The organism is Actinoallomurus sp. NPDC050550, from assembly GCF_040655075.1.
Lineage (GTDB): Bacteria > Actinomycetota > Actinomycetes > Streptosporangiales > Streptosporangiaceae > Actinoallomurus.
This window is the reverse complement of record NZ_JBFAJC010000002.1, coordinates 167005-223773: the sequence shown is the minus strand read 5'-3', so window position 1 is coordinate 223773 and position 56769 is coordinate 167005. Positions and strand designations below refer to the sequence as shown.

At 71.7% G+C, this 56769-nt stretch carries 54 protein-coding genes and 1 riboswitch (2 of these 55 cut by a window edge); of the genes, 13 read left to right on the top strand and 41 right to left on the bottom strand.

Translation table 11 applies throughout. The features are described from left to right. From murC to mraZ, 11 genes are all read right to left on the bottom strand, one after another. Positions 1–1331, bottom strand: partial view of a UDP-N-acetylmuramate--L-alanine ligase gene (murC, locus tag AB0I04_RS03370; protein WP_360878204.1) — the 5' portion only. The gene continues 67 nt to the left of window position 1, outside the view; only the first 1331 of its 1398 coding nucleotides appear in the window; it begins with the start codon at positions 1329–1331; its stop codon lies off the left edge, out of view. Next, positions 1328–2419 (bottom strand): undecaprenyldiphospho-muramoylpentapeptide beta-N-acetylglucosaminyltransferase, encoded by a 1092-nt coding sequence (gene murG / locus AB0I04_RS03365; RefSeq protein ID WP_360878201.1) that lies wholly within the window; start codon positions 2417–2419, stop codon positions 1328–1330. The genes murC and murG overlap by 4 nt, the downstream gene beginning before the upstream one ends. A 45-nt stretch (positions 2420–2464) precedes the next feature. Beyond that, positions 2465–3718, bottom strand: a complete 1254-nt coding sequence (gene ftsW / locus AB0I04_RS03360) for a putative lipid II flippase FtsW (RefSeq protein WP_360878198.1) — start codon at positions 3716–3718, stop codon at positions 2465–2467. 250 nt (positions 3719–3968) lie between these two features. Further along, on the bottom strand, positions 3969–5375 hold the full coding sequence (murD, locus tag AB0I04_RS03355; RefSeq protein WP_360878195.1) for a UDP-N-acetylmuramoyl-L-alanine--D-glutamate ligase: 1407 nt from the start codon (positions 5373–5375) through the stop codon (positions 3969–3971). Next, positions 5360–6418 (bottom strand): phospho-N-acetylmuramoyl-pentapeptide-transferase, encoded by a 1059-nt coding sequence (gene mraY, locus AB0I04_RS03350; RefSeq protein ID WP_360878192.1) that lies wholly within the window; start codon positions 6416–6418, stop codon positions 5360–5362. Before mraY ends, murD begins: the two co-directional genes overlap by 16 nt. Continuing rightward, positions 6415–7812 (bottom strand): UDP-N-acetylmuramoyl-tripeptide--D-alanyl-D-alanine ligase, encoded by a 1398-nt coding sequence (murF, locus tag AB0I04_RS03345; RefSeq protein WP_360878189.1) that lies wholly within the window; start codon positions 7810–7812, stop codon positions 6415–6417. Before murF ends, mraY begins: the two co-directional genes overlap by 4 nt. A gap of 111 nt (positions 7813–7923) precedes the next feature. Further along, positions 7924–9456, bottom strand: coding sequence for a UDP-N-acetylmuramoyl-L-alanyl-D-glutamate--2,6-diaminopimelate ligase (locus tag AB0I04_RS03340; RefSeq protein ID WP_360878808.1), 1533 nt, complete (start codon positions 9454–9456; stop codon positions 7924–7926). Between the two features lie 47 nt (positions 9457–9503). Further along, the gene (locus tag AB0I04_RS03335; protein ID WP_360878186.1) at positions 9504–11279 is read right to left on the bottom strand and encodes a penicillin-binding protein 2; all 1776 of its coding nucleotides are present in this window, start codon (positions 11277–11279) and stop codon (positions 9504–9506) included. Positions 11280–11491: 212 nt separating this feature from the next. Continuing rightward, entirely contained in the window at positions 11492–12505 is a 1014-nt protein-coding gene (locus AB0I04_RS03330; protein ID WP_360878183.1) for a hypothetical protein, read from the bottom strand. Continuing rightward, positions 12502–13569, bottom strand: a complete 1068-nt coding sequence (gene rsmH / locus AB0I04_RS03325) for a 16S rRNA (cytosine(1402)-N(4))-methyltransferase RsmH (protein WP_360878181.1) — start codon at positions 13567–13569, stop codon at positions 12502–12504. Before rsmH ends, AB0I04_RS03330 begins: the two co-directional genes overlap by 4 nt. Positions 13570–13895: 326 nt before the next feature. Beyond that, positions 13896–14327 (bottom strand): division/cell wall cluster transcriptional repressor MraZ, encoded by a 432-nt coding sequence (mraZ, locus tag AB0I04_RS03320; RefSeq protein ID WP_360878178.1) that lies wholly within the window; start codon positions 14325–14327, stop codon positions 13896–13898. 571 nt (positions 14328–14898) lie between these two features. On the opposite strand from mraZ, the gene AB0I04_RS03315 reads away from it, so the two are divergent. Genes AB0I04_RS03315 through AB0I04_RS03305 form a run of 3 tightly spaced genes read left to right on the top strand, consistent with a single transcriptional unit; the run spans position 14899 to position 19443 of the window. Next, positions 14899–15834: a MoxR family ATPase gene (locus AB0I04_RS03315; RefSeq protein WP_360878805.1), complete on the top strand. Its 936-nt coding sequence runs from the start codon at positions 14899–14901 to the stop codon at positions 15832–15834. 1 nt (position 15835) lies between these two features. Then, positions 15836–17071, top strand: coding sequence for a DUF58 domain-containing protein (locus AB0I04_RS03310; protein ID WP_360878175.1), 1236 nt, complete (start codon positions 15836–15838; stop codon positions 17069–17071). Continuing rightward, on the top strand, positions 17068–19443 hold the full coding sequence (locus AB0I04_RS03305) for a DUF3488 and transglutaminase-like domain-containing protein (RefSeq protein WP_360878172.1): 2376 nt from the start codon (positions 17068–17070) through the stop codon (positions 19441–19443). Before AB0I04_RS03310 ends, AB0I04_RS03305 begins: the two co-directional genes overlap by 4 nt. 229 nt (positions 19444–19672) lie before the next feature. Here the strand turns inward: AB0I04_RS03305 and AB0I04_RS03300 are convergent, their stop codons facing one another. From AB0I04_RS03300 to AB0I04_RS03230, 15 genes are all read right to left on the bottom strand, one after another. After that, the gene (locus AB0I04_RS03300) at positions 19673–20071 is read right to left on the bottom strand and encodes a DUF3040 domain-containing protein (RefSeq protein WP_345431217.1); all 399 of its coding nucleotides are present in this window, start codon (positions 20069–20071) and stop codon (positions 19673–19675) included. Positions 20072–20220: 149 nt separating this feature from the next. Next, complete coding sequence (locus AB0I04_RS03295) at positions 20221–21525, bottom strand: DNA polymerase IV (RefSeq protein ID WP_360878168.1); 1305 nt, start codon at positions 21523–21525, stop codon at positions 20221–20223. A gap of 125 nt (positions 21526–21650) precedes the next feature. Next, the gene (locus tag AB0I04_RS03290; protein ID WP_360878802.1) at positions 21651–22370 is read right to left on the bottom strand and encodes a methyltransferase domain-containing protein; all 720 of its coding nucleotides are present in this window, start codon (positions 22368–22370) and stop codon (positions 21651–21653) included. Between the two features lie 72 nt (positions 22371–22442). Then, positions 22443–22859 carry a transcription antitermination factor NusB gene (nusB, locus tag AB0I04_RS03285; RefSeq protein ID WP_360878165.1) on the bottom strand — a complete coding sequence of 139 codons (417 nt, stop codon included), beginning with the start codon at positions 22857–22859 and terminating at the stop codon, positions 22443–22445. Positions 22860–22862: 3 nt separating this feature from the next. Continuing rightward, on the bottom strand, positions 22863–23420 hold the full coding sequence (gene efp, locus AB0I04_RS03280; RefSeq protein ID WP_360878162.1) for an elongation factor P: 558 nt from the start codon (positions 23418–23420) through the stop codon (positions 22863–22865). 36 nt (positions 23421–23456) lie between these two features. Then, positions 23457–24524: a Xaa-Pro peptidase family protein gene (locus tag AB0I04_RS03275; protein ID WP_360878159.1), complete on the bottom strand. Its 1068-nt coding sequence runs from the start codon at positions 24522–24524 to the stop codon at positions 23457–23459. A gap of 139 nt (positions 24525–24663) precedes the next feature. Next, positions 24664–25710: an LLM class F420-dependent oxidoreductase gene (locus AB0I04_RS03270; protein WP_360878156.1), complete on the bottom strand. Its 1047-nt coding sequence runs from the start codon at positions 25708–25710 to the stop codon at positions 24664–24666. Between the two features lie 98 nt (positions 25711–25808). Then, on the bottom strand, positions 25809–26255 hold the full coding sequence (aroQ, locus tag AB0I04_RS03265) for a type II 3-dehydroquinate dehydratase (RefSeq protein ID WP_360878153.1): 447 nt from the start codon (positions 26253–26255) through the stop codon (positions 25809–25811). A gap of 20 nt (positions 26256–26275) precedes the next feature. After that, positions 26276–27343, bottom strand: coding sequence for a 3-dehydroquinate synthase (aroB, locus tag AB0I04_RS03260; RefSeq protein WP_360878150.1), 1068 nt, complete (start codon positions 27341–27343; stop codon positions 26276–26278). Next, on the bottom strand, positions 27340–27840 hold the full coding sequence (locus AB0I04_RS03255) for a shikimate kinase (RefSeq protein WP_360878147.1): 501 nt from the start codon (positions 27838–27840) through the stop codon (positions 27340–27342). Before AB0I04_RS03255 ends, aroB begins: the two co-directional genes overlap by 4 nt. Then, a complete protein-coding gene (gene aroC, locus AB0I04_RS03250; protein ID WP_360878144.1) occupies positions 27837–29015 on the bottom strand; it encodes a chorismate synthase in 1179 nt (392 codons plus the stop codon). Before aroC ends, AB0I04_RS03255 begins: the two co-directional genes overlap by 4 nt. 400 nt (positions 29016–29415) lie before the next feature. Continuing rightward, positions 29416–29934 carry a hypothetical protein gene (locus AB0I04_RS03245; RefSeq protein ID WP_360878141.1) on the bottom strand — a complete coding sequence of 173 codons (519 nt, stop codon included), beginning with the start codon at positions 29932–29934 and terminating at the stop codon, positions 29416–29418. Between the two features lie 189 nt (positions 29935–30123). Continuing rightward, positions 30124–30687, bottom strand: a complete 564-nt coding sequence (locus AB0I04_RS03240) for an A24 family peptidase (RefSeq protein ID WP_360878138.1) — start codon at positions 30685–30687, stop codon at positions 30124–30126. A 9-nt stretch (positions 30688–30696) separates the two neighbouring features. Continuing rightward, positions 30697–31383: an SseB family protein gene (locus AB0I04_RS03235; protein WP_360878135.1), complete on the bottom strand. Its 687-nt coding sequence runs from the start codon at positions 31381–31383 to the stop codon at positions 30697–30699. A 129-nt stretch (positions 31384–31512) separates the two neighbouring features. Continuing rightward, positions 31513–32685, bottom strand: coding sequence for a pyridoxal phosphate-dependent aminotransferase (locus tag AB0I04_RS03230; RefSeq protein WP_360878133.1), 1173 nt, complete (start codon positions 32683–32685; stop codon positions 31513–31515). Between the two features lie 76 nt (positions 32686–32761). On the opposite strand from AB0I04_RS03230, the gene AB0I04_RS03225 reads away from it, so the two are divergent. Beyond that, positions 32762–33550, top strand: coding sequence for a carbon-nitrogen hydrolase family protein (locus tag AB0I04_RS03225; protein WP_360878130.1), 789 nt, complete (start codon positions 32762–32764; stop codon positions 33548–33550). On the opposite strand, the gene AB0I04_RS03220 is transcribed toward AB0I04_RS03225, so the two are convergent. Next, a complete protein-coding gene (locus AB0I04_RS03220) occupies positions 33486–34865 on the bottom strand; it encodes an APC family permease (protein ID WP_360878127.1) in 1380 nt (459 codons plus the stop codon). The two genes, AB0I04_RS03225 and AB0I04_RS03220, sit on opposite strands and share 65 nt — an antisense overlap. A gap of 138 nt (positions 34866–35003) precedes the next feature. Next, positions 35004–35633, bottom strand: coding sequence for a DsbA family oxidoreductase (locus tag AB0I04_RS03215; RefSeq protein WP_360878124.1), 630 nt, complete (start codon positions 35631–35633; stop codon positions 35004–35006). A gap of 82 nt (positions 35634–35715) precedes the next feature. Between AB0I04_RS03215 and AB0I04_RS03210 the strand changes: the two genes are divergently transcribed. Beyond that, positions 35716–36090: an FKBP-type peptidyl-prolyl cis-trans isomerase gene (locus AB0I04_RS03210; protein ID WP_360878121.1), complete on the top strand. Its 375-nt coding sequence runs from the start codon at positions 35716–35718 to the stop codon at positions 36088–36090. Between the two features lie 201 nt (positions 36091–36291). Here AB0I04_RS03210 and AB0I04_RS03205 read toward each other — a convergent pair whose 3' ends face one another. Beyond that, entirely contained in the window at positions 36292–36927 is a 636-nt protein-coding gene (locus tag AB0I04_RS03205; RefSeq protein WP_360878118.1) for an SDR family oxidoreductase, read from the bottom strand. A gap of 123 nt (positions 36928–37050) precedes the next feature. Here AB0I04_RS03205 and AB0I04_RS03200 point away from each other — a divergent pair, with 123 nt between their 5' ends. The 3 genes from AB0I04_RS03200 to AB0I04_RS03190 all read left to right on the top strand — a co-directional run bounded on the left by AB0I04_RS03200 (position 37051) and on the right by AB0I04_RS03190 (position 39536). After that, on the top strand, positions 37051–37635 hold the full coding sequence (locus tag AB0I04_RS03200) for a helix-turn-helix domain-containing protein (protein ID WP_360878115.1): 585 nt from the start codon (positions 37051–37053) through the stop codon (positions 37633–37635). Positions 37636–37763: 128 nt separating this feature from the next. Beyond that, positions 37764–38585, top strand: coding sequence for a polysaccharide deacetylase family protein (locus AB0I04_RS03195; protein WP_360878112.1), 822 nt, complete (start codon positions 37764–37766; stop codon positions 38583–38585). A gap of 96 nt (positions 38586–38681) precedes the next feature. Continuing rightward, positions 38682–39536 carry a polysaccharide deacetylase family protein gene (locus AB0I04_RS03190; protein WP_360878109.1) on the top strand — a complete coding sequence of 285 codons (855 nt, stop codon included), beginning with the start codon at positions 38682–38684 and terminating at the stop codon, positions 39534–39536. Positions 39537–39544: 8 nt separating this feature from the next. On the opposite strand, the gene AB0I04_RS03185 is transcribed toward AB0I04_RS03190, so the two are convergent. Continuing rightward, a complete protein-coding gene (locus AB0I04_RS03185) occupies positions 39545–40489 on the bottom strand; it encodes an alpha/beta hydrolase (RefSeq protein WP_360878106.1) in 945 nt (314 codons plus the stop codon). Between the two features lie 76 nt (positions 40490–40565). Here AB0I04_RS03185 and AB0I04_RS03180 point away from each other — a divergent pair, with 76 nt between their 5' ends. Then, positions 40566–41144, top strand: coding sequence for a PadR family transcriptional regulator (locus AB0I04_RS03180; protein WP_360878103.1), 579 nt, complete (start codon positions 40566–40568; stop codon positions 41142–41144). Between the two features lie 209 nt (positions 41145–41353). On the opposite strand, the gene AB0I04_RS03175 is transcribed toward AB0I04_RS03180, so the two are convergent. Continuing rightward, the gene (locus AB0I04_RS03175; RefSeq protein ID WP_360878101.1) at positions 41354–42226 is read right to left on the bottom strand and encodes a helix-turn-helix transcriptional regulator; all 873 of its coding nucleotides are present in this window, start codon (positions 42224–42226) and stop codon (positions 41354–41356) included. A gap of 205 nt (positions 42227–42431) precedes the next feature. Here AB0I04_RS03175 and AB0I04_RS03170 point away from each other — a divergent pair, with 205 nt between their 5' ends. Continuing rightward, positions 42432–43283 carry an oxidoreductase gene (locus AB0I04_RS03170; RefSeq protein WP_360878098.1) on the top strand — a complete coding sequence of 284 codons (852 nt, stop codon included), beginning with the start codon at positions 42432–42434 and terminating at the stop codon, positions 43281–43283. A gap of 269 nt (positions 43284–43552) precedes the next feature. Here AB0I04_RS03170 and AB0I04_RS03165 read toward each other — a convergent pair whose 3' ends face one another. Genes AB0I04_RS03165 through deoC form a run of 3 tightly spaced genes read right to left on the bottom strand, consistent with a single transcriptional unit; the run spans position 43553 to position 46780 of the window. After that, positions 43553–44407 carry an aldehyde dehydrogenase family protein gene (locus AB0I04_RS03165; RefSeq protein WP_360878095.1) on the bottom strand — a complete coding sequence of 285 codons (855 nt, stop codon included), beginning with the start codon at positions 44405–44407 and terminating at the stop codon, positions 43553–43555. Next, a complete protein-coding gene (locus AB0I04_RS03160) occupies positions 44404–45828 on the bottom strand; it encodes an aldehyde dehydrogenase family protein (protein WP_360878092.1) in 1425 nt (474 codons plus the stop codon). The genes AB0I04_RS03165 and AB0I04_RS03160 overlap by 4 nt, the downstream gene beginning before the upstream one ends. 7 nt (positions 45829–45835) lie before the next feature. Beyond that, complete coding sequence (gene deoC, locus AB0I04_RS03155) at positions 45836–46780, bottom strand: deoxyribose-phosphate aldolase (protein ID WP_360878089.1); 945 nt, start codon at positions 46778–46780, stop codon at positions 45836–45838. A 210-nt stretch (positions 46781–46990) separates the two neighbouring features. Here deoC and AB0I04_RS03150 point away from each other — a divergent pair, with 210 nt between their 5' ends. Further along, complete coding sequence (locus AB0I04_RS03150; RefSeq protein ID WP_360878086.1) at positions 46991–47422, top strand: hypothetical protein; 432 nt, start codon at positions 46991–46993, stop codon at positions 47420–47422. Here AB0I04_RS03150 and AB0I04_RS03145 read toward each other — a convergent pair. Further along, positions 47416–48285, bottom strand: coding sequence for a bifunctional 5,10-methylenetetrahydrofolate dehydrogenase/5,10-methenyltetrahydrofolate cyclohydrolase (locus tag AB0I04_RS03145; RefSeq protein ID WP_360878083.1), 870 nt, complete (start codon positions 48283–48285; stop codon positions 47416–47418). The genes AB0I04_RS03150 and AB0I04_RS03145 overlap by 7 nt on opposite strands. 23 nt (positions 48286–48308) lie before the next feature. After that, positions 48309–48392: riboswitch (ZMP/ZTP riboswitch) on the bottom strand. A gap of 136 nt (positions 48393–48528) precedes the next feature. Here AB0I04_RS03145 and AB0I04_RS03140 point away from each other — a divergent pair. Beyond that, positions 48529–49269 carry a sulfite exporter TauE/SafE family protein gene (locus AB0I04_RS03140; RefSeq protein ID WP_360878081.1) on the top strand — a complete coding sequence of 247 codons (741 nt, stop codon included), beginning with the start codon at positions 48529–48531 and terminating at the stop codon, positions 49267–49269. Positions 49270–49302: 33 nt separating this feature from the next. On the opposite strand, the gene AB0I04_RS03135 is transcribed toward AB0I04_RS03140, so the two are convergent. From AB0I04_RS03135 to AB0I04_RS03115, 5 genes are all read right to left on the bottom strand, one after another. After that, positions 49303–49701: an NUDIX domain-containing protein gene (locus tag AB0I04_RS03135; RefSeq protein ID WP_360878078.1), complete on the bottom strand. Its 399-nt coding sequence runs from the start codon at positions 49699–49701 to the stop codon at positions 49303–49305. A 109-nt stretch (positions 49702–49810) separates the two neighbouring features. After that, on the bottom strand, positions 49811–51199 hold the full coding sequence (locus AB0I04_RS03130) for a solute carrier family 23 protein (RefSeq protein WP_360878076.1): 1389 nt from the start codon (positions 51197–51199) through the stop codon (positions 49811–49813). A gap of 81 nt (positions 51200–51280) precedes the next feature. Beyond that, positions 51281–52537, bottom strand: coding sequence for an MFS transporter (locus tag AB0I04_RS03125; protein ID WP_360878073.1), 1257 nt, complete (start codon positions 52535–52537; stop codon positions 51281–51283). A 235-nt stretch (positions 52538–52772) separates the two neighbouring features. Continuing rightward, positions 52773–53762 (bottom strand): AraC family transcriptional regulator ligand-binding domain-containing protein, encoded by a 990-nt coding sequence (locus AB0I04_RS03120; RefSeq protein ID WP_360878070.1) that lies wholly within the window; start codon positions 53760–53762, stop codon positions 52773–52775. A gap of 73 nt (positions 53763–53835) precedes the next feature. Further along, positions 53836–55557: a PucR family transcriptional regulator ligand-binding domain-containing protein gene (locus AB0I04_RS03115; RefSeq protein ID WP_360878067.1), complete on the bottom strand. Its 1722-nt coding sequence runs from the start codon at positions 55555–55557 to the stop codon at positions 53836–53838. A 211-nt stretch (positions 55558–55768) separates the two neighbouring features. Here AB0I04_RS03115 and AB0I04_RS03110 point away from each other — a divergent pair, with 211 nt between their 5' ends. After that, the gene (locus AB0I04_RS03110) at positions 55769–56695 is read left to right on the top strand and encodes a DUF2877 domain-containing protein (RefSeq protein ID WP_360878064.1); all 927 of its coding nucleotides are present in this window, start codon (positions 55769–55771) and stop codon (positions 56693–56695) included. 26 nt (positions 56696–56721) lie between these two features. Here AB0I04_RS03110 and AB0I04_RS03105 read toward each other — a convergent pair whose 3' ends face one another. After that, positions 56722–56769 carry the 3' portion of a hypothetical protein gene (locus AB0I04_RS03105; RefSeq protein WP_360878061.1) on the bottom strand. Its footprint extends 258 nt past the window's final position, so 48 of the gene's 306 nt are visible here — the last part of the coding sequence; its start codon lies beyond the right edge, outside the window; it ends in the stop codon at positions 56722–56724.

Sequence of the window (56769 nt, the reverse complement as noted above, 5' to 3'; positions counted from 1 at the left end):
ATGACGTCCCCAGGAGCCGCCATGGCCGCGACACGCCCGGCCACCGCGCTTTCGTCCGGCTCGTACGTGACGCGCCCGTGTGGGACGGCCTTGGCCACGAGCTCGCCCGTCACCCCGGGGATGGGGTCCTCGCGGGCCGGGTAGACGTCCAGGACGACGGCCTCGTCGGCGAGCCCGAGCGCGGCGCCGAACTCGGTGGCGAAGAACTGCGTGCGGCTGAACAGGTGCGGCTGGAAGACCGCGACGATGCGCCCGCCACCGAGCTCATCGACGTAGTCGCGGGTGGCGCGCAGGTCGGCGGCGAGCTCGGTCGGGTGGTGGGCGTAGCTGTCGAAGACCTTGACGCCCCCGACCTCGCCCTTCGGCTCGAGCCGGCGCCGCGCCCCGCCGAAGCCGGCCAGTCCCTCGGCGACCTTGGCGGCGTCGACGCCCAGCTCGACGGCCACGGCGTACGCCGCCGCGGCGTTCTGGGCATAGTGGCGGCCCGGCACCGCCAGCTCGAACTCCCGCCCCGCCACGGTGAACCGCGAGCCGAGCCCACGGGGGGTGAATCCCTCGACGCGGTAGTCGGCGTCGGCGGCCTCCCCGTACGTCCGCACGGTGAGACCGCGGCGGACGCCGATCTCGCCCAGCGCGCGGGCCCCGGGGTCGTCGGCGCACACGACGAGCAGACCGCCCGTCTCGATCCGCGTGACGAAGTCGGCGAAGGTCTCCTTGACCTTCTCGAATCCGCCATAGTTGTCCAGGTGGTCGGCCTCGACGTTGGTCACGATCGCGGCGTGCGGCGTGAACATGAGGAACGACCCGTCGCTCTCGTCCGCCTCCGCGAGGAACAGGTCACCCGAGCCCTCCCCTGCTCCCAGACCGGTGGTGACGAGCTGGCCGCCGATGCAGTACGACGGGTCAGCCCCGGCGTGCTGCAGGGCGACGGTCAGCATCGACGTGGTCGTGGTCTTGCCGTGGGTGCCGGCCACGGCCACGGCGCGGCGGTCCGCCATCAGCGACGCGAGCGCCGCCGCGCGGTGCAGGACGCGCAGACCGCGCTCGCGTGCGGCGGCCAGCTCAGGGTTCGTCTCGCGGATGGCGGTGGAGACGACCACGGTGGCGGCGTCGCCGACGTGCTCGGCGGCGTGCCCGACGTACGTCGTCGCGCCGAGCTCGCGCAGCTCGGTCAGCAGCTCGGAGTCCCTGGCGTCGCTGCCGGAGACCGGGATGCCGCGGCCCAGCATGATCCGGGCGATCCCGGACATGCCCGCGCCGCCGAGCCCGACGAAGTGGACCTTGCCCAAACGGTCGGCGGAAATGATCTCCACCGGCGTGACGAGAGTCATGACTGGGTTCCTTGGGCGACGACGCGGGCGACCATGCGGGCCAGGGCGACGTCGGCGTCCCGCCGGCCCATGCGGGCGGCGGCCTCGGACATCGTGGCGACCCGCTCGGGCTCGCCGAGGATGGGCAGCACGTTGGCGCGGATCCAGTCGGCGGTCAGCTCGCCGTCCTCGATCAGCAGGCCCCCGCCGCCCTTGACGATCGGCTCGGCGTTGAGCCGCTGCTCGCCGTTGCCGATCGGGAGCGGGACGTACGCCGCGGGCAGGCCCACGGCGGTCAGCTCGCCGCAGGTCATGGCGCCGGCCCGGCACATGGCGAAGTCGGCCGCGGCGTACGCGAGATCCATCCGGTCGCAGTACGGCAGCATGATGTAGGCGGGGTCGTCGGGCGTGAACTCCGGCTCGGCCAGGTTCTTCGGGCCGACGATGTGCAGGATCTGGATGCCGGCCGCCCGCAGCTGCGGCACGGCCTCCCCGACCGCCCGGTTGAGCGAGCGGGCGCCCTGGGAGCCGCCGAAGACCAGCAGCGTCGGCAGATCGGAGCGCAGGCCGAAGTGGGCCCGCGCCTTGTCACCCATGCCGAGCCGGTCGAGGGTGGCGATCTCCCGGCGCAGCGGGATGCCGACGACCTCGGCGTTCGAAAGCGGCGTGTCGGGCGCGGCGACCGCGACGTGGTCGGTGAAGCGGGCGCCGAGGCGGTTGGCCAGGCCCGGCCGCGGGTTCGCCTCGTGCACGATGATGGGGATCTTCCGGCGCCGCGCGGCGAGATAGCCGGGGGTCGCGACGTAGCCGCCGAACCCGACGAGTATGTCGGCCTGCGTGCGGTCGAGGATGGCGGCCGCCGCGTTGATCGCGCCGGCGAGGCGGCCGGGCACCGTCAGCAGCCGGGGCGTGAGGGTGCGGGGCAGCGGCACCGGGGGGATCAGGGCGAGCTCATAGCCCCGTTGGGGCACGAGACGGGTCTCCAGGCCCCGCTCGGTGCCCAGGCAGGTCACCTGCACGCCGGGGTCCTCCCGGCGCAACGCGTCGGCAAGGGCCAGGGCGGGTTCGATGTGTCCGGCTGTGCCACCACCGGCCAGGACAACCCTCATGCTCGCGCTCCTGATCATTCTCGCTCCGTCACGGGTTCGACACCCTCAGCGCTTTGCCAGGCCCAGCCAGCTTAGAGCCATTACGGCCGGTCCCGGACCACGTGCGGCGAGGGCCTGCCGGGCACCGGGCTCGCGTTTCGCGAACGACAGCAGCATGCCCAGCACGAACAACGTCGGGATGAGGGCGGACCCACCGTACGACACCAGCGGCAGCGGAATGCCGGTAATGGGCAGGACGCCGATCACCGCGCCGATGTTGATGATGGCCTGGACGATCAGCCAGGCGGTCCCCCCGGCCGCGGCCAGCCGCATGAAGGGATCCTTGACCCGGCGGGCGATCCGCAGCCCCGCGTACGCCAGCAGGCCGAACAGCCCGAGGACGATGAGAGTGCCGATCAGGCCGAGTTCCTCGCCGATGATGGCGAAGATGAAGTCGGTCTCCGGGTGCGGCAGGTAGTTCCACTTCGCCCGGCCCTCGCCGAGGCCGGTGCCGAGCAGCCCGCCCGAGGCGATGGCGTAGAGCCCCTGGATCCCCTGATAGTTGATGGTCAGCTGGTTGCCGGACTGGTCGAGGAAGCCGGTCAGCCGCGTCATGCGGTACGGCTCGACGACGATGAGGATGGCGACCAGGACGCTGGTCACGCCGGCCATGCCGACGAACAGCCGGCCCGGCGCGCCCACGACCCACAGCAGCGACAGGAAGATCGTCAGCAGTACCACGGTGGTGCCGAGGTCGCTGCCGAGCATGACGAACAGCACGAGGACGCCGGCGCCCGGCAGGAGGGGGATCAGCAGCTGCCGCCAGTCGGTGAGCTGCCGCAGCTTCTCCTTGCGGGCCAGCAGGTCGGCGCCCCACAGCACCAGGGCCAGCTTGGCCGGCTCCGACGGCTGCAGCTGGAAGGGTCCACCGAAGCTGATCCAGCGCTGCGCGCCGTTGACGCTCTGCCCGAGACCGGGCAGGAGGGCCACGGCGAGGGCCAGCGCCGACAGCAGCAGCAGCGGGTAGGCGATCGTGCGGAACACCTTGGGAGGCAGCCGCGCGGCGATCCACATCAGCGGCAGGCCGATGCCGACCCACAGCGCCTGCCTCTCGAACAGGCTGAAGGCCGACCCGGTGTCCTGGTACTGCTTGATGCTCGACGCCGACAGCACCATGACCATGCCGAGCGCGAGCAGCAGCAGGGAGCTGCCGAGCACCAGGTAGTAGGAGGTGAGCGGGCGGTCGAACAGGCCGGCCACGCCGGACGCCCAGGCGCGCGGCCCCGACCGCGGCTCCTCCTCGTCGTAGACCGCGCTCACGGTCGGCTCACCCTCCTCAGAGACCCGGCGCGCCGCTCATCCCGAGTGCTCCCCGAACCGTCGTCGGCCCCGCTCACGATCGGCTCACCCTCCTCAGAGACCCGGCGCGCCGCTCGCCCCGAGTGCTCCCCGAACCGTCGTCGGCCCCGCTCACGATCGAAATCACGCCCCTCGGAAACCCGGCCCGCGGCTCACCCCCGGAGCCACCGGCCACGGTCGGCTCACTCTGCTCGGAACCCCACCGCGCCGCTCAGCCCGGGAGCCGGCGGACGGCCGCGGCGAACGCCTCGCCGCGCGCCGGATAGCCGGTGAACATGTCGAACGACGCCCCGACGGGCGCGAGCAGGACGGTGTCTCCCGGCCGGGCCAGGCGGGCCGCCGCGGCCACGATGCGATCCATGGCACCAGTGTCGGTGTCGGCGACGTCCACGACCGGGACATCCGGGGCGTGTCGCGCGAGTGCCTCGGCGATCCGTCCGCGTTCGGCGCCCATGAGGACGACGCCTCGGAGCCGCTCGGCGCACGAGAGCACGAGCTCGTCCACGTCGGCGCCCTTGAGGAGCCCGCCGGCGATCCACACGATGGAGCGGAACGCCGCCAGGGAGGCCGCCGCCGCGTGCGGGTTGGTCGCCTTGGAATCGTTGACGTAGTCGACGTCGTCCACGGTCGCGATGTGCTCGATGCGGTGCGGGTCGGGCCGGAACCGCCGCAGTCCGTCGCCGACCGCCTCGGGCGGCACGCCGTACGCGCGGGCCAGCGCGGCGGCGGCGAGGGCGTTGGCGACGTTGTGCGGGGCGAACGGCCGGACGTCGGAGAGCTCGGCCAGCTCCGCCGCCTCGCGTACGGGGTCGGCGGTGAAGGCCCGGTCGACGAGGAGGTCCTCGACGACGCCGAGCCGGCCGGGACTGGGCACGCCGAGCGTGAAGCCGACGGAGCGCTCGGCGCGCTCCCCGAGGCGTACGGACCACTCGTCGTCGGCGTTGACCACCGCGAGCGTGCCGGGACCGAAGATCCTGCCCTTGGCGGCGGCGTACTCCTCGAGGGAGCCGTGCCAGTCGATGTGGTCGGGCGCGACGTTGAGCACGGTCGCGGCGAGCGGGCGGAGCGAGCTCGACCAGTGCAGCTGGAAGCTGGACAGCTCCACGGCCAGCACGTCGTACGGCTCCGGGCCCGCGCCGTCGGCGCCGGCGACGATCTCGACGATGGGGGTGCCGACGTTGCCGACCGCGATCGTCCGGTGGCCCGCGGCCTCGAGCATCTGCGCCAGCATGCGCACGACGGTGGTCTTGCCGTCGGTGCCGGTGATGGCCAGCCAGGGCGGGGCGTCCGGGCCGCGCAGCCGCCAGGCCAGCTCGACCTCGCCGATGACCTCGACGCCGGCCTTGGCGGCGGTCTCGAGCAGCGGGGCCGTGGGACGCCAGCCCGGCGAGGTGACGACCAGCTCGGTCTCCGGCGGCAGGGTGTCGCCGTCGCCCAGGCGCGTCGTGACGCCCGGCAGGGCGGCGTCGGCGCGCAGGGCGTCGTCGTCGCGGGCGTCGACGAGCGTGACGTGGGCACCGCGGGCGGCCAGGACGCGGGCGGCGGCGCGGCCGGACAGGCCGGCGCCCGCCACGCACACCCGCAGGCCGTTCCAGGCGGTCATCAGTTCGGCATCCATTCGAGGTAGAACAGCGACAGGCCCGCCCCCACGCACAACAGGGAGATCAGCCAGAACCGCACCACGATCGTCGTCTCGGCCCAGCCGGACAGCTCGAAGTGGTGCTGCAGCGGCGCCATCTTGAAGACGCGTTTCCTGGTCAGCTTGAACGACCCGACCTGGATGATCACCGACAGTGTGATGAGGACCGGCAGCCCGCCGAGGATGATGAACAGCAGCTCGGTGCGGGTCATCACGGCCAGCCCGACGATCACGCCGCCGAGGCCGAGCGAGCCGGTGTCACCCATGAAGATCCGGGCCGGCGGGGCGTTCCACCACAGGAAGCCGACGAGGGCGCCCAGCACCGCAGACGCGACGACGGCCAGGTCGAGCGGGTCGCGGACGGTGTAGCAGTTCGGCGCGAGCCCGACGTAGAAGCAGCTGTTGCGCAGCTGCCAGTTGCCGATCAGGACGTACGCGCCGAGGATCGTGCCGACCGCGCCGCCGGCCAGACCGTCGAGGCCGTCGGTGAGGTTCACCGCGTTGGACGTGCCCGCGATCATGACCAGTGCCCAGATCACGAACAGGTACGGGCCGATCGGGGGGCCGAAGTCGCGCAGGAACGACAGGTACGGCATGGCCGGCGGGGCACCGTACGCGTTGGGGAAGCGCAGCGCCAGGACCGCGAACACGACGCCGACGATGATGATGCCGATCATCTTGGCGCCGCTGCGCAGGCCCAGGCTGCGCTGTTTGAACACCTTGATGTAGTCGTCGACGAACCCGACCATGCCGAGGCCGGTCATCAGGAACAGCACGAGCACGCCGGACACCGTGGGCGGCGTGGCCGTGACCGCGTGGGCGACGAAGTAACCGATGAGCGCGGCGACGATGAACACGGTGCCGCCCATCGTGGGCGTGCCCCGCTTGCTCAGGTGCGCCTCGGGCCCCTCCTCGCGGATCATCTGGCCGTACCCGAGACGGCGGACCACGCGGATCCACACGGGCGTGCCGAGGAGTCCGAGGATCAGGGACAGGGCCGACGCGACCAGGATGGTCCTCACGCCTCATGCCCCCCTTCGGACATCTCCACCACTGCCTGGGCGACCTTCTCCAGCCCGGCGACGCGCGAGCCCTTCACCAGCACGACGTCACCCGGCCGCAGTCTCTCGCCCAACGCGGCCACCGCCGTGTCGGCATCCTCGACCCGCACGCCTTCTCCCGTCCATGACCCCACTTGTCCAGCACCTTCCAGCACGGACGCGGCGGTCTCGCCGACCGCGATCAGGCCCGCCAGGCCGCCCCGCGCCGCGTGGACACCGATCCTCTCGTGCTCACTCACCGTGGTCGCACCCAGCTCCGCCATTTCGCCGAGCACGGCGAAGGCGCGCCGACCGCGGGCCATGTGGACGAGGGTGTCCAGCGCCGACCGTACCGACTCCGGGTTGGCGTTGTATGCGTCGTTGATCACGGTGACGCCGTCGGGGCGCTCGGTCACCTCCATCCGCCAGCGGCTCGCCGGAGTCGCCTCCGACAGCGCCTCGGCGATGTCCGCGACCGGCATGCCGAGCTCGTGCGCGACGGCGGCCGCGGCGAGGGCGTTGCTCACCGTGTGCGCGCCGTACAGGCGCAGCGCGACGTCGGCCGAGCCCTTCGGGGTGACCAGGGTGAACCGCGGGCGGCCCGCGTCGTCGAGGGACTCGGCCGTGGCCCGCACGTCCGCCTCCGGCACCCGCCCGAACAGCATGATCCGCGCCGAGGTGCGGGCGGCCATCGCCCGGACGAGCGGATCGTCGGCGTTAAGGACGGCCACGCCCTCGGGCGACAGCGCCTCGACGAGCTCGCCCTTGGCCTCGGCGACGACCTCACGGCTGCCGAACTCCCCGATGTGGGCGCTGCCGACGTTGAGGACGACGCCGATGTCCGGGGGCGCGACGTGCGCGAGATGGGCGATGTGCCCGATCCCCCGCGCGCCCATCTCCAGGACGAGGTAGCGCGTGCTCTCGTCGGCGCGCAGCACGGTGAGCGGGTGGCCGATCTCGTTGTTGAACGACCCGGGCGGCGCGACGGCCGTGCCGAGCCGGCCGGTGAGCCACGCCATCAGGTCCTTGGTCGAGGTCTTACCCGCCGATCCTGTGACGCCGATCACGGTGGTGCCGGGGAGCCGGTCCACCACCGCGCGGGCGAGCGCGCTCAGGGCGGTCAGGACGTCATCGACGACGATCGCGGGAACGCCGACGGGCCGCTCGGCGAGCACGGCCGCCGCGCCCGCCTCGACCGCCTGGGCGGCGAAGTCGTGCCCGTCCGCGTGCTCGCCCTGGAACGCCACGAACAGCGCCCCGGGCTCGGCCTTGCGCGAGTCGATGACGACCGGACCGCTCACGACCTCCTCAGGGGACGCACCGTCCATCCTCCCCCGGGTGATCTCCGCGATCCTCGCGAGCGAGAGTGGGATCAAGTCTGCTCCTTGCCGGATGTCCGAATGGTCGATTGCGGGGGCATACCACCGTGCGTCGCATACGCGAGCGAGGCGTACCGCGGCCGCCGGTCGTCGGCGCGCCGCGCGCGCTCAGTGGTCATCTCGTCTCTCCCGGCGCTCGCGCAGGACGCGGCGCAGGACCTCGCGGTCGTCGAACGGGAGGACCGCACCGCCGACATACTGCCCCTGTTCATGACCTTTGCCGGCGATGACGACGACGTCGCCGTGCCGGGCCCGGTCGGCCGCGAGGGCGATCGCCGCCGCCCGGTCGGGCTCCACGACGACGTGGGCCCGGTCGTTCTCCGGCACGGTGAGTATCCCCCCGACCATAGCGTTGAGGATGGCCCAGGGGTCCTCAGACCGCGGGTTGTCGTTCGTCAGGATGACGACGTCGGCGAGGCGTGCCGCGAGTTGTCCCATAACGGGGCGTTTTCCGGTGTCCCGGTCACCGCCGGAGCCGAGCACGATGATCAGCCGTCCGTCGTCGGCGGCGAGCGGCCGCAGGGTCTCCAGGACCGCCTGGACGGCTCCGGGCTTGTGGGCGTAGTCGACGAGGGCGGCGAAGTCCTGGCCCTCGTCGACGCGCTCCAGCCGGCCGGGGACCCCGGCCACGCCGGCGACGCCCCGCACCGCGAGCTGCAGGGAGATCCCCGACTCGACCAGCGCCACGATCACGCCGAGCGCGTTGGCGACGTTGAAGGGTCCGGGCAGCGGCACGCTCGCCTCGGCCTCCACCCCGCCGGGGCCGACCACCCGGAAGTCGCTGCCGTCCGGCCGCAGCCGCACGTCCTCCGCCCGCCAGTCCGCGCCCGGGTCGCCGTCCGCGGAGAATGTCGTGACCGGGATCTTCGCGACCTGGGTGAGCCGCCGGCCCCAGGAGTCGTCGACGTTCACGACGCCGATCCGGGAGTACTCCGGGGTGAACAGCAGCGCCTTGGCGGCGAAGTAGTCCTCCATCGTCGGGTGGTAGTCCAGGTGGTCCTGGGAGAGGTTCGTGAAGATCGAAACCTCGTAGTAGGCACCGCCCACCCGGCCGAAGTCCAGGGCGTGGCTGGAGACCTCCATGGCCGCCGCCGTCACGCCGCACTCGCGCATCAGGGCGAACAGGCCGTGCAGGTCGGTCGCCTCCGGCGTCGTCAGCGCGCTCGGCAGCACCTCGCCGCCGACGCGGATCTCGATCCCGCCGACCAGGCCCGTCTCGTGCCCTGCGGCCCGCAGCCCCGCCTCCAGCAGGAACGTCGTGGTCGACTTGCCGCTTGTACCGGTGACGCCCAGCAGCGTCAGGTCGCGCACCGGATCGCCGTACACCCAGGAGGCCACGCGGCCGAGCACCGCGCGCGGGTCGTCCACGACGAGCACTGGCAGCCCCGACTTCTCGGCCCGGATCCGGCCCTCGCGGTCGGTGAGGATCCCGGTGGCACCCGCCTCTGCGGCCTGCGCCGCGAACACGGCGCCGTGGAAGCGGCTGCCCGGAAGCGCGGCGTACAGGTCGCCCGGCAGGACCTTCCGGGAGTCGTGCGTGACACCGGTGACCATTCCCCGCAGCGGCTCGCTCCCCTCGCTCAGGCCGAGGAGGGAGGCGAGCCCGGACAGCGGGCGGGCGGGAACTGTCTTGGGTCGCATGAGATCGGGATCGGGTCTGTTGGACACGGCGGAGAGGGTACCGTCGGTCAGCGCTGGTCTGGGGAGATACGGATCTTCTGGGCCCGGCCCGAGCTCGGCGGGATGCGCCGGCTCTGCAGGGCGAAGCTCATGACGTCCTTGAACACCGGAGCCGCCACCTCACCACCGTAGTAGCCGTTCTGCGGCTTCTGCAGCACGACCTCGACGACGAGCTGTGGGTTCTCCGCCGGAGCGAAGCCCACGAAGGTGGAGGTGTAGCCGCCGCCCTGGTAGCAACCACAGCTCGGGTTGATCCGCTGGGCGGTGCCGGTCTTGCCCGCGACCCGGTAGCCGGGGATCTGCGCGGCGGGCGCCGTGCCCTCCTTGGTGGTGACCCCTTCGAGCATCTTGGTGAGCTCGGCGGCGGTGGTCGCGCTGATGACCCGGCGCTGCACCGGCTTGGCGGCGGGCGTGATGTTGCCGTGGTCGTCCGTCGTGCCGGAGATCACGTTGGGGGTCACCCGGACCCCGTGGTTGGCGATCGTGGAGTAGACGCTGGCGACCTGCAGCGCGTTGACCGACACGCCCTGCCCGAACGCGATCGGGTAGCGGTCGGTGCCCCACCACTGGTTCGGCGGCTTGAGCAGGCCGGGGTTCTCGCCCGGCAGGCCGACGCCGGTCTCCTGGGCGTACCCGAAGGCGCGCATGTACTGGTAGAGCTGCGCCTCGGTCAGCCTCTCGCTGGCCATGATGGTGCCGACGTTGCTTGACTTGGCGAGGACGCCGCCGAAGGTGAGGCTCTCGGCCGGATGCGTCTCGGAGTCGTGGAAGGTCCGGTCGAGCCTCGTGATGTGGTCGGGCACGGAGAACACGGTGTCGGGCGTCACGTGCCCGACCTCCAGCGCCGCCGCCGCGGTGACCACCTTGCTGGTGCTGCCCGGCTCGAACCCCTCGCCGACCGCCCGGTCGCCCCAGTCGTCGGGCTTCCACTTCCAGTATGTGGACGGGTCGAAGGTCGGCGCCGTCGCCATGGCGAGGACCTGCCCCGTCCGCGGATCCATGACGATGGCGGTGCCGCTCTGCGCCTTGGTCGCCTTGACCTGGCGGGCGATCGCGTCCTGGGCCTTCCACTGGATGTCCTGGTCGAGGGTGAGGCGCAGGCCCTTGCCGGGGATCGGCTTGCTCTGCTGGTCCTCGCCCATGGGGATGCGCTGGCCCTTCTCGCTCACCTCGACCTTCTGCCAGCCGCTGCGCCCCTTGAGCAGCTTGTTCATGCTGGACTCCAGGCCCGCGGCACCGTCGTTCTGGGTGTTGACGAAGCCGACGACGTTGGCGGCGAGATCGCCGCCCGGATAGTCCCGGCGGTACTCCTGGAGCGTGCCGATCCCCGTGAAGTCCATCGCGGTCACCATGCGGGCGCGGTCGGGCGGCACGTGGTGGATCAGCTCCCGGTAGTGGTCCATCTTCGTCCGGGGGGTCAGCTTCTGCAGCAGCGTCGCGGGGTTCAGGCCGAACATCGACGCGAGCGTCGTGGCGATCTTGTTCCGGATGTTCGTCCGGTGCTTCTGCTCGTACTGCTGGATCAGCGACGGGTCGGCGTAGATCACCCGGGCGTCGACGGTCATCGCCAGCGGCTGCCCGCCGGTGAAGGTGATGGACCCGCGGACCGCCGGCAGGTCGATCCGGTTCAGCCGCTGCCGCACGGCCGCCTCGGCGTAGCCCTTGGACTCGATGCCCTGCAGCTGGACGAGACGCCCGGCGAACAGCGACAGCACGAACGCGACGAGCAGCAGGCCGACGTTCAGTCGCTTGACCGGATCACGGCGGGTGATCCGGCGCCGCAAGAGCGCGCGGGGCCGCCGCCGCGGCGCCGCCGGCGGACGGCCGCGGGCGCGCCGGGCGGACTGCGCCGAACCGGCGGCCCCCCGCGAGCCCGAACGCGCCGATGACGCCTGGCCGCGACCGCCCTGGCCGCGACCGGCCTGCCCGGGACCGCTCGAGCGGCGCGGGCCTCCGGGCGGTGAGGGTGCGGCCGGTCCGCGGCCGCGGCGCGAGGTCACCGCGTGCCGCCTCCGGTCGTACGTGGCGCCGTCTTCGAATGCGGAGCCGTGCCGGTGTTCCGGCGCGGCGCCGTGGTGGTCCGGCGCGGGGGCGTGGGATCGGCCGGGGGCACGAGCGCGCCGGGCGCGCCGGTGACGGCACCGGCCGCCGCGGCGGCCACCGCGGCATCGGACACGCCCTGAGGGCGGGCGCCGCCTTCGATCAGCCGTCCCGTGCGGGGGTCGATGAAGGCCGGGCCCTGCGGGTCCTTCATGTTCAGTCCGAGGGCCTTCCGGTGCAGCACCTCCGGATCGCTCTCCCGGGCAATGTCGGCCTGGAGCGCCTGCTTGCGCTCGGCCAGCTGCCGGTTGTCGCGCTGCAGCTCGCTGAGCGTGAAGGCGTCCTGTGCCAGGACGGTGTTCAGCAGCAGGAGGCTGACGAGGGCTCCACCGAGCAGGCCCACGATGAGCAGGACGAACGGCGCGCGGCCGCGCGGCGGCGCGGGCTCTCGTGACACCCGCGGGCGGGTCGCGGCGCCGCTCCCGGCGGTCCGGCGCGTCGGCGTCCCGGTCGCCGTCCGGGCCTTCGTCGCCGTGGCGCCCGACGCCGGCGTCGCGGACTTCCGGCCCGCCGATGCGCCGGTCCTCCCGGCCGCGGCGCCGGCCGCCTTCGCCGAGGCGGGGCGGCGCGCGGTGGCCGTGCCGGTGGCCGCCGACCGCGAGGCCTCCTTGGCACCGCCGGTCCGCGGCCTGCCGCGCTTGGCCGCGCCGGTGTCGGCCGTCCCCCGCGCGGCGGCGCGGCCGCCGGTCCCGGAACCCTTGGACGTCCTGCCGCCCTGCGTCTCCTTGGGGGCGCCCTTTGGGGCTTCCTTGGCACCCGACGCGCTCTTTGGAGCCGCCCTGGAACGCTTTTCGCGCGGCGGATCCGCCCGGTCCTTCGTCGGGATATCGGTGTCGTTCGCGGCGCGCGTGGACGCCTCCTCGCGCCGGAGGCGGCGCCGCCGGGTCTCCGGTGGAGTCGTGATGGTCATGCGATGCCTCCTGCTCCACTCCGCCCGCTCGGCGGCTCTTCACCGAGGGGCATCGCGCCGATGCCTCGCGGACGTCGCTCCTCCCGGATCCGCTCGGCGGCGCGCAGGCGTGCCGAGGCGGCTCTGGGGTTGGTCTCGGTCTCCTCGTCGGACGGCTGCTCCGCGCCCCGGGTGAGGAGACGGAACCGGGGCTGCAGCTCCGGCAGCGGCACCGGCAGGTCCGGCGGGGTGGTGTCGGTCGTGCGCGCGGCCAGCGCGCGCTTGACGATCCGGTCCTCCAGCGAGTGGTAGGACAGGACGGCGATGCGGCCGCCGAGGGCCAGGACGTCGAGCGCGGCGGGCACCGCGCGCTCGAGCGCGGCGAGCTCGCCGTTCACCTCCATGCGCAGTGCCTGGAAGGTGCGCTTGCCCGGGTGGCCTCCCGTACGACGCGAGGCGGCGGGAATGGCACCGCGGACGACGTCGACGAGGCGGGCCGTCGACGTGAGCGGGGCGCGCCCCCGCTCACGGACGATCGCCTCGGCGACGCGCCGCGCGAACCGCTCCTCGCCGTAGTCGCGCAGGATGCGCGTCAGGTCGGCGACCGAGTAGGTGTTGACCACCTCTTCGGCGGTGAGCCGCTGGGTGCGGTCCATCCGCATGTCGAGCGGCGCGTCGTAGGAGTAGGCGAAGCCGCGCTCGGCCTCGTCCAGTTGCGGGGACGAGACCCCGAGGTCGAACAGGACGGCGTGCACCCGGCGGACGCCGAGCTCGTCCAGGACGCGGGGCAACTCGTCGTAGACGGCGTGCGCGAGCGCGAACCGGCCGGCGTACGGCTCGAGCCGCTGCCGGGACCGCTCCAGCGCCGTCGTGTCGCGGTCGAGCCCGATGAGGCGCGCCCGCGGGTGCGCGGCGAGCACGGCGGCGGCGTGTCCGGCGAGGCCGAGGGTGGCGTCGACGTAGATCGCGTCCTCATCGGAGGGCACCGACAGGGCCGGAGCGAGCAGCGCCAGGATCCGGTCGAGCATGACCGGAACATGGCCCTGCGCGCGCGAACCCTCCTCGCGCTCATCGTCGCCGTGCATGAAAAACCCCCTCAGGACGCCACTGCTCGCGGACAGCGCTGAAACCGCGCCCGCTGTCGCCCGTCGCCCCTGAGAGAGAACAGATCAGGAATGATGTAGGCGGCCGGTGTGGCCGTCTGCCCCGTGGAAGACGCCACCCCTCCTGCTCGGCGGCTCACCGCTCAATGGCTTACGCCGGCCCCCGTCGGATTTCGTCCGGCCAGGTCCCCATCCGCTGCTCCGTGAGGAAGAGTCGTGCAACGGCCATCTGGCACCGGGGAAGGTGCGCCAGCTGGGAGCGGGTGGAGACCTCGCCGAACGGATATCCGATCACCGGCGATGGTGCGTCAAAGAATCCCTGGCAGCACCTCCTCCGACAGGTCGGAGAACTGCTGCTCCTGGTCGTCCAGGTAGGTCTCCCACGCGGAGGCGTCCCAGATCTCCAAGCGCGTGTTGGCCCCGATGACGGCGCAGTCGCGGGTCAGGCCCGCGTAGCGTCGAAGCGCTTGCGGAATGGTGATCCGGCCCTGCTTGTCGGGGACCTCGTCTGAGGCACTGGCGAAGAAGACCCGGCTGTAGTCCCGCACTGCCTTGGCGGTGACCGGTGCGGTGCGAAGCGCCTCGGTGATGCGCTGGAACTCGGCCTCAGGGAAGACGTAGAGGCAGCGTTCCTGGCCCTTCGTGATCACCAATCCCCCTGACAGCTCCTCGCGGTACTTCGCCGGCAGGAACAGTCGTCCCTTGTCGTCCAGGCGCGGTGAGTGAGTGCCGAGGAACATCGGCCCCCACCTCCCGCATCGCGGAGGGTCGTACACCGTCCCCCACGGCGCCCCACTGTACTCCACTCTCCTCCACGGTCAACGACCAAAACACCGGTCACACGGCATCTCGCCGCGCGAATGGCCTGGTCAGAAGTGGGCGCCGTCGTGGGGTGTCAGAGGGGCCGTCAGAGCCGACGGGCGCGCCGGTTCGGACCGCCTGTCGGGCCTCCGGAGGGCGTCCGGAGGCGGTGGTGGGGGGAAGTGGAGGAGAAGTTGAGGAACGGAGGGAACACGGCCGGAAGAGCCGAGGGAACGCGGCCCGTCACCCGGAGGGTGGAGCGGAGGGAACACGGCCCGTCACCGGCGACGACGCGGGCCGCTCCGGCACCCCCAAGACATCGCCGTGAATGGGCCTGACGACGTACTGTCAGTACCACACGGAATTGGTATGACCCAGTTACAGATGACATATCGGGTGAGTGCCCGTCCGCGGGCGGTGGAGCGGCAATCCGCGCTCGCCGTTCGGGTGGCCGAGGAGGGGTAAGTGTCAGTGACCACGCACGACGGTGTAGACGGCGGACTAGACGGGCTGGGCCAGATCTCGAAGAAGATCCTCGCGGCCATCGAGTCCGTCATCGAGGGGAAGCCCGACGTCGTACGGCTCGCGCTGACCGTCCTCCTCGCCGAGGGTCACCTACTCATCGAGGACGTCCCAGGTGTCGGCAAGACGATGCTGGCGAAGGCGCTCGCCCGGTCGATCGACTGCTCCGTGCGACGGGTCCAGTTCACGCCCGACCTGCTGCCCAGCGACGTCACCGGGGTCAGCGCCTACAACCAGGAGAGCCGGGAGTTCGAGTTCAAGCCTGGGCCGGTGTTCGCGAACATCGTCGTCGGCGACGAGATCAACCGGGCCTCGCCGAAGACGCAGTCCGCGCTGCTCGAGTGCATGGAGGAGCGGCAGGTCACGGTGGACGGCCACACCCACACGCTGGACGCCCCCTTCATGGTCATCGCCACCCAGAACCCCGTCGAGATGGAGGGGACCTACCCTCTTCCGGAGGCGCAGCGGGACCGGTTCACCGCCCGGATCGCGATGGGATATCCCGAACCCGGCGCGGAACTGGAGATGCTCGACGTGCACGGCGGGCCGTCGCCGCTGGACCGGCTCCAGCCGGTCGCGCACGCCGCCGACGTCCGCTCGATGATCGAGGTCGTCCGCAGGGTGCACGTCGCCCCCACGCTGCGCTCGTACGCCATCTCCCTGGTCACGGCCACCCGGGAGCATCCCGAACTGCGCCTGGGCGCCTCGCCCCGGGCCACGCTCCAGCTCGTCCGCGCCGCCCGCGCCTACGCCGCCCTCGACGAACGGGAGTACGTCCTCCCCGACGACCTGCAGCGCCTCGCGGTCCCCGTCCTCGCCCACCGGCTGCTGCCGACGGCCGACGCACAGGTCCAGCGCCGCGCTCCCGAGCAGGTCGTCGCCGAACTGGTCCAGCGCGTCCCGGTCCCCAGCCACCGGCGCTGACATGACCACGCTCAGCGCCCTGACCACGCGGGGCCGGTCGTTCATGGCAGCGGGGATCACCGCCATCGTCTGCTCGTTCGTGCTGGGCGAGCGCGACCTGCTCCGCGCCGGCCTGCTGGTCCTGTCGCTCCCTCTCCTGTCCGTCCTCGTCGTCTCCCGGACCCGCTACCGGCTGACCTGCTCACGCCGGACGACCCCCGCCCGGTTCCCGGCGGGACAGGAGGCGCAGGTGCACGTCCTGCTGGAGAACGTCTCCCGACTGCCCACCGGGATCCTCCTCCTGGAGGACCAGGTGCCGTACACGCTGGGAGGACGGGCGCGGTTCGTCATCGACCGGATCGAGCCGCACGGAGCGCGGGAGATGGCCTACCGGGTGCGCGCCGACGTCCGTGGCCGCTACCACGTCGGACCGCTGACCGTACGTCTCGCGGACCCGTTCGGCCTCGTGGAGCTGGCGCGGTCGTTCTCGGCCGCGGACGCCATCACCGTCACCCCGCCGATCGTGCCTCTCCCTCCGGGCCGGCTGACCGGCTCGTGGACGGGCGGCGGCGAGAGCCGGGCCCGCATGGTGGCCAGCGCCGGGGAGGACGACGTCGCCCCGCGTGAATACCGCCACGGCGACGACCTGAGGCGGGTGCACTGGCGGTCGACGGCGCGCCGGGGCGAGCTCATGGTGCGCCGCGAGGAACAGCAGTGGCAGACCAGCGCCACCCTCTTCCTCGACACCCGGCGCACGGCGCACTGGGGCGACGGGCCCGGAGCGACGTTCGAACAGGCGGTCTCGGCGGCAGCCTCCATCGGGCTGCAGCTCGGGCGGGACAACCTCGGCCTGCGGTACGTCACGGACGAAGGCGTCGCGCTCCCCCCGTCGGCGACGTTCGAGGGGGCGCTGCTCGACCTCCTCGCCGTCGTCCGCACGTCGACCGGCCGGTCCCTGCGGCCGGGCGTGGCGGCCCTCCGTGAGGCCGCGACCGCCGGCGACGGCCTCATCGTGGGCGTCTTCGGACGGCTGACGTCGGAGGACGTGCGGGAGATGACCCAGATCAGGCGTGGTGGCGCCGCCTGCGTCGCGGTGATCGTCGGGGAGAGCGGCACGGCCCCCGAGGTCATCCGGCTGCTGCACGTGGCGGGATGGCGGGTGCTCACCGTTCCCTCGGCCGCCGCCCTGGAGACGGCCTGGGCCGAGGCCGGCGGCTCCGGGTTCCGCGGTGAACCGGATCGGACGGAGGCGCGATGAGGATACGTCTCACGATCGTGGCCTGCGTGGCGACGCTGCTCGCCTCGCTCGCGCTGTATCCGCTGTTCAAGACGGCGACGTGGTTCGGCAGCGGGCTCGGCGCGGTGCTGACCGTCGGTCTGGCGGGCGTGCTCACCCGCAGGCTGCGGCTACCGATCCTGGCCTGTCTCGCGATCGGCCCCGTGGCACTGCTGATCTACCTGACGGCAATGTTCGCGTCCGGCCCGGCGCTGCTCGGCGTCATCCCCACCCCCGCGTCGATCTCCTACCTCGCCGCCCTGCTCCAGGACGGCTGGCAGGAGGTGTTCCAGTACGCCCCGCCGGTGCCGGTCCTGCCGGGGATCGAGCTGATGAGCACCGGCGGCATCGGCCTGATCGCATTCCTCGTCGACCTCCTGGCCGTACGGCTGCGCCGCGCGGCGCCCGCCGGGCTCCCCCTGCTCGCGATGTACGCCCTGCCGGCGAGGTTCCGCCAGGAGAGCACGGGGTGGCTGGTCTTCCTGCCCGGCGCGGCCGGATACCTGGCGCTCCTCGTGACCGACGCCCGGGACCGGCTGTCCGGCTGGGGCCGCCCGGTCTTCACCCGGCACTGGTCGGGCGAGAAGTTCGCGCACGACCGCCCCGACTCGAGCCCGCTGGCCGTCACCGGACGCCGCATCGGGCTGACCGCCGTCGCGATCGCCATCGTCGTCCCGCTCGCGGTGCCCGACATCCATCCTCGCTGGCTGCCCGGCAGCGGCGGGCCCGGCGAGGGCGGACTCACCACCGTCACGACCCCGGACCCGCTCGTCAGCCTCAAACGCCAGCTGGTGCGGCAGGACGACGCCGTCGTCCTCACCTACCGCACCACCGACGCCCTGACCCCGGAGTACCTGCGGATGTACTCCCTGGACCGGTTCGACGGCGACGGCTGGACGTACTCCCCCATGCACGGGGACAAGGACGCGCGGGTCGACGGCAAGACCCTGCCCGCCGCACCGGGCCTGGGCGACAGCTCGATCCGCACGGTGAGCACCAGGATCGCCGTCGACTCGCACGTGCGCGGGATGAACGTGCTGCCGACCCCGTACCCTCCGACCAAGGTGGGGATCAAGGGCGACTGGCGCGTGGACGCCCCCTCACTGATGATCTTCTCGCTGCGCGACTCGGCCGGCGGGCGGACCTACACGGTGTCGAGTGTCCGCCCGACGCCCACGTACCAGCAGCTCGAGTCCACGGCGCCGATCCCGTCCGACGTCGCGTCGCGCTACCTCGCCGTCCCCCACGGGATCCCCTCGGACGTCGTCACCCTGGCGAACCGGCTCACCGCCTCCGCGTCGACGCCGTACGACCGCGCCGTGAAGCTCCAGCAGTGGTTCGTCCGGCCGGGGAACTTCACCTACAGCCTCGACGCGCCGTCCCCACGTAACGTCGGGGCGCTCCGCGACTTCCTGTTCACCAGCCGGACGGGGTACTGCGAACAGTTCGCGGCGTCCATGGCGCTACTCGCGCGGATCATCGGCATCCCCGCGCGCGTCGGCATGGGCTACACCGCGGGCACCCGGCAGTCGGACGGGAGCTGGATCGTCCGGACCAAGGACACCCACGCCTGGCCGGAGCTGTACTTCAGCGGCATCGGCTGGCTGCGGTTCGAACCGACCCCGTCGGGCGGCGGCGGTCAGGGCAGCGCGACCGTTCCGGACTACACCGCGCCGCAGCTCCTCCCCGGCGCCCCGACCGGAGGGACCACGAACCGGCTCCCCTCGACCGGGTCGACGCCGGACGGCCGCTCGACCGCCGGCCCCGGCACGGGCCTGCGCCACCGCCCCGACCCGCTGGACCGGAACGGCGCGGCCGGCGCGTTCCCCCCGCCCGATCGTGGCGGCCCGCCGATCGGCCGGCTGCTCCTGCTGCTGGCCGTCGTCCTGCTCCTGGCGGTACCCGCGACGCTGCACCGCCTCTCGCGCATCCGCCGCTGGGCCGGGTCGGCGTCCCACGCCGACGTCGCGCACGCGGCGTGGGACGAGCTCAGGATCGCCGCCGTGGACTTCGGGCTGCCCTGGTGGCCCGGGGACAGCCCGCGGGCCACGGCCCGGCGGCTCATGGAGGCGCGGCCTCTCGGCGAGCCGGCCACGGACGCCCTCGCCCGGCTCGTGAAGGCCGAGGAACTCGCGCGGTACGCCCCTGCGCCGGGCCCCGCGACGGGCCTGCGCGACGACGCTCGGGCCGTACGGGCCGCGATCGCCGCCGGGGCGGGCCGTCGGCGCCGGTGGCGGGTCCGGCTGCTGCCGCCGTCCGCGATCGTGCTCCTGCGTCACGGGATCGGACGGGTGCTGGACGCCTTCGACCGGCTGGACTCCCTGACGCTGCGCCGCCGGCACTCTCCGAGCTGAGCCGGCACCGGGTGCCCTGGACCGGCTCACCGAGCCGAGCCGACACCTGGTGCCCTGGACCCGCTCACCGAGCCGAGCTGACGCCTCGTGCCCTGGACTCGCTCACCGAGCCGGGCGGGCGCCGTGTCCGCGCCTGGCGGGATCAGGGGATCCGGGGGTGGCCGGTACCGGCCGTCAACGAGTCACCGCCCGGCGGGCCGCCGGGCGGTGACGTGGGTCTCGTGGGGGCTCAGGGCTCTTCGTGACGGCGGCGCCAGCGCTCTTCAAGGCGCTCCATAAACCCGCCGCTCTTGGCCGTTTTCGGCCGTTTTCTCCCGCGCTTGCGCGGCGCCGGGGCGGCGACACCGTTCATGCGCTTCCAGCTCGTCAGGCCCCATGCACAGCATGTGACCATGAGCAGGAAGCCCGCCACGCTGATCACGATGCTGATCGGCATGGTGTTCACGATGACGCCTGCCAACACCACGAACAGGCCCAGTGCGGAGCCGATCGCGGCTTTCCAGATCCTGCGCCTGTAATGCACCTGCGGATCGGTCGAGCGGACCGCCGAAGCGAACTTCGGATCCTCGGCGTACAGCGCGCGCTCGATCTGGTCGAGCATGCGCTGCTCGTGGTCAGAGAGCGGCACGGCGCCTCCCAAAGACAGCCCCGCGAGGGGGATTCCCACGCCGGACGGGGACATGGCTATCGGTGATATGCCCAGAATACGAGCCCTGACGACCGGGGGAAAGAAAACGTTCGACTGGGGATAGGCGGATCATGATTCAATGTCCCTGGTCACTGCCCGTAGTCACCATGATCACGCCGGTCTCGCGGGTCATTCCGACCCTCCCGAGCGTGGCGATTATCACGCTCACGCTCGGCGCGGACCAGCGCGGCGGGGCGCACGGCCCCCGCGCCGAACTTCCGGGCGGCCAGGTCCATGGCCGCCTCGGCCTGCCGCCAGCCGGTCTCCGGCTCCCCCAGGGCGAGCTGCCGGGGCGTCGTGCCGGTCGGCATGAGGTTCTCCACGCGCACGCCGACCAGCCGCAGCGGAACCCCCTCCAGGCCAGACGCCTCGTACAGGGCGCACGCGGTGGCGTAGACGTCACGGGCCAGATCGGTCGGGTCCGGGAGGGTGCGGGCCCGGGTGATCGTGCTGAAATCCCCGCGGCGCAGCTTGACGGCGATCGTACGGCCGACCAGTCCGGCGCTCCGCAGCCGTCCGCCCACCCGGTCGGACAGTCTCAGCAGCTCCCGCCGGATCGCCTCCGGATCGGCGATGTCCTGGTCGAAGGTCTCCTCCGCACCGATGCTCTTGTCGGGAACGGTGGCCGTCACCGACCGCGGGTCCCGTCCCCACGCGAGCGCGTACAGGTGCTCGCCCACCGCCTCCCCGACCTCGCGCCGGAGGGTGTCGATGGGGGTCCGCGCCAGATCGCCGACCGTGCGCAGCCCGAGGCGCCGGAGGATCTCCTCGGTGCGCTCCCCGACGCCCCACAGCGCCGCGACCGGCAGCGGATGCAGGAAGTCGACGACTCCGTCGGCGGGCACGACGAGCAGACCGTCCGGTTTGCACCGGGTGGACGCCAGTTTGGCCACGAACTTCGTGCTCGCGACCCCGACCGAGCAGGTGATGCCCTGCTGCGCGGCGACCTGCTCCCGGATCATCCGGCCGATCTCGGCGGGCCGGCCGAGGCGGCGCAGCGCGCCCGCCACGTCGAGGAACGCCTCGTCGAGCGCCAGCGGCTCCACGAGCGGCGTGATCGAACGGAAGATCTCCATGACGCCCGCCGACACGACGGCGTACTTGTCGTGGCGCGGCGGCAGCACGACCGCCTGCGGGCAGAGCCGCCGGGCCCGGCTCATCGGCATCGCCGAGTGCACGCCGAAGGTCCGGGCCTCATACGACGCGGCGGCCACGACACCACGCGGCCCCGCTCCGCCGACGACGACCGGGCGGCCGCGCAACTCCGGGCGCTCCAGCAGCTCGACGCTCACGAAGAAGGCGTCCATGTCGACGTGCAGGATCGTGCAGCCGGTGTCGTCCCCCGGCGGCCCGGGCGGCGGCCCCGGCCGATGCAGCTGCTGCTTCCTGCTCAATGGTCGCTCGCCCTCCTCACTCGCTCCGCGAACGACCTTCGTCGTGCGGGAGGCGCGCCCGGCCGACGCTGTCGGCCGTTCACTCCGCTCGCTGCGGCGGGCTCACTCCTGCTCATCGCCAACGCCTAGCGCCGGTACGCGAGTGCGTGGAGCTGGGTGGCGACGTCCTTCAGGACGGGGTGCATGGACACGGCGCGCTCGAGGGCGACGAGCTCGTCGGCGGCACCGCGCTCACCGTCGATGATGCCGCTCGGCACGAGGTCGGAGAACACCCGGACGCCGTGCACCGGCCCCGCCCGCAGGCCCGCGCTCTCGATCAGCTCGGCCAGCATGCCCGAGGTGAACCGGCGCGGAACCGGATCGCGGTCCCCCCACCGGCCCTGCGCGCTCGACAGCACGCGGCGGGCGTCCTCGAAGTGCCCGGCGAGTGCCCGGTGGAGGACGGCGGCGACCTGGTTGGCGGCCAGCACGCTGACCGCTCCGCCGGGTCGGACGGTGCGGGCGATGGCGGCCAGCGCCGTGGCCGGGTCGTCGACGTACTCCAGCACGCTGTGGCAGATCACGAGGTCGGCGCTGTCCGGCCCGACCACGTCGAGCAGCCCGTCGGCGTCGCCCTGCACCGCGCGGACGACGACGCCGGCCTCGGCCGCCCGGCGCTCGAGGCCGGCGAGGGCGTCGGGACTGGCGTCGACCACCGTGACCCGGTGCCCGAGCTCGGCGAGCGGCACGGCGAACCCGCCCGTGCCCCCGCCCGCGTCGACGACGTCAAGCCCGTCCCGCCCCGACTCTTTGGCGCTCTCGTCGAGAACGTCGCGCAGGATCTCCCACACGACGGCGGTGCGCATCGACCGCGATCGCGGACGATCGGTCACGCCTGCCCCCTCCCGGCTCGGCGACTCTCCGCCCACACTAGACGTCTACAACGACAGTGACGGCTTGAGCTCGAGCAGCCGCGACAACAGGCCGTTGACGAACTTCGGCGACTCGTCGGTGGACAGCTCGGTGGCCAGGGCCACCGCCTCGCTGACCGCGACGCCGTCGGGGACGTCGTCGCGCCACAGCAGCTCGTACGCGCCCAGGCGCAGGATGTTGCGGTCGACGATCGGCATCCGGTCGAGCGTCCAGCCGACGGCGTACGTCGTGATCAGCTCGTCGATGCGCTCGCGACGCTCGGCGACGCCCTCGACCAGGTGCTCCATGAAGTCCTGCTCGGCGAGCCGATGCTCGGACTCCTGGATGCGCCGGTCGAGGACCTCGGCCGGCGCGTCACCGCGGACCTCGGCCTCGTAGAGGATCTCCAGGGCGCGCCTGCGTGCCTTGCTCCGTGCGGCCACGGATCAGGCTCGACCGAGGTAGTCGCCCGAGCGCGTGTCGACCTTGATCTTCTCGCCCGTCGTGATGAACAGCGGGACGTTGATGGTCGCGCCGGTCTCGACCGTGGCCGGCTTGGTGCCGCCGGTGGAGCGGTCGCCCTGCAGGCCGGGCTCGGTCTCGGTGATCTCCAGGACCACGGCCGCCGGCAGCTCGATGTAGAGCGGGGTGCCCTCGTTGAAGGCGATCACGGCGTTCTGCTCCGGCAGGAGGTAGTCGGCCGCGTCGCCGACCGTGGCACCCGGGATGTGAGGCTGGTCGTAGGTCTCGGTGTCCATGAAGACGAAGTCCTCGCCCTCGCGGTAGAGGTACTGCATCTCCCGCTTGTCGACGTTGGCCACATCGACCTTGGTGCCGGCGTTGAAGGTCTTGTCGACGACCTTGCCGGACATTACGTTCTTGAGCTTGGTACGGACGAACGCGCCGCCCTTGCCAGGCTTGACGTGCTGGAACTCCTGAACGGTCCAGAGCTGGCCGTCGAGGTTCAGCGTCATGCCGTTCTTGAGGTCGTTCGTCGTCGCCACAGTGTGTCGTTCTCCCGCTTCGGCGGTCTGCCGCGTCTAGATGACGAGCAGGTCCTTGGTCGTCTTGGTGAGCAGCTCCGGACCGTCCGCACGGACCACGAGCGTGTCCTCGATGCGGACTCCGCCGCGACCGGCGACATAGACGCCGGGCTCGACGGTGATGGGAACTCGATCCGTCAGTTTACCGGTCTTGTCATACCCCATGAGCGGTGCCTCGTGGATCTCCAGACCGACACCGTGTCCGAGCCCGTGCGGGAAGTCGTCGCCGTGGCCGGCCGCCCCGATGAGATCGCGGGCGGCGGCGTCGACCTCCTTGGTGATCGCGTCGGCGCGCGCGGCGGCGACGCCGGCGGCCTGCGCGGCCGCGACGAGGTCGTAGATCTCGCGTTCCCAGGCGCCCGCCGCGCCGACCGCGACCGTACGGGTCATGTCGGCGTGGTAGCCGCCCTGGCGGGCGCCGAAGTCCATGGTGACGAGGTCGCCGTGCTCGATCGCGCGGTCCGACGGGACGTGGTGCGGGATCGCGCCGTTCGGGCCGCTCGCCACGATCGTCGCGAACGCGGTCTGCTCGGCGCCGAGGTCGACCATGGCGCGGTCCAGGGCGATCGCGATCTGACGCTCGGTGACGCCGGGCCGGATCGCCGGCAGGACCGCGTCGAAGGCCCGGTCGGTGATGGCGCAGGCCTCCGCGAGGAGGGCGATCTCCTCCTCGTCCTTGACCTTCCGCAGCTCCTCGACGGCATGGCCGAGCGCGACCAGCTCCGGCGCGTCCGGCTCCGCGGCGAGCGTGTCGCGCGCCTCGACGGTGACGTCGTGCGCCTCGAACGCCAGCCGGCCCGGCACCTTGGCGGCGAGCGCCCCGGAGGTGTTCCGGTCGATGACGCATTCGAGCTCCGGGCAGACCCGCGCGGCCGTCCCGGCGTATCGCCCGTCGGTCGCCAGCACGGCGGTCCCGTCGGCGTGGACGAGCAGGGCGGCGTTGGAACTGGCCAGGCCGGTGAGGTAGCGGACGTTGACCAGGCGAGTGATGAGCGCGGCGTCGGCGTCGCGGGCGGCGATGAGCCCGGCCAGCCGCGCGCGGCGCGCCTCGTGGATCTCCGGCATGCCCCCGACTGTACGCCCGGCGGCTGACCTCGAAAGACACGGCCCAGGCGGGCCCGTGTCACCACGGGCCCACTCGCGCCGTCACACCGAGGCGGCCGGCTCCCGGACCTTCTCGATCAGCCTGACACGACGGCTCGGCTCACACCGAGGCGGCGAGCTCCCGGACCTTCCCGATCAGCTTGACGCGGCTCTCGTGGTCGCCCGCCATCGGCGCGACGTTGAGGGTCGTGACGCCGGACTCCTTCAGTGCCGCGAGACGGTCGCGGACGAAGCCCTCCGAGCCGATCAGGGAGGTCTTCTGCAGGAGCTCGTACGGGACCTTGGCGGCGGCCTCGTCCTTCTTGCCGTCGAGGTAGAGGTCCTGGATCTCCTCGGCCTCCTTCTCGTAGCCGTAGCGCCGGGCGAGGTCGTTGTAGAAGTTGCGGCCCTTGGCGCCCATGCCGCCGATGTAGAGCGCGGCCATGGGCCGGCCGAGGTCGAGCAGGCCCTCGACGTCGTCGCCGATCGCCAGGAACGCCTGCGCGACGATGTCGAGCCCACCGAGGGAGGGGTCGCGCTTGGCCTTGCCGCGGGCGAGCGACTCGCCCCAGACGTCGCCGGCCTTCTCCGGAACGTAGAAGATCGGCTCCCAGCCTTCGGCCAGTTCGGCGGTCATCTCGACGTTCTTCGGGCCGAGGGACGCGATGAAGATCGGGATGCGCTCGCGGACCGGGTGGTTGATGAGCTTGAGCGGCTTGCCGAGGCCGGTGCCCTCCTCGGCGGGCAGGGGCAGCTTGTAGTACTTGCCGTCGTAGGTGAGCCGTTCGCGGCGCCACACCATGCGGCAGATCTCGATGATCTCCCGGGTCCGCCCGATGGGCGCGGTGTAGGGGACGCCGTGCCAGCCCTCGATGACCTGCGGTCCGGAGGCCCCCAGCCCGAGCACGAACCGCCCGCCGGAGACGTAGTCCAGGCCGGCCGCCGTCATCGCGGTGAGTGTCGGGGTGCGGGAGTACAGCTGGAGGATGCCCGAGGCGATCTGCAGCCGCTCGGTGCGCGCCGCGATGAAGCCCATCTGGCTGACCGCGTCGAAGCTGTAGGCCTCCGGCACGAAGACGATGTCGAGCCCGGCCTTCTCATAGTCCGCGAGCTCGTCGACGGTCTCCTTGAAACCGCCCGCGTAGTTGAGGGACATCCCGATGCGCATGCGCCGCACCCCAATCAGACCAAACCGACCAGTAACCGAATGAGATTCAGTTTTACCGTACCGGAGTCGGCCGGGGACAGCCCGCGAGCGGGCCCCGGTCAGTCCGCGCTCTCCGCCAGGAGCTCGGCGATCGCCTGCAGAGCGAGGACGTACGAGAGGAGACCGAAGCCGGCGATCGTTCCGGTGGCCACTGCGGCGACGACCGAGGTGTGCCGGAACTCCTCCCGCGCGGCGGGGTTGGAGATGTGCACCTCGATCAGCGGGGCGGTGCGCTGGGCGATGGCGTCGCGCAGCGCGTACGAGTAGTGCGTGAACGCCGCCGGGTTCAGGACGACCGGGATCCTGCCGTCGGCGGCCTCGTGCAGCCAGGACACCAGCTCGGCCTCGTCGTCGGTCTGGCGGACCTCGGCGTGCAGGCCGAGACGCCGGGCCGTGTCGCGGCAGAGCGCCGTCAGGGCCTCGAAGTTCGCGGCGCCGTACACGTCGGGTTCGCGGCTGCCCAGCCGTCCGAGGTTCGGCCCGTTCAGGACGAAGACCTCACTCATCGACCGCTCGCCGTCCTCTCTTAGCGGGTGACCCGCTCGTACGCCCGCACGAGCAGGTCCTCGTCCGGGTCCTCCAGCCGGCCCGGCACGGCGATGCCGTCGAGCACGACGAACCGCAGCCGCGCGCCACGCGCCTTCTTGTCGACGCGCATGGTGTCGCGCAGCGCCGGCCACACGTCGGGGCGGTAGGAGACGGGCAGGCCCACGGCGGTCAGGATCGCCCGGTGCCGTTCGACGTCCGCGTCGCCGAGGCGGCCGGCCAGGCGGGCCAGCTCGGCGGCGTACACCATGCCGATGGAGACCGCGTCGCCGTGCCGGAAGCGGTACTCCTCGAGCTTCTCGATCGCGTGGCCGAGCGTGTGGCCGTAGTTCAGGATCTCGCGCAGGCCGCTCTCCTTGAGGTCCTCGGACACGACCCGGGCCTTCACGGCGACGGCGCGCTCGATGAGCTCCAGGGTGTGCGGCCCGTCGGGCCGGGCCGCGGCCTCCGGGTCCTCCTCGACGAGTTCGAGGATCCTCGGGTCGGCGATGAAGCCGGCCTTGATCACCTCGGCGAGGCCGCTGGCGTAGTCCTCGCGCGGCATCGTGACGAGCGTCGTCAGGTCGCACAGGACGCCGGCGGGCGGGTGGAAGGCGCCGACCAGGTTCTTGCCCTCGGGGATGTCGATCGCGGTCTTGCCGCCGACCGCGGCGTCCACCATGGCGAGCAGCGTGGTCGGCACCAGCACGACCTTGACGCCGCGCAGCCAGGTCGCGGCGGCGAACCCGGCCAGGTCGGTGGTCGCGCCGCCGCCGACACCGACGACGACGTCGGTACGGGTCATGCCGAGCCGGGCGAAGCCGGACCACAGCCCGGCGAGCACCGCGACGTCCTTGCCGGCCTCGCCGTCGGGGACGGGGAACGCGTGGACGTCATAGCCGGCCTCGGCGAGCACCCCGCACACGGGCCGGGCGATCTCCGGCAGTCCCTCGGGGTGCACGACGGCGACCGTACGGGCCTCGCCGACCAGCGCGGGCAGCTGCCCGAGCACGCCGGTGCCGATCACGACGTCGTACGGCGCGTCGCCGCCGACGTGGACGCGGGTCACGACAGCCCCTTGACGATCGCGTCGACGATGTCGGCCGGCTCCCGGTCGTCCGTGACCACCGTGAGGACGGCGAGGCGCTCGTAGATGGGGCGCCGCTCCTCCATCAGCTTGCGGAACTGGCTGCGCGGGTTGAGCACGAGCAGTGGTCGCGCCGAGGCCAGCCCGACCCGCTTGACCGCGTCCGAGAGCCCGACCTCGAGGTACACGACCCGGGCACCGGCCAGGTCGGCCTGAGTGCCGGGGTCCAGGATCGCGCCGCCACCGAGGGCGATCACGCCGTCGTGCGTCGCGAGGGCGTCCTGGACGGCCGCGCGCTCCAGCGCGCGGAAGTGCTCCTCGCCGTCATCGACGAAGATCTCACCGATCGGCTTGCCGGCCGTGGCCTCGACGTCGTGGTCGGTGTCGCGGAACGGGACGCCGAGGCGCTCGGCGAGCAGCCGCCCCACGGTGGTCTTGCCGGATCCGGGTGGTCCGATGACGACGACCTTGGAATTCACTTGATCACCAGAGATGAGAGGTAGCCCTGTAGATTACGTGCGGTCTCCTCGACGGAGTCGCCGCCGAACTTCTCGACCATGGCCTCGGCCAGCACCAGCGCCACCATCGCCTCGGCGACGACCCCGGCGGCGGGCACCGCGGTGACGTCGCTGCGCTGGTTGATCGCCTTGGCCGGCTCGCCGGTCGTGACGTCGACCGTGTCCAGCGCGCGCGGCACGGTTGAGATCGGCTTCATCGCGGCCCGCACGCGGACCGGATCGCCGGTGGTCATGCCGCCCTCGATGCCCCCGGCGCGGCCGGTGCGCCGCCGGATGCCCTCGGGGGTGTTCTCGATCTCGTCGTGCGCCCGCGAACCCGGGCGGCGCGCGGTCGTGAAACCGTCGCCGACCTCGACGCCCTTGATCGCCTGGATGCCCATGAGCGCCCCGGCGAGGCGCGCGTCGAGCCGCCGGTCCCAGTGGACGTGGCTGCCCAGGCCCGGCGGCAGGCCGTAGGCGAGGACCTCGACGACACCGCCGAGCGTGTCACCGGCCTTGCGGAGCTCCTCGATGTGGGCGACCATCGCGGCGCTCGTCTCCGGGTCGGCGCAGCGCACCGGGTCGGCGTCGATCCGCTCGAGGTCGTCAGGGCCCGGGAGGACGCCGTCGGGGACGCCGACCTCGCCGAGCGCCACCACATGGCTGAGGACGCGGGCGCCCGCCACCTCGTGCAGGAACGCCTTGGCCACCTCGCCGATCGCGACCCGCGCGGCGGTCTCGCGGGCGCTGGCCCGCTCCAGGATCGGCCGGGCGTCGTCGAAGCCGTACTTCTGCATGCCCACGAGGTCGGCGTGGCCGGGTCGTGGCCGCGACAGCGGGGCGTTGCGCGCCTGCGCCGCCAACTCGTCCGGGTCGACCGGGTCGGCCGACATGACCGTCTCCCACTTGGGCCACTCGGTGTTGGCGATCTCGATCGCGACCGGGCCGCCCTGGGTGCGGCCGTGCCGGATCCCGCCGACGATCGTCACGCGGTCCTGCTCGAACTTCATCCGGGCGCCCCGCCCGTGACCGAGGCGACGGCGGCGCAGCGCCTCGGCGATGTCATCCGAGGTCACGCGCACACCGGCGGGCAGCCCTTCCAGAATCGCGACGAGGGCCGGGCCATGAGACTCCCCCGCGGTCAGCCAGCGCAGCATGTGGTGAATCCTTTCATCCCCACGGAAGGCTACGCGCAGGTGTCCGCAGCGTGAGACGCAGGCGGCCCGGCCGCCTCAGCGCTCGTCGGAATACCGACCGTCATAGCCGAGGGCCGTAAGCGAGCGCCCGCAACTCGTCCCATGACGCCGTACGTACCTCGGGCTGAAGTCCCTCACGACCGATCGAGGCATCGGGGAGGACGTAACGGCCGGAGACGTCGTCCGTCGTCGTGCCATCGCGATCCGTATCCACGGCCGTATTCTGCCGCTCTGATCGGCGGCGAGGGCCGGAATAACCACTTGTCCACGGCGGTGAATGTCAGAGACCGGGCGAGGGGATCGCGCCCGAAAGGGTCATCGAACGACCTTTCCGGACACGATCCTGGTGCCGGCGGTCGGCTCAATGGTCACGGCGGACCCGGCGGAACCGGCGGAAGCGCCCGTCGAAGAAATCGCGGCCGCGGACTCGCGTGTGCGCGAAGATGGGCGGGTGGCCGGCCGTCTCGACGCAGACGGCCCGGCGGCCCTGCCGGTCGGCGCCGCGGAAGTCCGGGTCGAAGAAGCAGCCGAGGGCGACCTCCGGGAATCCGATCGCCCCGGTGAACTCCAGGTGCCGGCGGGTCTTGAACGGCCCATCGAAGAATCTGCGGTCGAAGAAGCGCCGGTTGTCGTCGTCTCTATCGGGGCCGATGTTGACGTTGGTCCCGCCGCCGTCCGTGATGGCGCTCGGGCTCGGGGACGGCTGAATGTGCGGCACGGCGTTCTGGTGTGCCGGGCGGACGGCGTCCGCGGCGGCCGGCGCCGGGTTCCACGATGTCGCCGCCGTCAACACCCCGGCCGATCCGGCCGTGATCAGGGCGATCCACGAACGAAGGCCGGTGATCGGGCTCTTTGTCCGCCCGTTAGCGCGAGGAGTCAATTGTTTCCCCATATCTGTTCGGCCCGGTAGGACGGGTTTCTTTCGGAGCACGCCAAGGGCGTACCCCAAAATTGAATACCCCTTCCGATCCGACGGGGAATCACGACTCACGTCGGGAAAAGGCAAACAGCGAGGAATGATATTCCGGCACCCGGACATCATTCATACTTCGGGCACGGAATGGCCCGTTCAAGCGTGGCCGAGCACGGCCGCCAGCACGCCCGCGAGCATGAACGGCCCGTACGGCATCTCGGACTTCAGCTTCGCCCGCCGGCTCACCAGCAGCGCGATCGCGTAGACCGCGGCGAGCACATATCCGGCGCACACCCCGGCCACCCACGCGCGAAGACCGAGCCAGCCGAGGTAGAGCCCCAGCACGCCCGCGAGCTTCACGTCGCCCAGGCCGATCTGGCTCGGCGCGATGAACCACTGCACCGCGTAGAGCGCGAACAGCGCCGCCATCCCGAGCAGCGCCTGCGTGAAGCGGGCGCCGCCGCCGTCGGTGAAGGGCGCCGCCAGGCCGAGCAGCGCCAGGCCCACCGCGTACGACGTGAGCGTCAGCGGGTCGGGCAGCCGCTTCAGCGCCACGTCGATGAACGTCAGGATGACACCCGCCACGGCCAGGTAGGCGAACGCCGGAAGGTCGGGGGCCGGCCCGATCCGCAAGGTCACCAGCGCGAGGACGGCGACGGTGGCCGTGATGACACCGAGCCGTCGCCGGATCACCGGCTCGGCCCAGTCCGGGGTTGTCACCCCGGCACCTTATCCGCGGACGATTCCGATCTCGACGCCTCCGGCGACGTGGCCACGGAGGCGGTCGGCGAGGCGGTCGGCGGCGGCGCGCACGTCCGGGGCACCGGCGCCGTCGGCCAGCCGGAGGCGCACGGCGAGCTCGGCCCGCTCACCGGGCTCCACGCGCACGCCGGTGATGCCGGGCAGGCCGTCGACCGCGGCGTGCACGGCCATGAGCACGTCGGGGTCCTCGTGCGGGGCGGTGATCGCGCCACCGTTCGCGAGGACGTACAGCCGGGCCCCTTCGATCGCGTACGGCACCGGCCCCGCCACGTCGAGGACGAGCGCGTCGGCGGACTCGTCGACCGCGGCCTGGCAGGCCTGCCGGGCGTGCACCGCGACCGGCCGGGCGTCCGGACGCCAGCGGGCGAGGCTGTCGGTGGAGGTGAAGGCGAGGACGGCGCGCCTGCCGTCGGCCCCGACGAGCGTCGGGAGGGCCATCTCGCTCTCCTTCTCCCGCCGCAGGCCGTCGACGGTCTCGTCCTCGGTCAGCACCGCGACGACCGGGACGAGGAGGCGGGTGTCGGCGAGCACCGCCAGCACGGCCTGCTCACCGGCGCGGCCCGCGGCGTAGTCGCCGAGAGCCTGCGCGACCGCGGGCGGTGTGCCGCCGTCGTCGTCGGGGAACTGCGGCTGCGGGATTCGGTGTCCGGACACAACAGCCCAGCGTATCCGAGCCCTCAGGACCCGCCCCTGGTCCGGGCCCGCAGGGAGGCCCCGCATCCGAGCCCCGGGACACCTCTCTGATCCGGGCGCTCGAAGAGACCCGGCTCCCGGGAGATCTCGCTACAGCCTGCGGAGCCGCTCGACGGCCTCGTCGATGACCTCGTCGCGTTTGCAGAAGGCGAACCGGACGTACGGGTCGCCGGCGTCGGAGTCGTAGAAGACCTGCGTCGGGATGGCGACGATGCCGGCCCGCTCGTGCAGGGCGCGGACGAACTCCCGGCCGTCGCCGAAGCCTAGCGGCCGGACGTCGGCCTGCGCGAAGTACGTGCCCTGCGGCCGGAACGTCGTCAGCCCTGCGCCGGCCAGCCCCTCACTCAACCGGTCGCGCTTGGCCCGCAGCGACACGCGGAGGGCCTCGACCCACTCGTGCTCCTCGCGCAGGGCGTACGCGACCGCGCGCTGGTACGGGGCGCTCGCGGTGAAGGTGAGGAACTGCTTGACCGTCTGCGCCGCCCGTACGAACTGCGGGGGCGCGGTGATCCAGCCGACCTTCCAGCCGGTGACGGAGAAGGTCTTCCCGGCCGAGGAGATCGCCACCGTGCGCTCGCGCATGCCCGGCAGCGTGGCGAGGGGGATGTGCGCGGTCCCTTCTCCGGTGTCGTCGAAGGTGAGGTACTCGTAGACCTCGTCGGTGACGGCGATGAGGTCGTGCTCCCGGCACACCTCCGCGATGATCTCCAGCTCTTCGCGGCCGAAGACCGTGCCGGTCGGGTTGTGCGGGGAGTTGAGAAGGAGGACCCGGGTGCGCGGCGTGACGGCGGCTCGCAGTTCGTCCGGGTCGAAGGTGAACCGCCCGGCGTCGGGTCGCAGGGTCACCGGCCGGCGCACGCCGCCGGCCAGCGCGATGATCGCCGCGTAGGAGTCGTAGTAGGGCTCGAACACGACGACCTCCTCCCCCGTCTCGACGAGGGCGAGGATCGTCGCCGCGATCGCCTCGGTGGCGCCGACGGTCACGAACACCTCGTCGGCTGGGTCGTAGGCCAGGGAGTACCGCTCCGCCCGCTGGGCGGCGACGGCCTCGCGCAGCTCCGGCAGCCCGGGGCCGGGCGGGTACTGGTTCGCACCGCCCGTGATGGCCTCGGCCGCGGTCTCGAGCAGCTTGGCGGGGCCGTCGGTGTCCGGGAAGCCCTGGCCCAGGTTGATCGCGCCGGTGCGGATCGCCAGCGCCGTCATCTCGGCGAAGACCGTCGTGCCGAATCCCCGCATGCGGGTGACGAGTGGATCGTTGTTCACCGGCTCAGGGTAGTGAACGCGGGCGTGCCGCCCTCGATCTCGTACGGTGGGGGGAGGACGAGATGAGGAGGCCGTGATGCGGATCGCCCTGTGCCAGATTCCGGTCGGCGACGACTCGAAGGAGAACCTGGAGCGGGTCCGCGAGGCGCTCGCCGCCGCCCCGGACGCCGACCTGGCGATCTTCCCGGAGGCGACGCAGGTGCGGTTCGGCAGTGCCATCACCGCGGCGGCCGAGCCGCTCGACGGCCCGTGGGTGACCGCCCTGGCCGAGGCGGCGCGCGAGCACCGTACGGCCGTGATCGCGGGCGTCTTCGAACCGGCGCCCGACGGCCGGGTGTACAACACCGCCGTCGCGCTCGACGCGGAGGGCGCGCCGGCGGGCGCCTACCGCAAGATCCATCTCTTCGACGCGTTCGGGTACCGGGAGTCGGACCTGATCGCCCCCGGTGACACCCCCGTGGTGGTCGAGCTGTGCGGTGTCCGGATCGGCCTCATCACCTGCTACGACCTGCGCTTCCCCGAGCTGGCGAGGGCGCTCGTCGATCGCGGCGCCGAGCTGCTGGTGATGATCGCCTCCTGGGCCCAGGGCACGTTCAAGGAGGAGCACTGGGTCACGCTCGTCCGCGCCCGCGCGATCGAGAACACCGTCTGGACGGCCGCGGTCGACAAGGCCCCGGACCCGCCGAAGGCGGAGGGGCCGACCGGGGTGGGCCGCAGTCTGCTCGTCGACCCGATGGGCACGATCCAGGCCGATCTGGGGCCGTTCCCGGCGGTGCGCGTCGTGGAGACCGATGACGCGGTCACCGAGCGCGTACGGCGGATCCTCCCCGTGCTCGCGCATCGCCGTCCTGAGGCGATGGGCTGACGCGGCGGCGGCGCCGGACGAACGCCAGGACCAGCCCCGCGGCGAGCCAGACGGCGGCCACGACCTTCGCCATCGTGGTCGCCGACACGATGATCCAGACGGAGACGGCGGCTCCCGCGACCGGCACGAGCAGGTGCGGCAGCCACGCCCGGCTCCGGCGGCGCACGACGAACAGGCCGATGACCGACGCATGCAGCAGGGTGAAGGCCGCGAGGGCGCCCATGTTCACGATGGACACCAGCACGTCCAGGCCGTCCGAACGCCAGGCCGCCCACAGGGAGACGACGGCCGCGACTCCCGCCGTGGTGAGCAGCGCGGCCCGGGGCACGCGGTGGCGGGGGTCGACGGTGCCGAGCTTCCCGGGCAGGCCGTGGTCGCGCGCCATCCCGTACATCAGCCGCGACGCGGCCGCCACCGCGGACATCGCGGAGAACGCCGGCCCGATGCCCTTGACGACGACGAACGTCAGGTGGAGCCATGGCCCGAACGCCGAGTCGGTCATCTTGTAGAACGCGGTGCCCTGTTCGGCCGGCGCCGACGCGAGGTGCTGCGGGCTCACGGGCATGAGGAGCCCGGCGAGGTAGGTCTGCGCGAAGAAGAGCAGTCCGGCCAGGCCCAGGCAGAACAGCACCGCGCGGCCGATCTGCCGCTCGTCCCCGGTGTTCTCCTCGGCGAAGGAGGCGATGCCGTCGAAGCCGAGGAAGGACAGCACGGCGACCGAGACGGCCCCCATGACGGCGCTCGCGGTCGTCCCACCGACGCCGGTGAGCGGCGACGTCCACGGCCGGGCCGGCCCGTGGGTGGCGATGATCACGATCGCGGCGACGATGAAGACCACCAGGAGGACGATCTCGACGACGAGCACGACGAATCCGACGCGGGCCGCGAGGCGCACGCCGGCCAGGTTCAGGGCGGTGGTCCCCACGAAGGCGATCGCGGTGAAGACCCAGGCGGGGATCGAGGGCACCTGGGAGTGCAGCGCGATCCCGCAGAACAGGTAGGCGACGGCGGGGATCAGCAGGTAGTCGAGCATCGCCATCCAGCCGGCCAGCAGGCCCGCCGGCCGGCCGAGCCCCGCGCTGGCGTAGGCGAACACCGATCCCGCGTTCGGCACCCGGCGCGACATCTGCGCGTACGACAGGGCGGTGAAGCCCATGGCGATCGTCGCCACGACGTACACGAGGGCGACCGCACCGGAACTCTTGGCGTCGAGCACGCCGAAGACGCCTACGGGCGCGAGCGGTCCGATGAACAGCAATCCGTAGACGATGAGGTCGCGCAGCGACAGGCTGCGGCGAAGGCCCTGCGGCTCCAAGGGGGATCTCCCGGGGAATTCGGAGGTATCCGTATGTCGGAATGTATCCGTCCGGAAAACGGAACGCCAAAGCGTTTTACCAGGTCAGAGGGTTACCATGACCTGAAATCGCCTCAGCGTTCGCAGGAGCCCCAGGAGTCAGCCGACGTTGGACGCGACCTCGGCGAGCGCGCTCTCGAAGAACTCCCGCGACTGCGCCCCGGACACCGCCCAGGTGCCTTCGAAGACGAAGAACGGGACGCCGGTGACGCCCATGGTCCGTGCCACCTCGAGCTGCGCGGTGACCGCCGCCTCGCCCTCCCCGGCGGCGAGGCGCTCGGCCACGCCGGGCAGCCCGGCCTCGGCGGCGAGTTCGGCGAGCGTGCCATGGTCGTTCAGGTCGCGCCCCTCGGCGTGGTGGGCGCGGAACAACCGGCCGACGACGGCGTCCTGAACCCCGGCCTCACCGGCCATCGCGACGACCCGGTGCGCGTCGCGGGTGTTGGCCTGCAGCGCCTTCTCCGGCGCGTACGGCAGACCCTCCTCCGCCATCAGCCCGCGCATCCGCTCATGCATCTCGGCGACCCGCTCCGGGCCGCCGAACTTCTCGGCCAGGCTCGCCTCGACGAGCCCGCCGGCGGACGCGTCCGGATCCAGCTGGTACGGCCGCCAGGTCACGGTGACGTCGCCACCGAACCCCTCCACGGCGCCCGCGAACCTCGCCCGGCCCAGATAGCACCAGGGACACACGACATCGGAGAAGACCTCAATGTTCACAAGGAATGCCAACGGGCACACCCACGCCCGCATTCCTCCGCTCACCAGTGGATACGCTGGGGGACTCGATATCTCCGACAATGAAAGACATCCAATGGCGCTTGAGCGACCCGAGATCGACTTCCCCGAGGGCGCCCCGCCCGCCGACCTGCAGATCACCGACATCACGGTCGGCGATGGTCCCGAGGCCAGGCCCGGCTCGACCGTCACCGTCCACTACGTCGGCGTGTCGCATTCGACCGGCGAGGAGTTCGACGCCTCGTGGAACCGCGGTCAGCCGTTCAGCTTCCCGCTCGGCGGTGGCAAGGTCATCCAGGGCTGGGACCAGGGCGTCGCCGGCATGAAGGTCGGCGGACGCCGCAAGCTGGTCATCCCGCCGCACCTCGGCTACGGCAACCGCGGCGCCGGCCGTGCCATCAAGCCGGGCGAGACGCTGATCTTCGTCGTCGACCTGCTGGGCGTCGGCTGACCGATTCCCTGAGAGCTTGACCGACGGCCCCGTCGCCGATCCCTCGGCGACGGGGCCGTCGCGCACCCCGGGGCTGGGGGCTGACGTGCACCACGGGGCCGGCTGGCAGTTGTGCGCCTCGGGGCCTCTTCGCCGATCCCGGTGGCGGGCCGTCGGGCACCTCATCGGCGGTGGGGCCGTCGTACGCCTCGGCCCGTTCCGTCAGTTCGCGATCCCGATGTGGCGGCGTACCGTCGCGTCGTCAGAGAGCATGGCGAGGATGCCGGTGGCGAGGTCGGCGCGGGAGATCCGGATGCCGCCCCGGACGTTGAGGTCGGTCGCGGTCCGGTAGCGCCCGGTGCCCTCCTTGTCGGTGAGCATCGGCGGCCTGGCGATCGTCCAGTCGAGGCCGCTGTCGCGGACCTCCTCCTCCGCACGGCCCATGTCGGCGAAGCCGTGCCGGAGGACCCGCTTCAGGATCGGTTTCGCGACGTAGCGGGTGACCGGGCCGTCGCCGGCGTCGACGACCATCCCGGCCGCACTGATCATGATGAAGCGGCGGGCGCCGGCCTTGCCCATCGCCGCGATGATGCTGCGGGCTCCGTCCTGGGACACGGTCGTCGGGCCGGATTCGCGGGGGCCCAGCGCGGAGACGACGGCGTCGGCGTCCGCGACGGCGGGCTCGATGGCCGCCGGATCCATCACGTCGGCCGTCACGACCTTCAGCCGGTCGTGGGCGGCGACGTCGAGCCGCGCGGGATCGCGGACCACCGCCGTCACCTCGTGTCCGCGTTCCAGCGCCTGCCGCACCAGCTGCGTGCCGGTGCCTCCGCTCGCCCCGAAGATCGTAAGTCGCATCGCTCGTCGCCTTTCACCTGGCAGCCTCGGTCAGTGAGTACTCACTAACCGGGGACCATAGCAGGTTGGTGAGTGCTCACTAACCACGATAATGTGAGAATGTCCGATCGACAAAGGGGGATCGTGGGAACCCGGGATCGCATCCTCGACGCCGCCGCCGGCCTCATGCGCGAGCGCGGCGTCACGCGCACCACCACCAAGGAGATCGCGAAGGCGGCCGGGCTCTCCGAAGCCGCCCTCTACAAGCACTTCACCGACAAGACGGAGCTGCTGCTCTACGTGCTGCGCGAGCGGATGCCCGGTTTCGCCCGCGTCGACGCCCGCCCCGGCGCGGGCAGGGTCGAGGAGACCATCGCCGAGCTCACGCGCGCCACGGTGGACTTCTACCTCGACGCGCTGCCGATGCTGGGCTCACTGATGGCCGAGCCGCAGCTGATGGCCGCCCAGCGCGAGTCGCTCCGCAAGTACGGCGCCGGACCGGAGCACGTCGTCCGCCGGTTCGCCGACTATCTGCGCGCCGAGCGCGACCTGGGGCGGATCGCGGCCGACGCGGACCCCGACGCGGCGAGCGCCCTGCTGGTCGGCGCCTGTTTCCAGCAGGCATTCCTTCGCTACTTCGCCGAGGGCCCATCGGCCAAGCCGGTGCCGGACGAGACGGTCTCCGCGCTCAGCGCCACACTCGTCCGCGCCCTGGGCGTACGCGGCTGACCGAGCGATCACGCCAAACTGCCCGGATTCTTCACCGGATTGCCCGAACCTGGCCACCACATCCCTGCATCAACCCCTATGAAGAGCTTTAAGATCCACTGAGGGGAAGCTGGGGATGGATGCGCGGAATGCGGTTGATCACGTCGTGCGTGCTGGCGGCGGTGCTCGGAGTGGTCTCCGGCCTGTGGCCTGACATCCGGGCACGGATGCACGCCCCCGCCGCGCACGCAGCGGAACATCCGGCGATGGCGCAGGTCCTGGCGCCGCCCCAGTGGCCGGCGCCGAAGCCGGGCACCTGGCAGTTGTCCTACCAGCGGCACGGCGACGGCCTGCCACCGGTCGTCGACCGGATCGCGACCCAGGACAAGGTCGTCTTCATCACGATCGACGACGGCTGGGAGCACGACACCCGATTCGTCGACATCGTCCGTACCCAGCGGGTGCCGATCCTGGTCTTCCTCACGGACCAGGCGGCCCGGACGGGCTACGAGTACTTCTGGGCGCTGCAGCACGCGGGCGCGCCGATCGAGGACCACACGATGGACCACGCGGCGCCGTACAACGACATGCGGCGGCTGTCCTCCGCCGCCCAGCACCGGCAGATCTGCGACTCGGCCGACATCTACGCCCACCAGTACGGCAGGCGACCGGAGATCTTCCGGCCGCCCGGCGGCTCGTACGACCAGGTCACCCGGACCGCGGCCCGTGACTGCGGCATGAAGTCGGTCGTCACCTGGTCGATCGAGTTCTACAACGGCCTGTCCGGCAAGTTGGCCCGGATGGACGGCGGCTCGGACCTGCGGGCCGGCGACATCATCCTGATGCACTTCCGGCCCGGCCTGGCCCGTGACTTCCAGCGCCTGCTCACCTGGATCCGCCAGGCGGGACTGCGTCCCGCTGCGCTGGAGAACTACCTGCCCCGTTCCCTCGGCGGCAAGGCGGCGGGGTGACCCATCCCACGTTCGCGTTTCGTTAAATCAGGTTGATCGATCGCCGAATCCGGACATCTCCGATAGATGTCCGCCATCGCTCCTGGGGGATACCCGATGGTCCTTCGCCCACAACTCCGCACCCTCGCCGCGGCCGCCGTCGCGGTGCTCACCGCGGGTGGCGTGGCAGCCTGCCACTCGGGCAGTCCGCACGAGCGGACCGCGGCACCGGTGGCGTCGCGTGGACCCGGAGGCGGCGCTCCGAACGAGACGCCGACCGGCAACCCCACGTCGGCGTCAGGGTCGCCGTCCGCCTCCCCTTCGCCCACGCCGAGCGGCTCGACCCCGTCCGGCACGCCCTCGGGGCTCCCACGGTCGCGCCACGGCCTGCCTCCGGTGATCAGCAACATCCCGGTGCAGGACAAGGTCGTCTTCATCACCATCGACGACGGCTGGGAGAAGGACGCCGACTTCGTCCAGCTGATCCGGGATCGGCAGATCCCGGTGACGCTCTTCCTGGCGAACATGGCCATCAAGAAGAACTACGGCTACTTCCGCGAACTGCAGCAGACCGGCGCGCTCATCGGAGATCACACGATGACGCACCCGTACATGCCGCGGCTGTCCTACTCGCGGCAGAAGCAGGAGATCTGCGACGCGGCCGACATCTACACGACGCAGTACGGCGCGCGCCCGACGCTGTTCCGCGCGCCGTACGGGTCGACCGACAATGACACGCTGCGCGCCGCGCGGGACTGCGGGATGAAGGCGATCTTCTTCTGGCGGGAGGTCGTCAGCAACGGGCAGATCGCCTACCAGCGGCCCGGCCGCCTGCACCCGGGCGACATCCTGCTGGTGCACTTCAACCCGAACATGACCGCCGACTTCAAGAAGATGCTCCGCACCATCCAGAAACAGGGTTTCCGGCCCGCCCCGATGCGGGATCACCTGCCGGCCGAGTTCTTCCAGTAGGCCTCCGGTCAGGGGCGAAGGGCGGTGCGCAGCGCCCGGAGCCAGTGCGCGGTCGTCGCCTTGGCGATCGCGCTCTGCGGCGCGAACCCCTCGAAGAAGTGCCAGGCGCCCGGCACGTGGTGCAGTTCGACGGGCACGTCCGCCTCGATCAGCCGCCGGGCGTAGTCCACACCCTCGTCGCGGAGGGGGTCCATCCCGCAGGTGAGGATGTACGCCGGCGGCAGGCCGCGCAGGTCCTCCGCCCGGGCCGGCGCGGCGTACGGTGAGGTCTCCCCTCGACCCGGGCCGAGGTAGTTGTCCCAGGTGCGGCGGATGCTCGGGCCGTTGATGGTCCTCCGGTCGGTGACGTTACGGCGGGAGGCGGTGGTCTCCCGGTCGTCGAGGCACGGGATGAGCAGGCACTGGTAGGCGATGGCGGGCCCCTGCCGGTCCCGCGCCATGAGCGCCATGGCGGCGCTCAGGCAGCCGCCCGCCGACGCGCCCGCGACGGCGATCTGGTCGGGGTCGACGCCGAGCCCGGCGGCGCCGTCCGCCATCCAGCGCAGCGCCGCGTAGCAGTCCTCGACCCCGGCGGGGAAGCGGTGCTCCGGCGCGAGCCGGTAGTGCGCGTTGACGACGACGGCGCGGGCCTCGGCGCAGGCGTCGCGCGCCATCGGGCTCGGGCCGTCCAGCTCGCCGTACGCGAAGCCGCCGCCGTGGATGTAGAAGATCCCGGGCAGCACCTCGCCCTCGGCAGCGTCGGCCGGCCGGATGACGTGCAGGTCGATGTTGTTGCCGTCCGGCCCTGGGATGACCGCGTCCTCCACGGTGACGCGGGGATCAGGGCCCATCTGCGGGGCCATCAGCGCGCGGAAGCCGGCGCGAAGCGCCTCGATGTCGGCATAGGGGTCGGCCGGCCGCTCCGGGAGCGCGGCGAAGATGTCGGCCAGTTCGGGATGGACGTACACGAGCACCTCGATAGTCTCACTGATACGGTATCGGTGAGATGAAAGTATGGTCTCAGTGAGACGGTGTCAACGGGAGGCGCGTGTGGAGTTGAGCATGTCGGCGTACGTCGTGCTCGGCCTGATCGCCCGCCACGGCCCGATGACCCCGTACGAGCTGAAGGCGCGCGTCGAGGAGACCATCGTCCCCTTCTGGCCCATCCCCCACGCGCAGCTCTACCGCGATCCGCCCCGGCTGGCGGAGCTGGGCCTGCTGACCGAGGAGACCGAGGAGGGCGGCAGGCGCCGCCGCTTCTTCCACCTCACCCCTGCGGGCGAGCGGGCCCTACAGGAGTGGCTGTCGGCCCCCGAGGTGCCTCAGGCCGAGTTCCGCGACCCGGCACAGCTCAGGCTGGCCTTCGCCGACCTCGGCGACCCCGGCGACCTGGTGCGTCTCGCGCGGACCCAGGCGCGGCAGCATCGTGAGCTGATGAGGGCGTACGAACAGCGGCGCGCCGCGCTCGAACCGGATGACACCGCCACCGTCTCCCGCGAGCGCATGCTGTCCTTGGGGATCCTCCACGAGCAGGCACACGCCGCCTTCTGGGAGACGATCGCCTCGGCGGAGGAGGACCCGGACGAGCTCTCCGGACCGACCCCAAAGGACCGCTGGCAGGACAACTAGCTTGAGTTTTAACCTCTGACCACCTGTTGAGAGTTGCTGCGCGGCACGAATGGGCAGGTCGCATTGCTCTCAAGCCCGGTTCTTCCCCTCGACGAGGGTTTCGGGACACCGGCGGTGGGGCGCAAGGTCTGCCGGTGTTCCATAACGCCCATCCCTGCTCATGGGACGCAGCCACTATGGCCGACCGCTCCTCGCGGACCGGCGGGCGTCTAATGATCTGCGTGCTGCCCGTGCGAGGTCTCGGGCTGCCGTATCCACACGGCCAGTAGCCGAAGCGCCTCTTCGGAGCTGGAGCCTGCCTCGGCGGTGTAGACACTCAGCCGCTGATCCGGGTCGGCGGGCAGGGTGAGGGACTCGTAATTGAGGGTGAGCGGGCCGACGATCGGGTGGTGGAAGTGTTTGCTGCCATGCGTGTGCCGATGCACGTTCTGGTCGGCCCACCAGCGGCGGAAGTCCTCATCTGTGATCGAGAGTTCGCCGACGAGTTCGGCCAGCAGTGGATCGTGGGGATGGCGTCCGGCGTAGAGCCGGAGCGAGGCGACAATGTCGTGGGCGTGGGTGTCCCAGTGGGTATACAGCGAGCGGGCGGTCTCGTCGCAGAACATGAACCGCACCAGGTTCCGCTCGCGGTGCGGCAGCGCGTCGAAGTCGGTGAGCAGCGCACGTGCCATCTGGTTGGACGCAAGTACGTCCAGTCGCCGCCCCAGCACAAGGGCGGGGGTGTGCTCGAGGATCCGGAGCAGGTCGCGCAGCCCCGGGCGGACCGGCTGCGGACGCGTCGCCGTTCGGCGGGGCCTGCCTGCGGCGGGCTTGGCGAGCTGGAACAGATGGGTGCGTTCGACGGGATCGAGGCGTAGCGCGCGGGAGATGGCGTCCAGCACGGTCTCGGAGACGTTCAGTCGGCGTCCGCGTTCCAGGCGTACGTAGTAGTCGACGCTCACGCCCGCCAGTTGCGCGATCTCTTCGCGGCGCAGTCCCGGCACTCGCCGAGAGCCGCCGTCGTCGGACAGGCCCGCCTGGCGCGGGGTGATCCGTGCCCGCCGAGAGCGGAGGAACTCACCGAGAGCTGTGTTGCGGTCCATGCCGTTCACGATAGGGCCCAAGATCGCCCCGACGGCCCGCGAAAGGGGGACTGGCAGTCCCCTGGTCCGGCTACCCCCGGGGCGAAGCGGACCTCCCGGAAGTCGATCAGCAGCCGATTCCGGTGCTGAAGTGGAACGTGTCGAGACCGACCAGGGCCTAACCGCCCCGGTCGGCCTCTGTTCGCATCGCACGAAGGGAACTCCTGTGTCGGACACCAAGACATTCCTGATCACCGGCGTCAGCGCCGGCCTGGGCCGCGCACTCGCCCGCGCGGCGTTGGCCGCGGGCCACCGGGTGGTGGGCACGGTGCGCACGCCCGCCGACGCACGGGCCTTTGAGTCGCTCGCCGGCGACGCGCACGCCCGCATCCTGGACGTGACCGACCATGACGTGGTGGACACGGTCGTGGACGAGACCGAGCGCGACCTGGGCCCGGTCGACGTACTCGTCGCCAACGCCGGGTACGGCCATGATGGCCTCTTCGAGGAGTCGTCGATGGATGACCTTCGCCGTCAGTTCGAGGTGAACGTCTACGGAACCGTGGCGGTGATCAAGGCCGTGCTGCCACACATGCGGGAGCGCCGTTCGGGCCACATCATCGCCGTCACATCGATGGGCGGGCTGATCACCATGCCGGGCCTCAGCTTCTACCACGGCAGCAAGTTCGCGGTGGAGGGCATCCTCGAAACGCTCGGCAAGGAGGTCGCCGATTTCGGCATCCATGTCACCGCCGTCGAGCCGGGCAGTTTCCGGACCGACTGGGCCGGCCGCTCGATGATCCGCGCACCCCGTGTGATCGCCGACTACGACGAGCTGTTCGAGCCGCTGCGCGCCCGGCGCATCCACGGCAGCGGGCACCAGCCGGGCGACCCGGACAAGGCCGCGGCCGCGGTGCTGCGAATCGTGGCGGCCGACCAGCCGCCGACGCGCCTGCTGCTCGGCACCGACGCGCTTCGGCTCGTCCAGGCCGGACGCGACGCCTTCGAGCGCGACATGCTGGCATGGGCCGAGCTGTCGGCCTCCACCGACTTCGACGACGTCAGCCGGTCCGCCTAACGTCACTCGCCGTCGGGCCCCAGCGCGGGGCCTCGACGGCGGCCGTCATCACCAAGCCGACCCTCTCTTGGTCCACCACAGCCGGACCTGCTCGTAGCCGTTCACGCCACCCAGCGCCTCCTGGTAACCGGCTGGAGATTAAAACTCAAGCTAGGGGAGGCAGCCCCCTCGAGGTCAGGAGCGGGCGATGTCCTGCTCGAGCAGTTCGTGCGGCGTGCGCTGCGGCTGCGGGCTGAGGCCGGCGCGGCGCGTGCCGAGGCCGAAGCGGCTCAGATGCCGACGGGGTGCCAGACGGTTTTGGTCTCCAGGAACGCGGTGATGCGGCCGGTGCCGGGGTCGGTGTTCCAGTCGTCGGTGGCCGGGTGGTGGACTCGTTTGAGGGTGTCGGCCGCGGCCCGTTCGCAGTCGGTGGCCAGGTCGGTGGGTGCGCCGGTCAGGTCGAGCGCGTTGACGTCCTGGTGGGAGGCCAGCCAGGGCGCCAGCTCCGCGCGGTGCCCGGTGAGCAGGTTGACGACGCCGCCCGGCAGGTCGCTGGTGGCCAGGACCTCGGCGAGCGTGATCGCCGGAAGGGGCGCGGACTCCGAAGCCACGACGACGACGGTGTTGCCGGTCACGATCACCGGGGCGATCACCGACACCAGCCCGAGCAGCGGCGAGTCGGGCGCGATCACGCCGACGACGCCGGTGGGCTCGGGCGTGGAGAAGTTGAAGAACGGCCCGGACACCGGGTTCGCCGACCCGGTCACCTGGGCGACCTTGTCGGCCCATCCGGCGTACCAGACCCACCGGTCGATCGCCGCCTCCACCTGCTCGGCGGCCGCCGTCTTACCCAGCCCGGTCGCACGCAGTTCTTCGACGAACTGGCCGTGGCGGCCCTCCAGCATTTCGGCGACGCGGTAGAGGATCTGCCCCCGGTTGTAGCCGGTGCGTCCCGCCCAGCCGGACTGGGCCTTGCGGGCGGCCACCACCGCGTCCCGCACATCCTTGCGCGAGGCGCGCGCGGCGTTGGCCACGAACCTGCCCTTGGCATCGTTCACCGCAAACGTCCTGCCGGATTCGGAGCGGGGGAACGCGCCCCCGATGAACAGCTTGTAGGTCTTACGGACACTCAGTCGCTCGCTCATCGAAGGTAGGCCTCCAGTCCGTGCCGTCCGCCCTCACGCCCGAAACCGGACTCCTTGTACCCACCGAACGGCGAAGCGGGGTCGAACTTGTTGAACGTGTTCGCCCACACCACCCCCGCCCGCAACCGCTGCGCCATCCACAGGATCCGCGACCCCTTGTCCGTCCAGATCCCCGCCGACAGCCCATACGGGGTGTTGTTCGCCTTCTCCAGCGCCTCAGCCGGTGTGCGGAACGTGAGAACGGACAGGACCGGACCGAAGATCTCCTCCCGCGCGATCCGATGCGAAGCCGCAACATTCGTGAACACCGTCGGGACGAACCAGAACCCGCGCTCAGGCAGCTCACACGCCGGCGACCAGCGGACCGCACCCTCGGCCTCACCCACCTGAGACAGCTCACGGATCCTCGCGAGCTGCGCAGCGGAGTTGATCGCACCGACATCAGTGTTCTTATCCAACGGGTCACCGACCCGCAGCGTCGTCATCCGCGCCTTCAGCCGCTCCAGGAGTTCTTCGGCGACCGATTCTTGGACCAGCAGCCGCGAACCGGCGCAGCACACGTGGCCCTGGTTGAAGAAGATCCCGTTGACGATCCCCTCCACCGCCTGGTCCAGCGGCGCGTCGTCGAAGACGATGTTGGCGGCCTTACCACCCAACTCCAGCGTGAGTTTCTTGGCCGTGCCGGCGACCGACCGGGCGATCTGCCGGCCGACCTCGGTCGAACCGGTGAAAGCGACCTTGTCGACCCCAGGATGCTCGACCAGCGCACGGCCGGTCTCCCCCGCCCCGGTCACGATGTTCACCGCACCGGGCGGCAACCCCGCCTGCACACAGATCTCAGCGAACGCCAACGCCGTCAACGGCGTCGTCTCCGCCGGCTTCAGCACGACGGTGTTACCGCACGCCAACGCCGGCGCGATCTTCCACGCCAGCATCAACAACGGGAAGTTCCACGGGATGACCTGCCCCGCCACGCCCAGCGGCCGCGGGTCAGCGCCGAACCCGGCGTGACCGAGCTTGTCGGCCCAACCCGCGTAATAGAAGAAATGCGCCGCGACCAGCGGCAGATCCACATCCCGCGACTCACGGATCGGCTTACCGTTATCGATCGACTCCAGAACCGCCAACTCCCGCGACCGCTCCTGAATCAGCCGCGCGATCCGAAACAGATACTTCGCCCGCTCCGCGCCCGGCATCGGACCCCACACCGTGTCGTACGCACGGCGGGCTGCCGCGACCGCGCGGTCCACGTCATCGGCGCTCGCCTCGGCGACCTCGGCCAGGGTCTCCTCCGTGGCCGGATTGATCGTTTTGAAGGAGCTCTTCGCCTCGACGAACTCCCCGTCGACGAACAGGCCGTACGACGGCTTGATGTCGACGATGCCCCGTGACTCCGGCGCGGGAGCGTACTCGAAAGTCATGTCTGCCTCAGTCCAGGGTGAAGTAGTCAGGACCGCCGTACACGCCGGTCGTCAACTTGCGGCGCTGCATCAGCAGGTCGTTGAGCAGGCTGGACGCCCCGAGCCGGAACCACTCGGGCGTCAGCCAGTCCGGCCCCGCCGTCTCATTCACCAGCACCAGATACTTGATCGCATCCTTGGTCGTCCGGATCCCACCCGCCGGCTTGACGCCGACCTGGCGGCCGGTCCGCGCCCGGAAGTCACGCACGGCCTCGAGCATGACCAGCGTCACCGGCAACGTCGCGGCGGGGCTCACCTTGCCCGTGCTCGTCTTGATGAAATCGGCCCCGGCGAGCATCGCCAGCCAGGATGCGCGGCGCACGTTGTCGTACGTGACCAGCTCACCGGTCTCGAGGATCACCTTCAGGTGCACGTCGCCGCACTCGGCCTTGACCGCGACGATCTCCTCGAACACCTTCTGGTAGTCGCCCGCCAGGAACGCGCCCCGGTCGATCACCATGTCGATCTCCGACGCCCCGTCATCGATCGCACGCCGGGTGTCAGCGAGCTTCGCCTCCAGCGGCGCCCGCCCCGACGGAAACGCCGTCGCCACACTCGCCACGCCGACCCCCGTACCGTCCAAAGCCCGGACCGCCTCACCCACCAGATCGGAATAGACACAGACGGCCGCGACCTTCGGCACGCTCACATCAGCCGGATCCGGATGCGCCGCCTTCGCACACAACGCCCGCACCTTCCCCGGAGTGTCCGCACCCTCCAACGTCGTAAGATCCACCATCGAGACCGCCAGATCGATCGCAAACGCCTTCGCCGACGTCTTGATCGAACGCGTCGCCAACCGCGCAGCCCGCTCCTCCGCCCCCACCTGATCCACCGCCGGCAGACCGCGCAGGAAGCCGCGGAGCTCGGCCGGCGACACGGCCGCCTCCGCGAAGGTCGACAGGTCAGGCACGTCTCCCCCTGTGTTCGAGTATCCGGTCGAGGATAAGCGCCGCCGTGCGGAACATGACCACCCGGAGGTGCGCGATCCCCCCACGATTCAACAACCTGCCCGGAACGAACGGCAACAGCACGACGACGACCGCACGAACACCGTGACGCCACGGAATCGGGCGGCGTGAACTCACGCGGCTCTCATCGTTGATCGGGTGGAAGGGAAGGCGTGCTCGTTCGTCTGACGGTGGCCGCGGCCGCCCTGCTCGCCGCAGCCGGTTGCTCCCAGCACACCGGCGGGTCGACCGGCCGTACGGCGGCGGCCCCGTTCCCGAGCACGTTCACCCCGAGCGCGACCCTGGACCTCCACGACGCGGTACGGCGGTGGTGGCGGCGCTCCGTGGCCATGCCGCGCTCGCAATACCTCACTCCGAAAGGGTGCGGACTGAAGCAACCGGCCGACATCTGGCTGCTCGGCGGCGGCCCGGTTCAGGACGAGGCTCACCGTCGCTGCGGCGTTCCCGCGAACCGGTCCATCCTCTCCCCGGTCATCCAGGGATTGGCCGACACCGGCCTCCTGTCTCCATCGGAACCCGTGATCGACTCGGGCCCGCTGGACGTCCGGATTCACCACGCGCCGTCACATGTGAGGACTCAGTGATCGGATCCCAGACCCAGTTGCCGGGCCGCCGCGTCCACGGTCTGGGCGAGGAGGACGGCGATCGTCATGGGGCCGACGCCGCCGGGGACCGGTGTGATGAGGCTCGCGCGGGTCATGGCGGACTCGAAGTCCACGTCGCCGACGTTGCCGGGGTTGTATCCGGCGTCGATCACGACGGCTCCGGGTTTGATGTCCTCGCCGCGGATGAAACGCGGCCGGCCGACGGCGGCGACCAGGATGTCGGCCTGCCGCACCATCGACGCGAGGTCGGTCGTGCGCGAGTGGCAGTACGTGACCGTGGCGTTGGCGGCGAGCAGTTGCATCCCGACCGGCTTGCCGAGGATGGCGCTGCGGCCGACCACGACGGCGTGCCGGCCCGCCGGGTCGACGTCGTACTCCTCGAGCAGCCGCATGATGCCGCCGGGCGTGCAGGGCACGAAGCCCGGCAGCCCGAAGCTCAGCGCGGCGAACGAACTCAGCGTGAGCCCGTCGACGTCCTTCTCCGGGGCGATGGCCTCGAACGCGGCCCGCTCGTCGATGTGCGGCGGGACGGGGTGCTGGAGCAGGATGCCGTGCACCTCCGGGTCCTGTGACAGGGCGGTGATGGCGTCCACCAGTTCCGCCGTCGTCGTGGTGGCGGGCAGGCCCACGTGCCGCGAGACGATGCCGGCCTTCTCGGATCGGCTGCGCTTCATCCGGACGTAGGTCACCGAGGCGGGGTCGTCTCCGACCAGTACGGTCGCCAGGCACGGCGGCGTGCCGCTCTCGCGGGTGATCTGTGCGGCTCTGGCGGTGCTCTGCTCGACGATGCGGCGGGCGAGGCCCGCACCATCCATGAGACGGGCGGTCTGCGTCTGGGACATCGGCTGCTCCTGAACGGTCTTCGCGACTCGGCCCAGGCGCACGGCACAACGTTTTCCGGGCCGCTCCCCGGTGGTGCTCCACCTCAGCGCCAGTCACGACCCGAGATCCACCATACTCCGTAGTGATCGGCACAAGCCCTGGACTTCCTCGTGATCACGATGCGCCCGCTCCTCGAAAACGCGTTGAACCAGGGCGTATCGGTGGTGGAGGCTCTCGATCGTGTTTCGTGACGAGGATCCGTCGTGACGGGTGGCTGGACCGGTGATCTGCTCTTGGGCGGCATCGTCCTCCTGGGCGCGTCCGTCCAGCGGCTGGCCGGGATGGGGTTCGCGCTGGTCGCGGCGCCTGCGCTCGTGCTGCTCCTCGGCCCCTCCCAGGGGGTGCTGCTGTCGAACGCCGCCTCGGGTGCGATCAGTGTGGTCGGGCTGCTGGACGGATGGCGGCGGGTCCGGCTGCGCGCGATGGTGCCGCTGGTCGCCGCGGCCGCCTGCACGGTGCCGGCCGGGGCCTGGGTCGCCGCTCGCCTGCCTCAGCAGGTGCTGCTCGCCGGGATGGGCGCACTGGTGACCGCGGCGGTGCTGCTTGTGATCTTCGGCACGCGGGTGCCCGCGCTGAGAGGCTCCGGAGGTGCGGTCGCCGCCGGCGCCGCGAGCGGCTTCATGAACTCCTCGGCCGGGGTCGGCGGCCCGGCGATATCGCTGTACGCGGTGAACGCCGACTGGACGGTACGGGAGTTCGTCCCGAACGCGCAGTTCTACGGGGTCGCCGTGAACGCCCTGTCCCTGCTAGTCAAGGGCGTGCCGCGGCTGACCGGCCCCGCCTGGCTGCTGGTCACGGCCGCCCTCGCGGGCGGCGCCGTCGCCGGGCGGGTGCTCGGGGATCACATACCGGAACGCGGTGCGCGGCGGATCGTGCTGCTGCTCGCCCTGGCCGGCGGACTCACCACGCTGGCCAAGGGCCTGTGGGAGCTGACGGTCACCTGATCGCCTGGCGGTCGCCGCACCCCGTACGGTCGCTCAGGTCAACCGTCCGGCAGCTCGCAGGTCGTCGAAGATGATCTGGTCCACCGGAGAGACGCGGTCGCGGTCGGCGTAGGACAGCCACACGACCTCCTCGATCTCGCTGCTCGGTGCGAGCGTGCCCTGATAGTCGCCGGTGTAGCAGGTCATCCGGACCGTGACACCGTCGGGATGACCGTGCGCCTGGGCCTCGTACGTACCGAGGTGAGCGACGGTCTCCGGCACGATCGCGACGGTGAGCTCCTCCTCGATCTCTCGCGCCAGAGTCTGAGCGTCGCTCTCCCCCGCCTCGCGCTTGCCGCCGGGAAGGTAGTAGACGTCCTTGCCGTGTGAGCGCGTGCTGAGGATTCTGCCGCCCTCGATCCGAATCCACGACACCTTGTCGATGACCGACATCTCGCGCTCCGATCCTGGACGGCCTTGATCCCCCGCACCCTACCGAGGCCGGAGGCCGCGGCGGGTCGACGGCCGGTCGCCGCCGTCCCCCTGGCCGGCGGGTCGGGCGCTATTCCGGCTCGCCGGGGCGGCCGCCGGGCATGACGTCGCGTTCGCCGGGGGCGATGACGCCGGCGCCGGTGTCGCGTGGGGCGCGCTGGACGGCGTTGAGGACGTGGTAGCCGAGCAGAACGGCGATGGTGCCGAGGGCGATGCCCTGCAGCGGGAAGTCCTTGGTGATCTTCAGCGTGACGTTGCCGATGGCCAGGATGATGCCCGCCGCCACGGGGACCAGGTTGACCGGGTCGCCGAAGTCGACGCGGTTCTCGATCCAGATCTTCGCGCCGAGCAGGCCGATCATCCCGTACAGCACGACCGTGATGCCGCCGAGAACGCCGCCGGGGGTCGCGGCGACCAGCGCGCCGAACTTGGGGCACAGGCCCACGAGGATCGCCACGATGGCGGCGACATAGTAGGCGGCGGTCGAGTAGATCCTGGTGGCGGCCATGACGCCGATGTTCTCGGCGTACGTGGTGGTGGGCGCGCCGCCGACCCCGGTGGCCAGGACCGTGCCGAGGCCGTCGGCGGCGATGGCGCGGCCGAGGTACGGGTCGAGGTCCGCGCCGGTCATCGCGGCGACGGCCTTGACGTGGCCGGTGTTCTCCGCGATGAGCGCGATGACCGGCGGCAGGGCGACGAGGATCGCGGAGGTCTTGAAATCGGGGGCGTGAAGGTGCGGGAGGCCGAACCAGTCCGCCGCCTTGACCTTGCTCAGGTCGACGCGGAAGTGGGAGGTGACCTTGCCGGTGCCGTCGGGTGCGGTGATCCGGCCGGCGGTCTCGTCGAGGATCCACGACAGGAGGAAGCCGAAGACCAGGCCGATCAGGACGGCGATCCGCGACCAGAACCCGCGCAGCACGACGGCGCACAGGACGACGACGGCGAGGGTGGCCAGGGCGACCCACTGGTCCTGCGGCCAGTAGACGTTCGCGACGACCGGGGCGAGGTTGAAGCCGATCAGCATGACGACCGCGCCGGTGACGACCGGCGGGAAGATCCGGTGGATGATCCCGGCGCCGAGCACGTGGATGATCAGGCCGACCACGGCCAGCACGGCGCCGGCGACGAGGATCGCGCCGGTCACGTTCGCGGTGCTGCCGCCCGCCGCGCGGATGGAGGCGACCGCACCGACGAAGGACGCGCTGGTGCCGAGGTAGCTGGGCACCTTCCCGGCGGTGATCAGCAGGAACATGACCGTGGCGATGCCCGACATCATGATCGCGAGGTTCGGGTCGAGGCCCATCACGACCGGGAACACGAAGGTCGCGCCGAACATGGCGATCACATGCTGGGCGCCGATGCCGACGGTGCGGCCCCAGGACAGGCGCTCGTCCGGCGCGACCACCTCGCCCGGCGGGGGTGTGCGCCCGTCCCCGTGCAGTTTCCAGCCGATCGCCATGGAGTCCCCCGGGTGGTCGACAGTCCGTCTCCGAGGTCTAAGTCTGGTCTCCTGCTCCGGGTGCGCGGACCACGGGGCGTTTCATGGTGTCTCCTCGGCCGTGGCGGAGACGAGGGTCGGTGTCTCGGGGCGGCTGATCGGCCGGAACGTGACGAGGACCATCAGGAGGGCTCCGGCCGTGCACCAGGCTCCGATGACGGTCGAGGTGGAGAAGTGTTCGCTGAGGGCGCCGGTGGCCAGAACGGCCGTGCCCTGGGCGATCTGGATTCCGCCGCTCATGACGCCATGCGCCCGGGCCCGGTAATCGTCCGGGAGCACCTGCTGGAACAGACCTTGCGCGGCCGGCAACAGCAGCGACATGGCCATACCGGAGGCGCCGGCCATGACCAGCGCTCCTGCGAGTGGCGGGTCGAACAGCGCGGGGGCCAGGCTCAGAGGAGCCAGGACCGCGAGCGGCCGGATCAGCCGGGCCCGCGTTCCCGGCCGCAACAGCCGTGTCAGTATCAGGCCGCCGATCGCGACGCCGAGCGGGTTGGCGGCCATGATGAGGCCCTGGGCCGCGCCACCGCCACCGAGCTGGGACGCCCAAGCGGCGGCGAGGCCCTCCGGGACGATCACGAAGGAGACCACGCCGAAGCTGATGAGCGCGATGACGCGCATCAGCGGGTGGCCGAAGACGAGCGTGTATCCCTGCCGTGTCTCCCGCCACAGGCCGGCGCGGCGGGTGGCCGCGAGCGTCGCCGGGCGGGGCTTGACGTAGCGGCGCAGCAGGAGCGCGGAGCAGGCGAAGGTGACGGCGTCCAGCAGCAGCGCGACGTGCGGGCTGTATCCGGCGATCACCCCTCCGGCGGCGTACCCCACGACCTGCCCGAGGTTGTAGATGGAGTTGTTGAAGGCGACGCCGAGCGGGTAGCGGTCGCCGGTCAGGATCCGCGGGAGCTGGGCGGAACGCGCGGCCTCGAACGGCGGGGCGAGCAGTTCGCCGGCGAACAGCAGCACGAGCATCACGGGCACGGGCACGCCCGGGATCGCGATCAGCCCGATGAGCACCATCCTGGCCAGATCGCAGGAGATCATCACTGAGCGTGCGGGGTACCGCTCGGCCAGCGCCGCGAGCAGCGGGCCCGCGGTGAGCCAGGGCAGATATCCCAGGGCGAAGGCCGCCGCCGAGGCGAACACCGAGCCGGTGCGATCGAACACCAGCAGCGCCACCGCGGCCCGGCACAGATAATCCCCGGCCCAGGAAAGCGCACTCGCGGTGACCACCGCACGGTATTCCACCAGGACGAACAGATCCCGATAGCCTGGCGGCCGGCCCTCGCCGGTCGGACGACTCATTCGATCTCCGTGGTAGACGAAAGACGGCCGACCCCGCCGGACCGAAGGTCGGCCGCCGCTGAGTCGAGTCGCGGGTTACGGCCAGGTGCTGTTGATGCGCATCGTCGTGCACCTCCCCTCGTCTTCCCTGGAGACGCCCTGCGGCGTGATCTTGTGGCTCGGAGTCTTGCCGCGAACGGCACCGGCCGGGGAGGACCGCACGCGCCAACAGGGGGACCCTGCGCGCCAACTTCGGTCAGGTGGGCAGGTTCCAGCGCCGGACCGCGCGGCGCAGGGCGCGAACGTCGGAGTATCCGAGCTGTGCGGCCATGGCCGCGCGCGATGCCCCCTCCCGCAACAGCCGGGCGGCCTGGTCGCGCCGTACCGCGTCGACCTCCTGCCGCCAGCTCGTGCCGTCCTCCTCCAGACGGCGCTGGAGACTGCGCGGGCTCATGGCCAGCCGCGCCGCCACCGCGTGCAGGGACGCCGTCCGGCCACGCAGATCGGCGGCGATGGCCTCCCGCAGCGGGTCACGCCACCCCGGCGCACGACCGGGCGCCGCGGTGATCGCATCGGCGTGCGCGCGCAGGATCCGGGCCAGCACGGGATCGGCGCCCGGCAGCGGCTGCTCCAGATCGGCCGGGGCGAAGGTCATCGTGGTCTGGTCCTGCCCGAAATCGACCCGAGGGGTTCCGAACGCCGCGACCAGGTCCCGGTGACTGGGCGGCGGATCCCCGCAGAAACCCACATGCACCGGCGAGATCTCCGCCCCGAGCGTGTCCCGGGCCCGGCGCAACAGCGCTCCGAGCGCGAACTCACTGATCAACGCGCTGGTCTCCGGGGACGGGCTCCGGACCTGATACCGGACCGTGAGATGCCCGTCGTCGCCGATCACATCGACGTCGTCGGCGCCGTTGTCGTCACTGACGACGTGGGCGTAATCGATGGCGGTGGTGAACCCGTCGCCCAGCGTCGCGGCCGTCTCGAACAGATAGTCGTGCAGATGCAGCCGTCCCCGGCTCCACCGGCCTGATATCCGCAGCCCAAGGTGGGGATCGGGAAACTCCAGGTGGCCGAGTCGCCACACCTTGAACAGCTGCGGCGTCGGCACCCGCACGGTGTCGTCGCCCAGCGCCCAGACCGGAAACCCCACCTGGCGGCTCAACGCCGCGGAGTCGACGCCGAACCCCCGCAACGAATTCAGGACGAACCGCGCGAGAGCGGTCGAGACCGTCCCTTGTGTCACCGATCCCCCAACAGCCGTGGGCCTCGACGAAGCCGAAACCTACACCTGCGGTGTCGCCGCGGGGATGGTGGCCTCAGATCCCCCGCATGCGCAGGACGTGCAGCGCGAGGGTGAGGTTGAGGCGGAGATTGGCGTCGTCGGTGAACCGGCCCAGCAGGCGCTCCAGTTTGCCGATGCGGTAACGGAGCGTGTTGTAGTGGAAGTGCAGGCGGCGGGCGGTCTCGGCGACGTTGAGGTTGGTCTCCAGCAGCACCTGCAGCGTGCGCCGCAGGTCGACCGCCTCCGGGTCCTGGTCCCCCGCGAGCTCGCCGAGAGTCTCCTGGACGAAGGCGTGCAGCTCGGCGGTGTCCTCCACCAGGCTGAGCAGCCGGAAGACGCCGAGCTCGTCGAAGTGCACGATGGCCCCGTCGCCGTGCATCTGCCGCCCGACCCGTACCGCCTTGACGGCCTGGTCGTAGGCGGACGGCAGGTCGGCGGCCACCTCCGCGACGCGGCTCACCCCGACCGAGAAGGTCCGCTCCTGGTCGGCGAAGACCGCGGCGGCGTCCTTGGCCAGAGCCTGGACGTCGCAGGCGTCGGCGGCGACCACGGCGACGACCTCGCCCGAGAAACCGGCCACCGCGCCGCTGCGGTCGCGGCGCCGGACCGCCGAGGTCCAGGCGGTGACGAGCCGGTCCTGGAGCACGCGTTCCTCCGGGCCGCGCGCGGGCCCGCGGTCGAGGGCGGCGACGATGACGGCGGAGGGGCGGCCGAGGTCCCAGCCGAAGCTCGCGCTGTGGGCGACGACGTGCTCGTCGTCGCCGGAGTTGCCGGTCAGCACGTCGCGCAGGAAGTCCGCGCGGTACTTGCTCTCCACGGCGGACACGGCCTGCTGCTTGGTGATGACGAGGGCGACGACGGTGGCCGCGCGTTCGAGGATGCCGGCATCGGGTGCCGGCACTCCGATCGCCGCCATCCGGCCGTACGTGAAACCTCCGGCCACGACGGGCGCGGCGACGTGCCCGCCGAACTCCTCCGTTCCCGGGTCGTCGCAGGTGACCGGCCCGATGGCCGGAATGGGCCCGTCGGCTGCCGGGAGGAAGGGCGCGGCGGCGGCCGACCCCAGGGGCGGGAGGGCGTCGGGCGGCGTGGGGTCGCCGGCGTCCGGCGGCGTGGCCCGCAGCCGGGCCAGGAGCGCCTCGTCGCCGGAGGCCGCGAGCCGCCGGCCTTCGCCGTCCAGTACGGCCACGGCCGCGCCCAGGAGGGTGGCGACCTCGTCGGTGACCTCCTGGAGTCCGCCGCCGCACAGCACGATCTGCAGGAGGGCCTGGTGCACCTCCTCGCCGCGCGCCAGGACCGCGGCCTGCCGGTTGAGGATGTCGGTGAGCACCTGGTTGAGGATGTCGTCGAAACCGACGTCCTCGGGCAGCAGGATGAGAGGAAGGTCGAGCCCGTCGGCCTGGTCGATCATCTCGGCCGGCAGGCGGTCGAGATAGCGGCCGGGTTTGACCGCGAGGGCCGCGAGCCCGCACGTGTCGAGATCGGCGACCAGGTGGCCGAGGGATTCTGGAGTGTTGCGGAGCGGATAGCCGGTGGTCAGCAGGAGCTCGTTGGGCTTGACCCAGGCGAGGACGTCCGGGACCTCCATGACGTTCAGGCGCTGTACGACGCGGCCGAGCCCGCCGGCGCCGGCGACGAGCCGGGCGTCCGCGAGGGTGGACAGGCCCAGAATCTCCCCGACGGACAGTCCGTAGGTCAGGGTGCCGGCGCCGTCGATTTGAAGAGTCGGAGGACGAGGTACCGAAAAAGACGACATGGCCGCCCCATCTGCCGAAGTTTCCCGCCGGTAACGATCACACGATGACGAGAAATACGAACGCTGGCAACCATCGTTGGCAGAATTATCCATACGGCCATGGCCCGCACCGGATTACCTTCACGACCGTGGCCGGGGGCGATCCCCGGAATCCCGTGCGGCGCGGACGGGCCCCGGGACGATCCGACCCAGCGCATCGCGGGAGGTCCGGATGAGGGTGTCCACCACCGCCGGGCGGCGGCGCGGCCCGCGTACCCCGCCCGCCTTGAGCCTGCCCGGCGCCGCCAGCCTCGGTGTCCGTACCGTGCTCGGCGGCCCGCGGCGTGCCGCCCGCGCGGTCGCCGTGTTCCCCTCGGCGGCCTATCTCCGGGTCGACGGGCCCACCGAGCCGATCATCCTCGCGCTCGTCACCTCCGACGCCGTACGGCCGCCGAACGCCGTGGTCCTGGCCACGCCGGCCCGTCAGGAGCCGTTCCGCGGCGTCCGCGAGGGTGACGTCGCGTTCATCGGGGACGGTGGCGTGGAGGTCACCACACGGCTGCGAGTACGGATCCGGCGCTGGTGGGACCCCACCCCGGTGCTCGGGCCGCTGTCGCTGGCCCGGCTCGCGCACGGGGCACACGCGCTGGGCGAGCTGACCGGGCCGTGGGGCCTCAGCGGGCACCCGGTGCCGGGCGTTCTCGCCGACAGCTGCGCGGACGGCGACCTCGCCCATGCCGTCGACGCGGCCGAGCGGATCGTCGGCCTCGGTCCGGGTCTCACGCCGAGCGGCGACGACGCGCTGGCCGGCCTCCTGCTCGCGCTGCGCCTGCTCGGCGGGGCCGTGCCCGGCGGCGGACGCGCCGTCTGGCTGGCCGACTGGCTGGGCGCCGCCGTCACCGCCTACGCGTGCGAGCGCACGACCGCCCTGGCCGCGACCCTGCTGCAGTGCGCCGCGCGCGGTCAGGCCAGCGTGGAGACGGCCGCCGTGCTGCGCGGCATCGCCGGCCAGGAGCCCCTCGAGCCCGCCGCACGCCGCCTCATCGACATCAGGCACACCTCCGGCGCCGACGTCGCCTGGGGCCTGCTCACCGGCTGCCGCGCCGCGCTGGCGCTCAGCACCCCGCAGCCGGACACCGACCGCGGGCCGGACGGCTGACCGCCACCCCTCCCCCGTCGACGCCCTCAGCGGTTCCAGAGCTCGGGCCGCCGCCGGAGCGCGGCGGGGGGTTG

Bases quoted from the DNA above. Each gene is read 5' to 3' on its own strand.
- aroQ (WP_360878153.1), bottom strand. From the start codon at position 26,255: ATGAGTGAGGTCTTCGTCCTGAACGGGCCGAACCTCGGACGGCTGGGC.
- mraZ (WP_360878178.1), bottom strand. From the start codon at position 14,327: ATGTTCCTCGGCACTCACTCACCGCGCCTGGACGACAAGGGACGACTG.
- AB0I04_RS03115 (WP_360878067.1), bottom strand. From the start codon at position 55,557: ATGTCGTCTTTTTCGGTACCTCGTCCTCCGACTCTTCAAATCGACGGC.
- AB0I04_RS03135 (WP_360878078.1), bottom strand. From the start codon at position 49,701: ATGTCGGTCATCGACAAGGTGTCGTGGATTCGGATCGAGGGCGGCAGA.
- AB0I04_RS03160 (WP_360878092.1), bottom strand. From the start codon at position 45,828: ATGACTTTCGAGTACGCTCCCGCGCCGGAGTCACGGGGCATCGTCGAC.
- aroC (WP_360878144.1), bottom strand. From the start codon at position 29,015: ATGCTGCGCTGGCTGACCGCGGGGGAGTCTCATGGCCCGGCCCTCGTC.
- AB0I04_RS03205 (WP_360878118.1), bottom strand. From the start codon at position 36,927: ATGCGACTTACGATCTTCGGGGCGAGCGGAGGCACCGGCACGCAGCTG.
- AB0I04_RS03125 (WP_360878073.1), bottom strand. From the start codon at position 52,537: ATGAGTCGTCCGACCGGCGAGGGCCGGCCGCCAGGCTATCGGGATCTG.
- AB0I04_RS03165 (WP_360878095.1), bottom strand. From the start codon at position 44,407: ATGAGCGAGCGACTGAGTGTCCGTAAGACCTACAAGCTGTTCATCGGG.
- AB0I04_RS03340 (WP_360878808.1), bottom strand. From the start codon at position 9,456: ATGCGACCCAAGACAGTTCCCGCCCGCCCGCTGTCCGGGCTCGCCTCC.
- AB0I04_RS03210 (WP_360878121.1), top strand. From the start codon at position 35,716: ATGGCGCTTGAGCGACCCGAGATCGACTTCCCCGAGGGCGCCCCGCCC.
- AB0I04_RS03275 (WP_360878159.1), bottom strand. From the start codon at position 24,524: ATGCCGGAGATCCACGAGGCGCGCCGCGCGCGGCTGGCCGGGCTCATC.
- murG (WP_360878201.1), bottom strand. From the start codon at position 2,419: ATGAGGGTTGTCCTGGCCGGTGGTGGCACAGCCGGACACATCGAACCC.
- AB0I04_RS03225 (WP_360878130.1), top strand. From the start codon at position 32,762: ATGCGGATCGCCCTGTGCCAGATTCCGGTCGGCGACGACTCGAAGGAG.
- AB0I04_RS03305 (WP_360878172.1), top strand. From the start codon at position 17,068: ATGAGGATACGTCTCACGATCGTGGCCTGCGTGGCGACGCTGCTCGCC.
- AB0I04_RS03190 (WP_360878109.1), top strand. From the start codon at position 38,682: ATGGTCCTTCGCCCACAACTCCGCACCCTCGCCGCGGCCGCCGTCGCG.
- AB0I04_RS03110 (WP_360878064.1), top strand. From the start codon at position 55,769: ATGAGGGTGTCCACCACCGCCGGGCGGCGGCGCGGCCCGCGTACCCCG.
- AB0I04_RS03330 (WP_360878183.1), bottom strand. From the start codon at position 12,505: ATGACCATCACGACTCCACCGGAGACCCGGCGGCGCCGCCTCCGGCGC.
- AB0I04_RS03145 (WP_360878083.1), bottom strand. From the start codon at position 48,285: ATGTCCCAGACGCAGACCGCCCGTCTCATGGATGGTGCGGGCCTCGCC.
- AB0I04_RS03130 (WP_360878076.1), bottom strand. From the start codon at position 51,199: ATGGCGATCGGCTGGAAACTGCACGGGGACGGGCGCACACCCCCGCCG.
- AB0I04_RS03290 (WP_360878802.1), bottom strand. From the start codon at position 22,370: ATGCGCACCGCCGTCGTGTGGGAGATCCTGCGCGACGTTCTCGACGAG.
- murD (WP_360878195.1), bottom strand. From the start codon at position 5,375: ATGGATGCCGAACTGATGACCGCCTGGAACGGCCTGCGGGTGTGCGTG.
- AB0I04_RS03175 (WP_360878101.1), bottom strand. From the start codon at position 42,226: ATGGACCGCAACACAGCTCTCGGTGAGTTCCTCCGCTCTCGGCGGGCA.
- rsmH (WP_360878181.1), bottom strand. From the start codon at position 13,569: ATGCACGGCGACGATGAGCGCGAGGAGGGTTCGCGCGCGCAGGGCCAT.
- AB0I04_RS03195 (WP_360878112.1), top strand. From the start codon at position 37,764: ATGCGGTTGATCACGTCGTGCGTGCTGGCGGCGGTGCTCGGAGTGGTC.
- AB0I04_RS03270 (WP_360878156.1), bottom strand. From the start codon at position 25,710: ATGCGCATCGGGATGTCCCTCAACTACGCGGGCGGTTTCAAGGAGACC.
- AB0I04_RS03310 (WP_360878175.1), top strand. From the start codon at position 15,836: ATGACCACGCTCAGCGCCCTGACCACGCGGGGCCGGTCGTTCATGGCA.